Source organism: Streptomyces sp. NPDC059897 (genome assembly GCF_042730865.1).
In the GTDB taxonomy this organism is placed as follows: domain Bacteria; phylum Actinomycetota; class Actinomycetes; order Streptomycetales; family Streptomycetaceae; genus Streptomyces.
In genome coordinates this window covers 449081-505232 of the sequence record NZ_JBHWKQ010000001.1, presented here as the reverse complement: position 1 = coordinate 505232, position 56152 = coordinate 449081, and the positions used below count along the sequence as shown (strand labels likewise).

The window sequence follows — 56152 nt, the reverse complement described above, 5'->3', positions numbered from 1 at the left end:
GCGCCCGCGTGCCCGCCGCTGATCACCATCATGCCGACGACCAGCGGGTTCAGCTTGTAGCGGTGGGCGAAGTTCATGCCGATCGGGACGAGCAGCGCGACCGCGGCCGGGGTGAACGTGCCGAAGGCCGTGAGCAGCGCCGCGACCAGGAACAGCACCCACGGGATGAGCGCCACCTTGCCGCGCACCATCCGCACGCCCGCGGTGACGAGCCAGTCGATGGTGCCGTTGCGGCGGGCCACGGAGAACAGATACGTGACCCCGACGATCGTCACGAAGAGATCCGCCGGGAACCCTTCGAAGAGCTCCTCCTGCGTGAGGCCGAGGGAGGCGGTGCCGACCACGAAGGTCGCGACGAAGGCGAGGATGCCCAGGTTGATCGGCAGCACGGTGCCGACCACGAACATCACCAGCAGGGCGCCTATGGATATCACTTCAGCAGACATCATTGTCCTTGGTGCGGGTGGGGACGGGGCAGTGCGGGGGGTGGGGTGGGTGTGTGCGCCCCGGTCAGGCGGCCTGCGGCTCGCCGCTTCCGGGTACGTAGATCCGGGCGTCCGCCAGCAGTCGTGCCGCCCTTCGCACGGTGACCCGGCCCGGCAGGCCGTCCCGTACGTCGGAGCAGCGCACCGCCACCACGCCGGCCGGTGTGCCGAGCCGCAGCCAGCCGTCGTCGCGGGCGGCGGCGACACCGTGCACCACGGAGTCCTTCACCAGCCCCGCGGCGGCGAGGGCGACGGCGGAGGTGAGGCCGATCGCCGGATGCGGGGAGTTCATGCTGAGCATGCGGACCGAGACGTCGTAGTCCTCGGCCGCGACGTGTTCGCCGAGCGTCGTGGTGTATGGCACCGGGGTCCCGACCAGGCCCACCTTCGGCACCGCGTCACCGGGCGTCCGCCCCGGCTCGACCAGGCCCATCAGCGGCGCCGCCGCGTGCCTGACCGCGCGCAACCATGGCACATCGGCCCGCACCTGGTCCAGGGTTTCGGAGCCGCTGCGGCCCGCCCCGGCGGCGTCGACGAGGACCACCGGGGCCCCGGCGTCCACCATGCTCACGAGGACCGGCTCGGCGCCGTGGACCGGCAGCTTCTGCGCGGCCTGCCCGGTCGGGAGCAGCGCGCCCGTGGTGCCGCCCGCCGGGTCGCGGAACGTGAGGTCGACGGCGACACCACCGGCCCGCGTACCCGGGACGGTCTGCTCTCCGAAGTGCCGCACCACGCCCCCCGTGGTGTCGACGACGCCCTCCAGGACCGCGCCGGTGTTGCTGTTGCGCATGACGACGCGGGTCCGGTCGCCCGTGATCGGCACCATCCCCTTCGACACCGCGTACAGGGCGACACCCGTGGCGCAGTTACCGCAGTTGCTCGTCCACTCCACGGTGGCGTCGCCGATGCCGACCTGGGCGAAGAGGTAGTCGATGTCGACGCCCGGCTCGGGCGAGACGCTGACGACCGCCGCCTTGGAGGTGGTGGGGGTGGCGCCGCCGACCCCGTCCAGCTCCACGGGGTCCGCGGAGCCGTACGCGGCGACCAGCAGTCGCGTCAACTCCTCGCGGTCCGCGGGGACATGGACCTGGTGGAACAACCAGCACTTGCTGGTGCCACCACGCACGAGGGTCGCAGGGATGTGCACGTCTGAGGCTCTTCCTTGATCAATGGGGAACGCCGACGGAAGGGGCCGTTCCGGCGAATGCCAAGACCATCGCAGAGCCGTGACTTGGGGACAATGGCAGTTCACTTCACTCGGGTTTAGCTGCGCTAAAGTGAACACATGCTGAACGTGCGTCGCCTGCTGCTCCTCACCGAGGCCGCCGAGCGCGGCTCGCTCACCGCGGCCGCCGAGGCGCTGGGCATGACCACCTCCGCGGCCTCCCAGCAGATGTCGCTCCTGGAGCAGGAGGCGGGGCAGCCCCTCGTGGAGCGGCTGCCGCGCGGTATCCGGCCCACCCCGGCGGGTGCCGCGCTGGCCGAGCGGGGCCGCGCGGTGCGCCGTGAGCTGCGCGCGGCCGAGGCCGACCTGAACTCGTTCGCCGCCCTCGACCAGGGCACGCTGCAACTGGGCTCGTTCCCCACGGCGAGCGCCTCGCTGCTGCCGCTGGCGCTCACCAAGTTCCGGCGCAGCCACGCCGGTATCCGCATCGAGGTACGGGCGGGCGTGCTCGCCGAACTCCGCGAGATGCTGCACACGGGCGAGGTCGAGCAGGCGCTGCTGTGGGACTACGAGTGGAACCGGATCGACGACCCGGCCCTCGCGCTCACCCATCTCCTCGACGACCCCACGGTCCTCGTCGTCCCCGCCGACTCCCCGCTGCGAGCCCACTCGCCCGTACACCTCGGCGGCCTCGCCGACCAGGAGTGGATCATCCGGGCGGACAACCATCCCGTCGCCGACGTGCTGCGCCGCAGCTGCCGCCAGGCGGGCTTCGAACCGCGGATCGCCTACGCCTCGCACGACTACCAGGAGGCGCAGGCCATGGTCGCCGCCGGACTCGGCATCGCGCTCGCGCCCCGGCTCGCCCTCACCAGCCGGCGCAGCGACGTCCGGCTGCTGCCCTTCGCCTCCGACGTCGCCGCGCCGACCCGCCGCATCCTCCTCGCCCGCTCCACGTCCCGGCCCGCGACGCCGCCCGCCCAGGCGATGGCGAGTGTCCTGCGCTCGGTGGCGCGGCGGTTCGCGGCGCCGGGACTCGACCGGGCGCAGCTCGGAGCGGTGCGCCGCGGCTGAGGGCGGTCAGATCGTGAGCGGCGCGGACTGCGTGGAGTCCGGTGGGATCGTGAGCGGCGCGGACTGCGTGGAGTCCGACGAGGGACCGGTCTCGATCTCGTACGTGCCCGTTTCCACGGCCAGGTCGAGGGAGCGGGTCACCGAGGCCAGGACCGCGTCGTCGAGGGGGAAGACGACCGTGGCCTTCTCGCCCGGCGCCAGGTCCACGTGCCGGAAGCCCCGCAGTTCACGCACGCGCGGCCAGGACGTCGCGCCGCCGACCCGGCGCACGTACAGCTGGACGGTCTCGCGGACCGGACGGCTCCCGGTGTTGGTGACATCAACCTCGCACACCCTCCCGGAGACACGTGGTGTGCCGAACTCCGTGGTGGTGTACGACAGTCCGTGCCCGAAGGGGTACAGAGGCGTCCCCGGTTCGTCCACGTAGCCGCGGAAGCCGTGGTCCTTGGAGTTGTAGAAGACGGGAAGCTGACCCGAGGAACGGGGCACCGAGACGGGCAGCCGTCCGCTCGGCTCGCAGGCGCCCAGGAGTAATTCCGCGACGGCCCGGCCGCCCCACGGCCCCGGATACCAGGCGCTGACCAACGCCCCTGCCCCGTCGGCGAGTTCGGGCACAGCGTGCGGGCGGCCCTGGATCAGGACCGCCACGCACGGGGTGCCAGTCGCCGCCACCGCCTCGGCGAGCGCCCGCTGCCCGGCGCCGAGCCGGACGTCGGCCAGGTCGACGCCCTCGCCGCAGGTCATCTCCGTCGGGTTGCCGGTGGCGATGATGGCGGCGCCGTTGTCGTCGAAGCGTGTGTCGTGTTCGCGTGCGCTGGAACCGCCGAGCACGAGCACCGCGATATCGGACGCGGCGGCCAGCTCCACGGCCTCCGCGATCCCCGCACGGTCGTCGCCCACCAGATCGCAGCCGCGCGCGTACGTCACGTCGGCGCCGGCCTCCCGCAGCCCGGCGAGCACCGAGACACCACTCTCCGGCCGCTGCGGCGAGGTGTAGTCGCCGATCTGCTGCGGGACGGAGTCCGCGTTCGGGCCGATGACGGCGATGCGCTGCTTGTCGGGCCCGAGGGGCAGCAGCGCCCCGTCGTTGTGCAGGAGCGTGATCGAGGCGCGGGCGATGCGCTCGCTCAACTCCCGTGCAGCAGCGCCCTTTTCGTGTGACTCGGTGACGTAAGGACGCTCGAAGAGCCCGAGCCGGAACTTCAGTGTCAGGACGCGGGCCACTGCCGTGTCCAACACCGCGATCGGTACGAGACCGTGCTCCACCGCCGTCCCCAGCTCCGGGAACACCCCGTCCCACAGGCTCAGATCCGTGCCCGCCGACAGCGCGAGCGCCGCCGCGGAGGGCCGGTCGCCGGTCAGCCGCACCAGCCGGTCGAGCGCGCAACCGTCCGCCATCACCAGGCCTTCGAAGCCCCAGCGCTCACGGAGCAGCCCGGTGAGCAGGTCGTGCGACGCCGCGCACGGCAGGCCGTCGAACTCGTTGTACGCGGCCATCACGCCCGCCGCCCCCGCCCGCACACCCGCGAGGGCCGCCGGGAGGTGGATCTCGTGCAGCTCCCGGGCGCCGATCTCGGTGGCGGCACTGTTCCGCCCGCCCACCGAACTCCCTTGCCCCGCGAAGTGCTTGAGCACGACGGCCGCCCGGTCCGCGCCGTACGAGTCGCCGGTGCCCTGCATCCCCTCCACCAGCGCCTCGGTGAGCCGCGCCGCCAGGTAGGGGTCCTCGCCGAAGCACTCCTCCGCGCGGCCCCAGCGCGGGTCCCGCACCAGGTCGAGCGCGGAGACGAGCGCGATGTGCCCGCCGCGGGCCCGGAGTTCGGCCGCCGCGGCCGCCGCCGCCTCCCGGTACAGCTCCGGGTCCCAGGTGGCGCCGACCGCCAGGTTCACGGGCAGCACGGTCCCGTCGAGCGCCTGGTGGCCGTGCGGCACCTCCTCCACCATCAGCACGGGGATGCCGAGCCGCGTGTTCTCGACGACATGCCGCTGCACCGCGTCCGAGACCCGCGCCCCGTCCGCCGCCGTGATGCCGTCGGCGAAGGTGACACCGGACCACGGGTCGGCCCGCTGGAGGCCGTACAGCGCGCCCATCCCGTCGAACCGTGCCACCTCCTCACGGAACGCGTCCGTCAGCCCGTGTCCCTCCGCCGTGCGCTCGTACGCGTCCCAGCCGTACATCCGCTGGTTGACCTGGCCGACCTTCTCCGTGAGTGTCATACGGCCGAGCAGGTCACGCACCCGGTCGGCGAGCGGCGCCCCCGCGTCCTTGTACAGCTCCATGGTGTGTCAGGCCTCCGTGTCGAGTTCCAGGACCCGCACCCCGTACGGTGCGAGCGTCACCTCGTCGAGCGGCTTGCCCAGGTGGTCCGAAGGGCGCACCGTCAGCTCCTCCTCCGCCTGGCTGACCAGCCACAGGAACCGCCGCCCGTCCTCGTGGACGAGGGTGTCCGCGCTGACCAGCGGCGTGTCCACGGTCACCGGGCGGGCCGCGCCCGCGACCTCGGCCAGCGCCGCGTACAGCCGGTGCGTCTGCTCCGGGTTCACGTGCGCCGTCCGCGCGGCCATGTGCTCCAGCGGATACGTGGCGAGGACCGCGCGGCCCGCGCCGATCTCGTGGACGAGCAGCGCCGGGCGGCCGTGCGCGTCCGTCGCGACGACCCGCGCGCCGTCCGGGACGACCGGCAGCCACGCGCGGCTGTCCTCGTTGCCCGCGACGGCGAAGCGCAGCGTCTCACCGGCCCGCACGCCACCGAAGTCCTCGGTGAACGTCATGGCCAGCTCGTCGTCCTCGATGGGCTCCGCCACCCCGTACGAAAGCTGTATCTCGACCCCGAACAGGCCGTCCAGGTCGTGGAACCACGGCCCGCGCGTACCGGGGTGCTCGCCCGAGCAGAACGACAGGTACACCGTCGCTCCCGCGCGCGCCCGCTCCTCCAGACCGCGCCGCGTCCGCGTCGTCAACTGCCGTGTGGACGGCAGCAGATACAGCTGTACGTCGCCGTCCTCCGGCAGCCCGTCCACCTCGCGCGCGAAGCCCACCGGGAGGTCCGCGCCGCGCGCGGCGACGTACCCCTGGTGCAGAGAGCTGAAGATCAGCGGCCGGTCGGCGGGGCGGCTGTACGGGTAGCCCTTCTCCAGGAACGCCGGGACCACGAGCGCCGCTCCGGCGTCCGTGCGGCGGCAGCGCGGGAAGTCGACCGTCTTCAACACGTCGGCGAACGCGGCGAGTTCACGCAGCGGCTCCTTCGGGCGGCCCGCACTGTCCGTGATCCCGAAGTGCATCTCGAACGGGTGGTGGTCGTACGGCGACTGCTCCCACAGGTCGTCGTAGTCCGTGTTGTTCCACGCCATCCAGCCGGTCGCGCCGCCGAGCAGCGAGTTGTGCAGCGTCTGCCGGTAGTAGACGCCCGCGTTGCGCGCGGAGACGGTGTCCGTGGACAGGCCGAACTCCTCCAGGATCACCGGCTTCCCGGTCACCGCGGCCAGCTCGCACTCGAAAGCGGCCCGGTAGTGCTGGCGCGGCCGGTCCGTGTCCGAGCGGTAGACGTGCGGGCCCACGAAGTCCACGTACGGGTCGGTGTCACGCAGCGAGAAGCCGTTGTCCTTGCCGGTGACCTCGATGCCCCACGCGCCGTCGCCGAGCGACACCGGCTGCGTGGCACCGGCCGCCACCACGGCCTGGCACATGAACTGCGCCCATGCCGTCACCACGTCCGAGGCCGGCGGGTCGACCTGGTAGATCCGGCCGTACCCCGGCATCTCGTTGGTGATCAGCCAGCCGGTCACCGCCGGGTGGTCCTTGAACCGGCGCGTCATCTCGCTCGCGAACCACGCCTGCCGGCCGACCATCCACACGTCCTCGTACAGATCGCGGTCGCCGCGCCAGGCCGGGTCCCAGTTCTCGCCGGACATGTGGCCGACGATGAAGGTGGGCACGGACCCCATGCCGAGTTCCTCGTGCGCGTCGAGGAAGTCCCGGAAGCGGTCGCAGAGTTCCTCGTCGACGCGGTGCGGCTCCGGGTGGAAGTCGGGCCAGTAGAAGAAGGACCGCGTCATGTTCAGACCGTGGTCGCGGAGGACCCGCAACTCCTCGCGCACGACCGCGGGGTCGTAGTTCCGCCACATGAGCGGACCACCGGTACGGGACCAGTAGTTGGCACCGAGCCAGGGCAGGACGGCGGGGTGGTGGGACAGCTGGGCGCTGTGGCGACGCATGGTGCTCCAGAAGAAGGTACAGAAAGGGCGTATGAGTAAGGGGAGTTGGGCCTACCGGGCCCAAGGGAGTTGGGCCTACGGGGCCGCGGGGCCCGTCGACTCCCGTACGACGAGCCGCGGGCTCTCCGCCAGCTCCGGCGCGGGCACGTGCTCCTCGCCGACCTCCGCGAGCAGCACCCGCGCGGCCGCCGCCCCGACCACGGTCACCCGCTGGTCGACGGTGGTGAGCCGGGGGTGCAGCCAGCGGCCGAGCGGCAGGTCGTCGTAGCCGATGACGGACAGCTCGCCGGGGACCGAGAGGCCAGCGCGCTGGGCGGCGCCGATGCCGCACATCGCCATCGAGTCGTTGGCGTAGACGATCGCGGTGGGCCGTGGGGAGAGGGCGAGGAGTCGCTCCGTGGCGGCGATGGCCGCCTCCGCACCGAAGTCCGTGGGGATCACGGCGGCCGGGGAGAGCCCGGCCCGGGCGAGCACATCGGTGAGCACGCCCTGCCGGAACCCGGAGTGGACCAGCTCGGGCGGCCCGGACACATAGCCGATCCGCCGGTGGCCGAGAGCGAGCAGATGCTCCACGGCCTCCGTGACACCGGTCTCCTGGCGGCTGAGCATCACCCCGTCGGGACCGCCGAGCAGCACGAACGGCAGCCCCAGGCGCCGGAGTTGGGCGGGCCGCGGGTCGTCGATGCGGCTCTCCGTGAGCACCGCGCCGTCCACCCGGCCCTCGGCGGCCAGCCGCTCGTACAGCCGGCCCTCCTCGTCGACGTCCGCGACGAGGTGCAGGAGCAGACCGTAGCCGCGCGGCGCGAGCTCGCTCTCCAGACCGTTGATCAGCTCGCTGAAGTGCGGGTCCGTGCCCAGGACATCGCTGGGGCGGCGCACCACGAGGGCGATGGTGTGGCTGCGGGAGCGGCGCAGGGCGCTCGCCGCCGCGTTCGGCGACCAGCCGAGGCCCGCGGCCGCGTCCTGGATGCGGCGGCGGGTCTGCTCGGAGATCCGTCCCGTGCCGTTGAACACCTTCGACACGGCGGCCGGTGACACCCCGGCCTCGGCCGCCACGTCCTTGATGGTGGGGCGCCTGCTCTTGTTCGGCATGCTCACATCTTCACCGCCCCGCTGACGAGCGCCGTCTGCATGCGCTTCTGGAGCACCGTGTACACGACCCACACCGGCACGAGGGTGAGCACGGTGCCCGCCGTCAGCACACCGTAGTCCGTGCCGGTCACCGACTTCAGCGTGGGCAGGGCGACTTGGATCGTGCGCAGGTCCGGATCGGGGCCGATGAGGACGAGGGAGTACAGGTACTCGTTCCAGAAGCTCAGGAAGTTCAGGAGCAGCACCGTCGCGATGCCCGGCAGACACATCGGCGTATAGATGTGGCGCAGCACCGCGAAGGTCGAGGCGCCGTCCATCCGCGCCGCCTCCTCCATCTCCTTCGGGATGGTCCGCATGAACTGCACCAGGATCACCACCGACAGCGGCAGCGCGGTCGCCGGGAGCAACAGCACCATGAACGTACGGGTGTGGAACAGGCCGGTCGCCGCCGCGAGCAGGAAGGTGGGGAACAGGGCGGCGAACGTCGGGATGAGGAACCCGAGCGAGAACACCTTCTCGATCACCGACGCCGCCCGGCTCTCGGACCGGGCGAGCGCGAACGCAGCCGGGACGGCGAGCCCCAGCGTCAGGACGAGTGAAAGGACGGTCACCAGGGCCGAGTTGAACACGGCCGTGCCGAGCCCCGCGGTCCGGAAGGCCGTCGCGAAATTGTCGAAACCGAACGAGGTCGGCGGCGCCAGCGGGCTGCCGAAGATCGCGTCGTTGGACTTGAACGCGGAGACGACGAAGTAGTACAGCGGCACCGCGAGCAGCACCGCGTACCCCCACACCAGGATGTGCGCGGGCCACCACGACCGCCCGAACCTCGCATGACTCTTGCTCATGGGAAAACAGCTCCGATCGGCTCAGGGCGCAGGGCTCAGTGGCTGGCGCGGAAGACGCGGCGGACGGTCAGCAGGCCCACGAGCCCGGCGAGGAACAGCACCACGCCCACGGCCTGGCTGTAGCCGAGGTCCGCCTCGATGAACGCCTTCTGGTAGACGAGGAAGGACAGCGTCGTCGACGAGGTGCCGGGGCCGCCCTGGGTGAGCAGCAGCACGTACTGCGCGGAGCCGAACAGCGTCCACAGCAGCTGAAGCATCGTCACCACACCCACGTAGTCCCGCACGACCGGGAAGTGGATGCCCCACATGGTCCGCCAGTGCCCCGCCCCGTCCAACTGCGCGGCCTCGCCGAGGTCCTCGGGGACGCTGGACAGACGGGCGGCGAACAGTACGGCGGTGAAGCCGATGCCCGCCCAGATGTCCATCGCGATCAGGCAGTACAGGGCCGTCGACGGGCTGGCCAGCCACGCGTCGGTGAGCGAGCCGAGGCCGAGCCCCGACAGGGCGCCGTTGAGCAGCCCGTCGGGGGAGAGGGCCGCGTAGAAGACCATCGCCTTCGCCGGCGTCGAGATCAGGCCCGGCACGAACAGCAGATACCGGATGACGCGGTGGCCCGGCGGCTGCTGCGCCACGTAGTAGCCGATCATGTACGCGCACACGATCATCACCGGCAGCGCGATCGCCAGCTGGACCACCGTGTTGCGCACGGCCGCCCAGAAGGCCGGATCGGCGAAGACCGTACGGAAGTTGTCGAGGCCCGCGAAGGACACCGGCTGGAGCATGCCCGGCCAGTGCAGCGCCGCGATCACGAAGATCGAGACCATCGGGCCGACCATGAACAGCAGGTACCAGACGAGCGCGGGCACGGCGAGGATCGTGCCGCCCTGGCGTTTGCGGCTCGGACGGGTCGTGTCGGGGGAGGGGGCGCGGCCCGCGCCGACGGCGGGCCGGGGCGTTGTGATCGTCATCGGGGTCGACTTCCGTTCTCGACGTTCGACGTTCGACGTTCGGAGGGCTCAGGCGGAGCGGTACGCGGATTCCAGCGCCGTGCGGATGGCACGCGCGGAGGTACCGGGGGTGAAGGCCGTCGACGTCGCCTGGATCAGCGGCTGCGCGGCGGCGGCCGGAATGTACTGGTCCGGGAGCACCACCTGGCCGACGGAGTCACCGAGTCGCTGCGCCTTCGCCACCAGCGGGAAGTCCGTGCTGAGCGCGTCGGTGACCACCGACATGTCGCGCCCGCCCTCGGTGACGAACCGGTCCACGACGTCCGGCCGGTACATGAACCGGATGAACCGCTCCACCGTTTTGATCTTCTTGACGCCGTTCGGGCTGATCCAGAAGCCGGAGACGGTGTACGTGCGCAGGATGGTCGGCTTCTTCTGGACCGCCCCGCCGGGGAGCGGGAAACCACCCACCGAGGTGGTCTTGACAACGTTGTCGGGAACGCTGGCGAGAGCGGAGGACATCGCCGACTGCATCGCCGCGTGCCCGGTGTTGAACTGCGTCGTCATCGAGTCGGACATCAGCCCCTGCGCCTTGTCGGCGAACACCCCGGCGTCCCGCAGATCCACGAAGTACGCGATGCCCTCCTGGGCGCCGCGCGAGCCGCTGAAGTCACCCTCGCGGTACAGGTGCCGGGCCTCGGCCGGAGACAGGAACGTCTGGATGATCTGGGCGAGCAGCTTCTGCCCCGTCCAGTCGTTGCCGCCCACGGTGAACGGGGTGATGCCCTTGCCGCGCAACTTCTTCGCGGCGGCGACGAGTTCGTCGGATGTCGTCGGAGGTGTGTCGACTCCGGCCCGTTCAAGGAGCGCGTGGTTGAAGGCGATCGGCCAGTTCGTCCCGATGTAGGGGAACGCGCGCAGCCGGCCCTCGGTGTCGGTCCACTCGGTCACGGCCTTCGGGATGACGCGCTCGCGCAGCCCCCAGTCGTCGAGATAGCCGCCGACCGGAACGGTGGCGCCGACCTCGGTCCACGACAGTGTCTTGTCGTAGAGGTTGACCATCACGACATCGGCCTCGGCGCGCGCGAGCCGCGAGGTCTCGTAGACCTGCCCCAGGTCGTCGCCGTTGATCAGGTTCTTCACGGTGATGTCCGGGTTTTCCTTGCGGAACCGGTTCACCACCGCGCGGAACGTGGGGGAGCCGGGCGCGTTCCCGCCCATCTGGCTGTGGATGACCAAGGTGTCGGGGTCCGAGCCGTAGGCGGAGAACGCGCCGCACGCGCTGAGCGCAGGCACCGCCGCAAGGCCCGCACCCAGAGCCATGAAGCCGCGTCGATTCATCGGGGAGCGCAAGGCGGGAGGCCTCCTGTCGCGTTGGTATATCGATATACCTTCGGGGTGCGAGCAACGTAAGCAGGAAGCGGAGTGGGGTCAACCCCTTGGAGCGGATGAGGTGTTACGGGGCGAGGCTCAGCGGGGGGCCCGCACGCCGAGCCACTGCTCGGCGCCCCAGGCCTCGAACCGCTCGACCTCGGTGAACCCCAGCTTCGCGGCGAGCCGCATCGAACCGGTGTTGGCGGTCTGGGTGGTGAGCACCACCGGTTCGCCGGGGAGGGTGTCGGCGACCCAGTCGAGCGCCGCCGCGCACGCTTCGGCCGCGTACCCGAAGCCCCAGGCCCGCGGCAGGAACAGATAGCCGAGGTCGGCCCTGCCCGCGGCGGCCGGGCGTTGGCGTGCGGGCGCCCTCCGAAGCAGGATCTGCCCGATCATCGCCCCGTCGAGCTCGACGACGAAGCTCCCGGGCCACCGCTCGGGCACTGCGGGCAACTCGCGTTCGAGTGCGTCGCGCTGCCGGGGTCCGCCGAGGTAGGTGTGCACTTCCGGCGAGGCGAGCAAGTCGACGAACGCCGCGCGGTCCCGGGCCTCGGACCCGCGGAGTGCGAGCCGCTCGGTCCGGATCGGCTCCGGCGGCCAGGCGGCGAGCTCCAGCGCTTCCATCGGCGCACGGTAACAGGCGGCGGGCCCAACTACCCCTGTGCCGTGGGACGTACGACGATGTCGCCCACGTCGACGTTGTCCGGCTGCTCGACGGCGAAGGCGATGGCGCGCGCGATCGACTCCGGCGGGATGCCGATGTCGCCCATGGACGAGGCGATCCGCTCCTTCACCTCCGGCGCCATGTGGTCCGCGAACTCCGTACGCGTGACACCCGGCGAGACGACCGTGACCCGCAGGCTGTCACCGGCCTCCTGGCGCAGGCCCTCGGAGAGGGTGCGCACCGCGTTCTTGGTGGCGGCGTACACGGCCTGCGTCGGGACGATCCGCAGCCCGGCGGTGGAGACGACGTTGACGAAGTGGCCCGAGCCCTGCTCACGGAAGACCGGCAGCGCGGCCGCGATGCCGTAGAGCACGCCCTTGAAGTTGACGTCGATCATGTTCTCCCAGTCCTCGACGCACAGGTCGTCCAGTGGGGAGATCGGTCCGATCCCGGCGTTGCTGACGAGCGCGTCGAGCCTGCCGAAGCGGTCGCGGGCCAACTCGACGAGTGAGGCCACGTCCTGGCGCACCGTCACATCGGTGCGGATCCAAGCGACTTGGCCGCCCGACTTCTCGATGCGGCCCGCGAGATCTGCCAGGCGCTCGGTGCGGCGCGCGCCGAGGACGACCTTGGCGCCGCGTTCCGCGAGCAGCCGGGCGGTGGCCTCGCCGATGCCGCTGCCGGCGCCCGTGATCGCCACGACCTTGCCTTCGATTCCCGACATGGTGGTCCTTCCGAGGCGGGTGGGTGTGGGCAGGCCGGGGCGTGCCCTCCCCAGAGTAGAAGTGGGGAGGTCCCCACTTAGGCTGACGGCGTGACCGTAAGTGGGGTAGCCTCCATTTAGCAAGTGGGTACGAAAGGGGCCGGTGGTGGACCGAGGTGATCAGCGGCCGCTGAGGGCGGATGCGCGACGGAACAGGGAGAAGATCCTGGCCGCGGCGGTGCGGGTGTTCACCGAGGACGGCCTCGATGCCCGTCTCGAGCACATCGCCAAGGCCGCGGGGGTCGGCAGCGCGACCCTGTACCGCAACTTCCCGACCCGCGAGGTCCTGATCGAAGCGGCCTACCGCAACGAGGTGGCCCAGCTCTGCGAGGCCGTGCCCGAGCTGCTCGCGGCGCACCCGCCGTTCGAGGCGCTGCGCGCGTGGACCCGCCGTTTCATGGACTACGCGAGCGCCAAGCACGGCATGGCCGACGCGCTGCGCGCCATGGCCGCCGAGGGTGGCAACCCGTACGGGCACAGCCGCGACATGATCGAGGCCTCCATCGCCGAACTGATGGAGGCCTGTACGCGCGCCGGGGTGATCCGCTCCGACATCCCGACGAGCGACATCTTCGCCGCCCTCGCCGGGGTCGCCCTCACCTCGGCGAAGCCCGAGCAGCGGGCCCAGGCCGAGCGGCTCCTCGACCTCACCCTGGACGGGCTGCGGCACACTCCCTGAACCCTCAGGCGCGCAGCCCCGGGTGGGCGCGCGGCCTGCTGGGCGGTGTCAACTCCGCCGATTCCACGAAGAGTTCGGGGCGGTCCGCCTGGATCGTGCCGATGTCGTCGAACACACCCTGGAGGTGACCGCGCAGCGCCTCCTCCGCGCGGGCCGCGTCGCGCTCCTCCAGGGCGTCGACCACCGCCCGGTGCTCGTCGATGAGGTGCTCGATACGGCGCGGCAGCGGCAGGCTGAGCCGGCGGGCGCGGTCGAGGTGGGCCTTGGCCGTGGTGACCGTGCGCCACAGGGTGCGGTGGCCGCTGGCCTCCATCAGGCGGCGGTGGAACGCCTCGTCCTGCTCGAAGAACAGGTCGTCGTCCGCCGCCTCGAACGCGGCGCGCTGCGCGTCGAGGATCGCGCGCAGCGCCTCGATGTCCTCGCCGTCGGCCCGCTTCACCGCCTCGCGCAGCGCGGCCAGTTCGAGCGCCTCGCGCATGAACTGGGCCTCCAGGACCGCGTCGACGCTGATCCGTGAGACGAACGTACCGAGCTTCGGGAAGATGTCGACCAGCGACTCCTCGCCGAGCAGGATCAGCGCCTCGCGCACCGGCGTGCGGCTGACGTCGAGCTCCGCGGCGAGCTCGTTCTCCGACAGCGGGGCGCCCGGCGGCAGTTCGAGGGACGTGATGCGGGCGCGGATCGTCGCGTGCACACGTACCCGGTTGGACTCCCGGGGGGTCACGGTCGGGGTCTCCGCCGTGCGCCGTGCCGTCTTCTTGTTTCGTCGCTGCTCGTCCCGCATGCCGCCACCTTCTCACCTCAGCTGCGGAAATTCTTCCATACAAGTTCTTACATACAAGCCTTGTATGTAAGCGATGGCGCGGGTAGAAAGTGACAGGCCCGCTCCCGACCGGAGGTCAACGATGACCAGCCACCCCGTCACCGGCCCCCAGGTGACGACGCCGTCCGGCACCACCCCGCCACCCCGTCCCCGCGGCCGTGGCAAGAACGTCCGCTGGGGCATCGTCGTGCTCTGCTTCGGCGGTCTCGCGGTCAACTACCTCGACCGCTCCACGCTCAGCGTCGCGCTGCCCGCCATGTCCAAGGACCTGCACATCGGCCCGGAGACCCAGGGCTTCGTCCTCAGCGCGTTCTTCCTGACGTACGCGATCTGCCAGCTGCCCGCCGGCGCGCTCCTCGACAAGTACGGCGTGAAGCGGGTCTTCGCGCTCGGCGCGATCTGGTGGTCCCTGGCCACCATCGGTATGGGCCTGGTGCGCGGCGTCGGCTCGCTCGTCGGGGCGCGGATGCTGCTCGGCGCGGGCGAGGCCGGCGGGTATCCGGCGGCTGCCAAGGCCGTCTCGCGCTGGTTCCCGAGGCGCGAACGCACCCTCGCCAACAGCGTGTGGGACAACGGCGCTCGGGTCGGCACCGCCATCGCCCTGCCGCTCGTCACGGCGCTGGTCTCCGCCTTCCACTGGCGGATCGCCTTCGTCGTGTGCGGACTGCTCGGCTTCCTGTGGATCTTCGCCTGGTGGCGGCTCTACCACGAGCCCGCCGACCACCCGAGGCTCAGCGACGAGGAGCGCGAGTACATCGAGGCGGGCGGCGCCCGCGTCGAGGAGACACCCGCCGACCAGGGCGACGCGCCCAAGGTGCGCTGGCGCGACCTGTTCCGGTACCGGACGGTCTGGGGCATGATGCTCGGCTTCTTCTGCCTCAACTACGTCATTTACTTCTTCATCACGTGGTTCCCCAGCTACCTCGTCGACGAGCGCGGCTTCGACCTCCTCTCCCTTGGCTTCTTCGGTACCGTCCCGGGACTCGTCGCCATCGTGGGCTCGCTGCTCGGCGGTTACACGGCCGACCGGCTGTTGCGCAAGGGCTGGTCCATCACCAAGGTCCGCAAGACGTGCCTGATCTCCGGCACCCTGTGCTCGTCGGTCATCGCGCTCGCCGTCGTCGTGCCGACCGCGTCCGGCGCGCTCGCGCTGCTCTCCCTGAGCTACGCCTCGCTGACCTTCTCCACCGCGTCCGTCGCCTCGCTTCCGGCCGATGTCGCGCCCAGCGCGGGGCATGTCGCCTCCCTCGCCGGCATCCAGAACTTCGCCTCGAACGTCGCCGGTGTCCTCGGCCCGATCGTCACCGGCTTCCTGCTGGCGGCCTCCGGTGGCTCGTATCTGGTGCCGCTGCTCGTCTCCGGGGCCCTGTCCGTCGTCGGCGCCCTGACCTACGCGTTCGTCATCAAGCGCGTCGAACCGCTGCCGGTCCGCGCCTGACACCTTCGGCAACACCTTCCGTACGAGAGAAAGGGGCGCCCCGTGGCCACCACCACGCACCGCGCCGCCGTGCTGCACGGGCCCAAGGACCTGCGAGCGGAGGACCGTCCGGTGCCCGAGCCGGGCGCCGGCGAGGTCCTCGTCGCCGTCCGCGCCGTCGGCCTGTGCGGCTCCGATCTGCACTACTACGAGCACGGCGAGAACGGGCCCAACGTGCTGCGGCAGCCGACCGTCCTCGGCCACGAACCCGCTGGGCTGATCGTCGGCCACGGCGCGGGCGCGGGCGACCTGCCCCACGGCACGCCCGTCGCCATCGAGCCGGCCCATCCCTGCGGGCGCTGCGCCCTGTGCCGGGCCGGGCGCTACAACCTGTGCCCGAAGGGCACCTGCTTCGGCTCGCCGCCCACCGACGGCGCGCTCACCGAACACATCGCCGTACCAAGGGACTTCGTGCACCCGCTGCCCGCGGGCATGGACGTGAAGCTGGGCGCGCTCGTCGAGCCCCTCGCGGTCGCCGTGCACGCCGTGCGCCGCGCGGCCGTCGCGCCCGGCGAGCGGGTCCTGGTCACCGGCGCGGGCCCCATCGGTGTGCTCGTCGCCCAGGTCGCCGCCGCCTCCGGGGCGCTCGTGACCGTGTCCGACGTCGCCCCGGCGCGCCGGGAGTTCGCGGCCCGGCTCGGCGCCGAAACCGTCGACGCGACGGCACTCACCCCCGACCCCGACCGGGCGCACGCGCTCGCCGACCCGGAAGGCTACGACACCGTCCTCGACTGCTCCGGCGTCGGACCCGCCCTGGTCTCCGGGATCCGCGCCCTGCGCCCCGGCGGCACCGCCGTCGTCGTCGGCAACCCGAACCGCCCGCTGACCGAACTCCCGCTGGCCTGGATGCAGCGCCAGGAGATGTCCCTGCTCACCTCCTTCCGGTACGCCGCCGGGGACTTCGCGGCCGCCGTGCGGCTCGCGGGCTCCGGACGCGTGCGCCTCGACGGGCTGGTCACCGCCGAGTTCCCGCTGGAGCGGGCGGACGAGGCGCTGCACACCGCGCTCACCGGCCGTACGCAGATGAAGGTGCTCGTCACGCCCGGCGAGGTGGTCGCGTGAGCACACGGCACGGCGCGCAACACCGCGCGCTGCCGCGCATGGCACGCGCCGCGCTGCCGGTCGCGGGCCTCAGACTGCCGCCGCCGACACCCGAGTCCGGCATCGTCCACCTCGGCCTCGGCAACTTCCACCGTGCCCACCAGGCCGTGTACACCGCCGACGCGCTGCGGCACACCGATGGCCCGTGGGGGATCACCGGTGTCTCCACCACGCCCGGAGCCCGGCCCCGACCGGTGATCGAGGGCATGGCCGCGCAGGACGGCCTCTACACCGTGCTCACGCTGCACCGCGACGGCGCCGTCGCCGCGAGTGTGCCCGGTGTGCACCACGCGGGCCTGGTCGCCGACGGTCAGGGCGCGGACGTGGTCGCCGCCATCGGCGCGGCCACCACCCGCATCGTCTCCCTCACGGTCACGGAGAAGGGCTACACCTTCGGCGCCGACGGCCGGCTGGACCTGGACGACCCGCTGATCCGCGCCGACCTCGCGGGCGGCACCCCGCGCACCGCGCTCGGCCTGATCGCGCGCGGTCTGCAACAGCGGCTCCGGGCGGGTGCCCCGCCCGTGACCGTCCTCGGCTGCGACAACCTCATGGAGAACGGGCACCGACTCCGTTCCCTGCTGGGGGAGTTCGTCGCCGAGCTGCCGTCCGGTGAGCGCGAGGACCTCCAGGCGTACGCCGACGCCTCGGTCTCGACACCGAACAGCATGGTCGACCGGATCGCCCCCGCGACCACCGACGAGCACCGGGCCCTGGCCGCCCGCGCGTTCGGCGTCCGCGACACCGTGCCGGTGCCCGCCGAACCGTACAAACTGTGGGTGATGCAGGACGACTTCCGCGCCGGGCGGCCCGCGTGGGAGCAGGCGGGCGCGGTGTTCGCCAAGGACGTGGCGCCGTACGAGCTGATGAAGCTGCGCCTGCTCAACGGCGCCCATTCGCTCCTGGCCTACCTCGGACTGCTGCGCGGCCACGCTTCCATCGACCGGGCCGTGGGCGACGAACTCCTCGGCGGGGCAGTCGAGTTCGCGATGCGCGAGGAGATCCTGCCGACCGTCCCCGAACCCGACGGCATGTCAGGGAACACCTACATCGGTGAACTCCTCGACCGCTTCGCCAACCCGGCACTCGGCCACCGCACGGCCCAGGTCGGCTCCGACGGCTCCCTGAAGATCCCCGTGCGCTGGGCCGGAACGATCACCGAGGCGCTGGCCGCCGGACGCGTGCCACGCCTCCTCGCGCTCGGCTTCGCCGCGTACGTACGGGTGATCACGGCCGACGACGCGTACGACGAGCGGAGCCTCGGCACCGTCCACGACGGCGCCCGCGCCCGCCTCGCCGAACTGGCCTCCCGCGCGAGCGGCCCCGAGGGCAAGGCCCGCCTGCTGCTCGCCGAAGGCGGTTTGCTGCCCCAAGGGGCCGCCCAGCACGAGGAGTTCGCGGACACGGTCGCCGAGTTCGCCCGGATCCTCGACGCGCACGGAGCCGAGGCCGCGCTACGGGCAGCCGCCGCCCGCGACTGACACACCACCCACCGACGCCCCCACGAGAGAACGGCACCGCATGCCCGCCACCATCACCTCCGCCGAGGTCTTCGTCACCTGCCCCGGCCGCAACTACGTCACCCTGAAGATCACCACGTCCGACGGTGTCACCGGCATCGGCGACGCCACCCTCAACGGCCGCGAGCTGTCCGTCGCCTCCTACCTGCGCGACCACGTCTGCCCGACGCTCATCGGCCAGGACCCGGCCCGCATCGAGCACCTGTGGCAGTACCTCTACAAGGGCGCCTACTGGCGGCGCGGCCCGGTCACCATGACCGCCATCGCCGCCGTCGACGTCGCCCTGTGGGACATCAAGGGCAAGGTCGCGAACCTGCCCGTCTACCAGCTGCTCGGCGGCGCCGCCCGCGACGGCGTCACCGTCTACGGGCACGCCAGCGGCAACACCATCCCCGAACTCGTCGACGACGTACGGCGATTCCGCGACAAGGGCTTCCGCGCGGTCCGCGCCCAGGCGGCGGTCCCCGGCCTGGAGCGCGTCTACGGCATGCGCAAGGGCGACGGCGACACCTACGAGCCCGCCGACGGCAGCCTGCCGACCGAGGAGGTCTGGGACACCGGCGCCTACCTGGACTTCGTGCCCGAGTACATGGCCGCCGTCCGCGAGGAATTCGGCTACGGCTTCCACCTGCTGCACGACGTGCACCACCGGCTCAGCCCGATCGAGGCCGGCCGGCTCGGCAAGTCCCTCGAACCGTACCGCCTGTTCTGGATCGAGGACCCGACGCCGGCCGAGGACCAGGAGGCGTTCCGGCTCATCCGGCAGCACACCACGACGCCGCTCGCGGTCGGCGAGATCTTCAACTCGATCTGGGACTGCCAGCACCTGATCACCAACCGGCTGATCGACTACATCCGCGCCTCCGTCTCCCACGCGGGCGGCATCACGCACCTGCGCAGGATCTTCTCGCTCGCGGAACTGTACGGGGTGCGCTCCGGTTCGCACGGCGCGGGCGACCTTTCCCCGGCCTCGTTCGCGGCCGCGCTCCACCTCGACCTGTCGGTCCCGAACTTCGGCATGCAGGAGTACATGGCCCACCTCCCCGGATACGAGGAGGTGTTCCACACGTCCTGGACCTTCGAGGACGGCCTCATGCACCCCGGCGACCGCCCCGGCATCGGCGTCGAGTTCGACGAGAAGGCCGCCGAGCGGTTCCCCTACGAGCGCAAGTACCTGCCGGTGAACCGCCTGAAGGACGGGGGCGTGCACGACTGGTGAGGTCAGTCGGCGCAGTCCTTGGGCGCCGTGCCCGCGTCGGTCAACGGCAGCCCCAGCAGGGCGCGTTCGGTGAGCCAGCGGGTCGGGCGGTGGCGGGGATCGCCGGTGCTCGCGTGCAGGGACCGTTGCAGGTCCAGCATGCGGGCGGCGCCCACGCGGTCGCCCCAGGCCAGCGGGCCGACGGGGTAGCCGAGGCCGAGCGTCACCGCCAGGTCGATGTCCGCCGGTGCGGCGAGGGAGCGCTCGGCGATGGACGCGGCGACCGACACCACCGAGGCGAGCAGGCGCTGGGCCACCGAACCGGCGGTGTCCCGGACGCTTGTCACCGTGTGCTCGCCGCGCGCCAGCACCGCGCGTGCGTCGCGGGCGGCGGCCGGGTCGGCCGCCGGGGTCACCGACAGCACACGCCTACCGGTCGGCACGGACAGCGGGTCCACGCCGAAGGTGCGTGCGGCCGGGAGTTCCTGGGCGGCGACCGCGTCGGCCACGGTGGTGCCCCAGACCGGGACCAGGACGACGGCGTCGGCGGACGGCTTCTCGCCGGTCTCCACGGTGGTGCCGGACGCCGTCAGGGCCTCGCGCAGCGCCGTGTCGTCGCCCGCCACGAACACCGGCCGGTCCGCGTTCCCCGTCATCGGCGCCTCCGTGGCGGTGTCGGGGGCGTCGGGACCGTACGCGTACCAGCCCTGCTTGGTCTTGCGGCCGAGCAGGCCCGCCGTCACCCGGTTCGGCGTGAGGTACGACGGGCGCAGCCGGGGTTCATGGCGGAAGCCCTGCCAGATCGAGTCGATGACCGCCGCCGTGACATCGAGCCCGGTGAGGTCCATCAGCTCGAACGGGCCCATCCGCAGGCCCAGTACGTCGCGCGCGACACGGTCGATGTCCGCAGGGCGCGCCACCGACTCCTCAAGGAGCGCGAGAGCCTCGGTCACGAGACCGCGCCCGGCGTGGTTGACCAGGAATCCTGGTGTGTCGGCCACGGTCACCGCGCGGTGCCCGCAGCCCTCGACGAGCGCGGTGAGCGCGGGGGCGATCTCGGGGCGCGTCGCGGCACCCGGCACCACCTCCACGATCCGCATCAGCGGCACGGGGTTGAAGAAGTGCAGGCCCGCGAGGCGCGTCGGGTCGTCGAGCGTCGCCGCGATCCGCGTCACCGACAAGGAGGACGTGTTGGTGGCGAAGACGGTGGTGGCCGGGAGCGCCCGCTCCAGCTTCCCGAAGACCTCCGCCTTGGTGTCCAGGTCCTCCCGCACGGCCTCGATCACAAGATCCACGTCGGGGCCAGGCGCCCAGGGATCGTCCAGCGGGACGAGGCGTGCCACGGCCGCCTCGCCGTCTTCGGTGCTCATACGGCCCTTGGCGACAGCGCGGTCCAGCATCGACCGCACGAAATCGACCGCCTCCCGCACCGCCTCCGCCCGGACGTCACCCAGCTCGACGGTGTGTCCGGCGCTCGCCGCCCACTGGGCGATGCCGCGGCCCATGGCTCCGGCGCCGACGATCCTGATACGCATTGCGGTGGGGACCTTTCGTAGATACGGGAGGTGTGCAGTGCTGAAGCAGGGGTGTACGGGATGTGTCAGCGGAGGTAGACGCGCCCGGGGTCGACGTCCTCGCGCAGCAGCCGCAGCTCCGCCGCGCTCGGCGGCTCCACCGTCCCGACCTGGTCGGCGACTTGGAGGTCCCAGCCTGTGGCCTCCTTGACCTGCTCGACCGTGACACCGGGGTGCACCGCGGTGAGCCGCAGTTCCTCGCCGATGCCCTCGCGGGCCAGGATGCCGAGTTCGGTGATGACACGGGTGACACCGACGCCGAGCGGCCTGATGCCCTCCGCGAGCGCACGGTCGGGGCCGGGGGTGGTGCAGAAGTCGAGGGTCTCGGTGAAGGAGCGCGGGTTGTGGCGGCGCATCACGACGAAGACCTCACGGGAGTTGGCCATCACCTCGATGCCGCCGCCGGATCCGGGCAGCCGCACCGTCGGGCTCTCCCAGTCGCCGATGACAGAGGTGTTGAGGTTGCCCCAGCGGTCGATCTGCGCGGCGCCGAGGAAGCCGACGTCGATGTGTCCGCCCTGCAGCACGCAGCCGAACAGGGCCGGCATCGAAAGGACCGCCTCGGCGCCCGAGATGAGCACGGCGTCCGCGATGGTCTCCGGCAGGTGCGAGGGGTGCGCGCCGCACACCCCGGACTCGTAGACGACCTCGATCTGCGGGGCGACCGTGAGGTGTGCCAGTTCGGTGGCGAGGGTGGGCAGGCCGATGCCGGCGAACACCGTGCGGCGGGCGGCCAGTTCGCGGGAGGCGACGACGGAGAGCAGCTCCGAAGAGGTGACCGTGTCAGCGGTCTCGGGCGTGGCAGTCATGGTGTTCTGATCCTTCTCGTGTGTCGCGCTCACAGTCGCCGTCCGTAGTTCACCGGTTCGCTGAGCAGCTCGCCGACCGCGAGGCCCGCCCAGAACTCCTCGCCCTGCTTGGCGACGTACTCGGCGTGGTCGGCCGTCCCGTACACCCACTCCGTCAGCCAGTCCTGGAGGCGCTGCGGGTCCTTGCTGATGTGCGACCAGGCACGGTAGAAGGCGTTGTCGCGGTCGTAATAGCCCTGCGCGAACGACGGGTGCGCGCCGCGCGGGCACACCACGACGGCGTCCACGGCATGGGCGGGGACGAGCGTGCGGTTGGGGTCCGAGCGCACCACGTCGTCCTCGACGAGTTCCTCGACCACGACGATCGCCTTGTCGGCCGCGTACACCGCCTCGGCCTGGATGCCGGTGAGGCCCCAGATCTGGGTGTTGCCGCGGCGGTCGGCGCGCTGCGCGTGGATGATCGTGACGTCCGGGTTCACGGGCGGGACGACGTAGATCTGCTCGGGTTCGCCGTCCCGCCCCGGGTAGGGCGAAGTGACCTTCCGCAGCGCGTTGTTGATGCCGGGGAGGTCGCTGCCGCCGTAGGAGCGCAGGGGGAAGAACGGCAGGCGCTGGGAGCCGGCCAGGTAGCGGCAGATCATCCCGTAGTGGCTGTACTCCTCGAAGGCCAGCGGCGCCGGGTCGGCGCGCTCGATCCTGCGGCGCAGCTCACCGAGCGAACCCGCGGAGGAGTTGCCGACGAAGGAGGAGACGAGGCGCGAGACGCAGCCCGCTGCGAGCATCTGGTCCACGACGATGTCCGCCGTCATCCGGACGACCGTGAGGTCCCTGCGCCCCTGCCGGATGATCTCGTGTCCGGCGGCGGTGGGGACGAGGTGCGTGAAGCCCTCGATGCTGACGGTGGCGCCGTCGTGCACGAAGGTGGCGACGGCCTCCTTCATCGACATGACCTTGGGTGACACGGTGCTCCTCCGTGAGTGCGTAGTGGTCGCCCTACCGTGTCAGCGCCTATTGATTGCCGTCCAATACCAAATTAAGGTCGGATCAAGACTCCAGGTTAATGAATCTTCTGATCGATGAATCTCCTGATTGATGAATGGGGGCGGGCTCGTGGAGCTGCGTCATCTCACCGCGTTCACCGCCGTCGCGGAGGAGCTGCACTTCGGCCGGGCCGCCAAGCGGCTGCAGATGGCGCAGCCGCCGCTGAGCCAGCAGATCCGGCAGCTGGAGAAGGAGCTCGGCGTCCAGCTCTTCGAGCGCAACACCCGCTCCGTGCGCCTCACGAGTGCGGGGGAGTCCTTCCTCGAACCCGTACGGACCGTGCTCGACGACCTCGACACGGCGGTGCGGGCCGCGAAGGCGGCCGGGCGCGGGGAGTTCGGCCGGGTCACCATCGGGTTCGCCGGTGCCTCCAGCCACGAGACGCTGCCCCGGCTCACCCGCGCGGTGCGGGCCGCGCACCCGGACATCGAGCTGGTCATGAAGGGCCAGACGTACGCCAATGTGGCCCTGGACCGGGTCGCGGACGGCTCGCTCGACCTGGGCTTCGTACGGCTGCCGGTGACTCAGCCGGGTGTCGCCCACCGGGTCATCGACGAGGAGGAGCTGCTGTGCGCGCTGCCGTCCGACCATCACCTCGCCGCGCTCGACGAGATCCCCATCGGCATCCTCACCGACGAGCCCTTCGTCTCCTTCCCCGCGAACGCCGGGTCCACGGTCCGCGACGCCATGGTCGAGACCTGCGAGGCGGCCGGGTTCAACCCGCGCGTGGTGCAGGAGGCCCCCGACTCGTACACGATCCTCGCGCTCGTCGCGGCGGGTGTCGGTGTCACGCTCACGGTGTCCTCGGTGCGGCACATCCAGCAGACCGGACTGGTCTACCGGCCCCTCGCGGGACCGCGCATCCGGCGCCAGGCGGCCCTCGCCTGGCGGGCCGACAACCCCTCCGCCGCCCTGCGTGCGGTGCTCGCGGTGTGCGAGGAGGCGCTGCCGACTCCCGGGGACGCCGATTGAAACGGCCGGGCAGCGATTGAGACGCCGTCCGTCTTGATGGATCGAAAACTTGGTATTGGACCGACTCAGCGGTCGGGTGCGATGGTCGGCTCACCTCCCTGAGCCGCCCGAAAGGTGTTCCGCCGTGCCCGAACAGGCCGATGTCGTCATCTGCGAACCGCTGCGCACCCCCATCGGACGCTTCGGCGGGGCCTTCGCCGGGCAGACACCGGCGGCGCTCGCCGCGCGCGTCGTCTCCGAGCTCGTCGCCCGCACCGGCATCGACCCGGACCGGGTCGACGAGGTGATCCTCGGGCAGGCCTCCCCCTCGTCCGACGCCCCGGCCATCGGCCGCGTCGCCGCCCTGGACGCCGGCCTACCCGACACGGTCACCGGCGCCCAGATCGACCGGCGCTGCGGCTCCGGACTCCAGGCCGTCCTCGACGCCGCCATGCAGGTCAGGGCCGGGTTCAGCGAGGTCGTCATCGCCGGTGGTGTCGACGTGATGAGCGCCGCCCCGTACTACACGCACGAGGGCCGCTGGGGCATCAAGGGCCCGGGCCTCCAGCTCCACGACTCGCTCGCGCGCGGCCGGGTCACGGCGGGCGGGGTGAACCACCCCGTGCCCGGCGGCATGATCGAGACGGCCGAGAACCTGCGCCGCGAGTACGGCGTCAGCCGCGCCGACCAGGACGCCCTCGCCCTGCGCTCGCAACAGCGCGCCGCCCGCGCCGCCCAGGAGGGCCGCTTCGACGCGGAGACCGTGCCCGTCACCGTACGGGGCCGCAAGGGTGACACCGTCGTGAGCGCCGACGAGCACCCGCGCCCGGACACCACCGCGGAGCAACTCGCCAAGCTGCGGCCCATCATGGCCAAGGCCGACCCCGAGGCCACCGTCACCGCGGGCAACGCCAGCGGCCAGAACGACGCGGCCGCCGCCTGCCTCGTCACCAGCGCCGCCACCGCCGAACGCCTCGGCCTCACGCCGCTGGTCCGCCTCGTCTCCTTCGCCCGCGCCGGAGTGCCCGCGAAGACGATGGGCATCGGCCCCGTCCCTGCGACCCGCGCCGCCCTGGAGCGCGCCGGACTCGCCCTCGCCGACCTCGACCTGATCGAGCTGAACGAGGCGTTCGCCGCCCAAGTCCTCGCCTGCACCCGCGAGTTGGGCCTCGGCGAGAAGGACCACGAGCAGCGCATCAACATCAACGGCTCCGGTGTCTCCCTCGGTCACCCCGTCGGCGCCACCGGCGCCCGGATCCTCGCCACGCTCGCCCGCGAGATGCATCGCAGCGAGGCGCGCTACGGCCTGGAGACCATGTGCATCGGCGGCGGCCAGGGCCTCGCCGCGGTCTTCGAGCGCATCGCCGCGTAACACCCCCTCACCGCACCCCAACTCCCCACGCTTCGCCCGCAGTTCCCCCCGCCCCCATCCGCTTGATCAACGACGTTCACGGAGCGACCCATGAGTGCGTCCACCGCCACCTCACGTGCGGAGACCAGAACCGCCAACAGGGCAGGATTCGGTGCCTTCGTCGGCTCCACCATCGAGTGGTTCGACTTCTACATCTACGGCACCGCGGCGGCGCTCGCCTTCGACAAGGTGTTCTTCCCCGAACTGGACGGCGCCATCGGAACGTTGGTCGCCTTCGCCACCTTCTGGGTCGGCTTCCTCGCCCGCCCCATCGGCGGCATCGTCTTCGGCCACTTCGGCGACCGCCTCGGCCGCAAGAAGACCCTTGTCATCACGCTCCTGATGATGGGCATCTCCACCACCGCGATCGGCCTGCTGCCGAGCTACGCCTCGATCGGTGTCGCCGCGCCGATCCTGTTGGTCTGCATCCGCATGATCCAGGGCATCGGCCTCGGCGGCGAGTGGGGCGGCTCCGTCCTCATCGCCTCCGAGAGCGCACCCAAGGGCAAGTCGGTGCTGTACGGGGCGTTCGCCCAACAGGGCTCGCCCGTCGGCAACACCCTCGCCACGCTGAGCTTCCTCGCGATCAGCCAGCTGCCCGACGACGCCTTCGTGTCCTGGGGCTGGCGGATCCCGTTCCTCGCCTCCGCCGTCCTCGTCCTCGTCGGCCTCCTGGTCCGCCTCAAGGTCGCCGAGTCCCCGGCCATGGCCAAGCTCATCGAGAAGAAGGAAGTGGCCAAGCTGCCGATCACCGAGGTGCTGCGCAGCCACCCCGGCCTGATCGCCCTCGGCATCGGCGCCTGCACCATCGGCCTGTCCGCGACGTACTTCAAGTCGACGTTCGCCCTGTCCTGGGCCACCACGTCGCTCGACTTCGACCGCAGCTCGTTCCTGACGATCATCCTGGTCGCCAACATCACGCAGGTCCTCGTCCAGCCCTTCGGCGCCGTGCTCGCCACCAGGATGAAGAGCTGGTCCCGCGCGGTCACCGTCATGCTGGTGCCCGAACTGGTCCTGCTGCCGGTGATGTTCCTCCTCATCGGCACCAACAACTACGGCCTCGCGATGCTCGGCGTCGCCGTCGCCACCATCCCGCACTGCCTGTACTACGCGGCCCTGGCCGGCATGCTCGCCAGCCGCTTCCCCGCCCACCTGCGCTACACCGGCATCTCCCTGTGCTACCAGCTGTGCGGCACGATCCTCGGCGGCACGACCCCGATCGTCGGCCAGTTCCTCCTCAACCGGACCGGGTCCATCGCCGCGGTCATCGCCTACGCCCTGTTCCAGGTCGCGCTGACGCTGGGCTGCATGCTCCTCCTGCTCAAGCGCCCCAACCACGACGAACTGGCATTTGAAGCCCCGCTTGAGGACGAGAGCCGGCCGGGCCCGGCGCAGAGCCCCGCGACCGCAACCACGAACGGAGCCTGAGCATGCCTCTGACCGTCCATGGCATCCCGGAGATCCTCGGCCTCGCCGGGCGCGACCTCGGGCACTCCGACTGGAAGGAGATCACCCAGGAGCTCATCGACGCGTACGCGTACGTCTCCGGGGACCACCAGTGGATCCACACCGACGTCGAACGCGCCGCCTCCGGCCCGTACGGACGCACCATCGCGCACGGCTACATGGTGCTCAGCTGGGGCATCCCGATGTTCGGCGAGCTGCTCAAGGTCGAGGGCGTGGGCCGGGCCCTCAACTACGGTGTCAACCGGGTGCGTTACCCGGCGCCCGTGCCCGTCGGCAGCCGCGTACGGCTGCACGCCTCCGTCGCCGACGTGACGGAGGTGGCACGGGGCGGGGTGCAGATGACGCGGTCCTTCACCTTCGAACTGGAGGGCTCCGAGAAGCCGGCATGCGTGGCGGAGTCGCTCACGCACTTCTACCCGTAAGCCGGTCGGTGTCTCAGGGCCGGTCCAGTGGGGCCGGCCGCTTCACGGACGAGAGCACCGTGAGCGCCCCGGACTCCGGGGACGCGAGGGACATCCGCTCCAGGACGTCGAGGACGTGGAAGGCGAACTCGCCGGACGCGCGGTGTGGGCCGCCGTCCAGGTGCCGGGCCAGGTCGAGGACGCCGAGGCCGCGGAACGGTCCGCTGGCGGGCGCCTTCGCCGCGGTCACCGCGGGGAGTTCGCTCCACTCGGTGTCACCGCGGCGCTTGACGCGCACCGGCCGGTCGAAGGTGTTGGGGTCCGGCAGCGAGAGTGTGCCGCCGGTGCCGTAGATCTCCAGGTGCGGCAGCTCGGTGTCCCACACGTCGAAGGAGTACATCACCGTCGCCAGCACCCCCGAGTCGAAGCGGAGGATGGAGGTGGCGTGCGTGGGCACCTCGACCGGCACCGACTCGACGGTCCGCTCGGGAGCCGTCACCGCCAGCTCCTTCTCGGCCATCGTGTTCGCGCCCATGACATCGCGCACCGGGCCCAACAGGTTGACCAGGGCGGCCACATGGTACGGACCCCAGTCGAGGACGGGACCGCCGCCCGCCTGGAAGAAGAAGCCGGGGCTCGGGTGCCACGCCTGCACCCGGCTGGAGCGGACGAAGCTGGTCGCGGCGAACGGTGTGCCGATCAGGCCGTCGTCGATCGCGGCGCGCGCCGTCTGCCCGGCCGTGCCGAGGAACGTGTCGGGCGCGCCGCCCAACGTGCGGCCCGTCTCGGTCGCGGTGACGAGGTTGGCGCGCGCGAGCTCGGTGGTCGCGGCCAGCGGCTTCTCGGTGTAGACGTGCTTCCCGGCGCGCAGGGCGGCCTCGTTGAGGGGCGCGTGCACGGCGGGCGGGGTGATGTTGACGACGATCTCCACGCCGTCGTCGGCCAGCAGTTCCTCGGTGGTGCCCGCGGCGGGGATGCCGAACTCGGCGGCGGCCGTGCGGGCCCGCTCCAGGTCCACGTCGGCGACACGGGTGACGGTCAGCTCGGGGATGGTGGCGATGCCGGCGGCGTAGGCCCGGAAGATCGAACCGGTGCCGAGTATGCCGACGTTGACGCTGCGGCTCATGGGGTGTGACGTCCCTTCGGGCGGGGTGGATTCGGGGGACGAGGCCTCCGCCGCGAAGTGCACGATCTTGCGTCAATCAAACACCGGGGGTGAGCGATGTCAAGGGTGTGCGCAGCAACTCATGAGGCCGGGGCGCTCCGCGTGTCACGGCCAAGGCGCCGCTCCATGAGGTCCACCACCCCGTCCGGTGACAGCACATGTTCCACCGCGAGGACCGTGCCACCGACCCGTCCGGCCCGGTCGGCGAGGGTGCTCGGTTCGAGGACGAGTCTGCGGGTGGCCAGCGGGAGTGCCTGGCGGTAGACGACCGAGCGGACCCCGGCGAGCAGTTCGTCGCCTGCCCCCGCGAGGGCGCCGCCGAGGACCACGCGGGCCGGGTTGTAGACGTGCAGCAGGAGGGCCACCACCTCGCCGATCCGCTCGGCGCCCGCACGCACGACGCGCAGTGCCTCGGGGTCGCCGTGCGCCACGAGCCGGGCCAGGTCGCGGGTGCCGCTCAGCTCGGAACCCGGGGCCTGCCCGGCCGCGTTGAGGTGGCGGACCATCACCGCCGCCGAGGCGACCGCCTCCACGCAGCCGCTCTTCCCGCACCGGCACACCACCTTCGAGGCGCCACCGGAGGTGACCGGCAGGTGGCCGATGTCGCCCGCAGCGCCGTCCGCCCCGCGGTGCAGTTCGCCGTCCGCCGAGACCAGGCCGCCGCCGATGCCGGTCGACACCTTCACGAACAGCAGCGGGAGCTGGTCCTCGGGCAGGCTGCGGGCCTCTCCCAGCGCCATCAGGTTCACGTCGTTGTCGACGAGCACCGCGCAACCGAGGCGCTCCGCCAGCACGTCCCCCACGGGGTATCCGTCCCAGCCCGGCATGATCGGCGGCCGGACCGGCGCCCCGGCGGCGTGATCGACGGGCCCCGGCAGGCCCACCACCACCGCGCACAGCGGAACGCTTCCGTCGGCCGCGGCGGCCAGCAGCTCGCGCAGGGCCGCCTCCACCTCGCCGAGCACCGCCTCGGGGCCACGCGCCACATCGACGGCTATGTGCCCTGTGGCCAGCGGATTCTGCGAGAGGTCCGCGACGGCGAGGCGGGCGTCGCGGGCCCCGATGTCCGCCGCGGCCACGAGCCCCGCCCGCGGGTTGAGCGTCAGGAGCTGCGGCGGGCGGCCCCGTCCCGCGCGGGCGGTGCCGCCGCCCTCGGCCACCACCCCGGCCTCGATCAGCGCGTCCAGGTGCCGGGTGACGGTCGAGCGGGCGAGACCCGCGCGTTCCACCAGGTCGGCGCGGTGCACGGCGGTCCCGGACGCGATGAGGCGGGCCAGGGTGGAGTACAGCAGCCCGCCGCCGTCCCGGAACCGCAGGGTGGGCACGGAGAGGCGGGCGCGGGGAAGCGTCGAGGTGGACATGGCTGCACACCGTACGCGCTCCCCGCCATTTATGACTCTCAAGATGCAGTAACTTTCGCTTGTCAGGGCCAAATTGCATGTCCTACGTTCATGAGCGGGACGAGTTGCCTCCGCCGACGCCGTGCACGGCGCCATGTGTGTCACGTACGACATGTGCCACATGTGTCATGTCTGTCATGTCTGTCATGTGTGTCGACGTCGAAAGGAGGGCGGCCTCGATGGCCCCGCCCGCACCCCCCACACCTCGCTCCGCGATCGTCGGCGCAGGCATGATCGCCGAGGTGCACCGCCGCTCGATCCGCACCGCCGGAGGCCGGCTGACCGGTGTGCTCGCCTCCACCCCGGAGCGTTCAGCGCAGGTCGCCGCCGACTGGTCGGTGCCCGGCCAACCCGTCGCCGCCTACGGCGACTTCGGCGACCTCCTCGCGGACGCGGACGCCGACGTCGTGCACATCTGCACCCCCAACCGCACCCACGCCGCGTACGCCGAACGCGCCCTCGCGGCGGGCAAGCACGTGGTGTGCGAGAAGCCCCTGGCGACCTCGGTGGCCGACGCCGAACGCCTGGTCCAGGCGGCCGAGCGGGCCGGAACGGTCGCCGCCGTGCCGTTCGTGTACCGCTACCACCCCCTCGTACGGGAACTGCGCAGCCGCGCCCGAGCCGGTGAGTTCGGCAACTGGCAGCTGCTGCACGGCAGTTACCTCCAGGACTGGATGCTCGACCCCGACGCGGCCGGCTGGCGCGTCGACCCGGGGGCCGGGGGAGAGTCCCGCGCCTTCGCGGACATCGGTTCGCACTGGTGCGACCTCGTCGAATGGGTCACCGGCGAACGCTTCACGGAACTGACCGCGCACCGCACGGTCACCGTCCCCGACCGTCCCGGCACGGGCGCCAAGTCCTTCTCCGGGGCGGCCGGTTCGGGGGAGCGGTCCGCCGTCACCACCGAGGACGCCGCCGCGCTGCTCCTGCGCACCGAGAACGGGGCGCTGGCCTCGACCGTGGTGTCCCAGGTCTCGGCAGGCCGCAAGAACCGCCTCTGGTTCGAACTCGACGGCTCCGCCGGCAGCGCCGTCTTCGACCAGGAGAACCCCGACACCCTCTGGCTCGGCGGCGAGGACTCCTCCCGGATCCTGCACCGCGGCGCGGGACACACCTCTCCCGAGCAGCAACGCCTCAACGTCGTCCCGCCCGGCCACCCGCAGGGCTACGTCGACTGCTTCGCCGCGTTCGTCACCGACGTGTACGCGGCCGTCACCACCGGCGAGGCACCCGAAGGGCTCCCGCTCTTCGCCGACGGGCTGCGCTCCGCCCGCCTCGTCGACGCCTTCCTGACATCGTCCGCCAACGGCACCTGGACAAAGGTGAACTGACCCATGAGTGAACCCCTGAGCGAACCGAACACGAGCCGGATCAAGCTCGGCATGCTCACCGCCTGCCTGCCCTCCTGGGACCTCGACAAGATCGCCGAATACGCGGCGGGCCGCGGCTATCAGGCCCTCGAAGTCGCCGTCTGGCCCGGCACCGGAGGCCGCGACTTCGAGGCCGCCCACCTGCCCGTGGCCACCTTCACGGGCAAGGACGAGGAACGCACCCGCGCCCTCCTCGACCGGCACGGCCTGGAGATCTCCGCGCTCGCCTACTACGAGAACCACCTCCACCCCGACCCCGCCCAGCGCGCCGCCTACGGCACCCACCTCAAGCACGCCATCGACACCGCGCAGCGCCTCGGCATCCCGTACGTGGGCACGTTCATCGGCCGCGACTGGACGAAGCCGGTCGCGGAGAACCTTGCCGAAGCCGAGCGGATCTTCCCGGAGCTGGTGAACTACGCGGGTGAGCGTGGCGTGAAGCTCATCATCGAGAACTGCGTGATGGAGGGCTGGCACCCCGACGGCTACCCCGGCAACCTCGCCTACTCCCCGGAACTTTGGGAGTGGATGTTCGACCTGGGCCTGTACCTCAACTGGGATCCCTCGCACCTCACCTGGATCGGCATCGACCCGGTCGAGACCATCGCGCCGTACGCGGACCGGATCGTGCACGCCCAGGCCAAGGACGTCGAGCTGCGCCCGCACGACCGGCAGCGCTACGGCCACTTCGGGCCCGCCCGCGACCGGTCGAAGAACGCCTGGGACATGGGCTGGTGGCGCTACCGCGTCCCCGGGCGCGGGCAGGTCGACTGGGGCACGGTCCTCGACCGGCTCTACGAGCACGGCTTCACCGGCACGCTCTCCGTCGAGCACGAGGACCCTGTCTGGGGCGGCACCCCGGAAAAGGTCGTCCAGGGCCTCGACATCGCCCACAGCACGCTCCGCCCGCTCATCGTCGACTGACCGGAGGACCGACACACCATGGCCACCACCCCTCAGCCCACCGGCACCCTCGCCGTGCAACTGTTCAGCCTCCGGGAGGACTTGGAGAAGGACCGCGCCGGCACCCTCGCCCGCCTCGCCGGCCTCGGCTACCGGCATGTCGAGCCCTTTGGCTTCGGCGACTGGCGCGCTTCCGCGGAGGACCGCCTGGCGAAGGCGCGTGCGCTCCGTGCGGACCTGGACGCGGCGGGCCTCTCCGTCTGCTCGCTGCACGCCTCGATCGCCGCCGACGGCCTCGCCACCCTCGCCGATGAGTGCCGCATCCTCGGCACCGACACCGTCTTCATCCCGATCCCCGGGCTCGTCGAGGGCTTCGACGGCGGGGACCACTTCGGCCGCGACGTGTTCGGGGACCTGGACACCCTGACCCGGTTCGCCGCCCGCGTCGACGAGGCCGCCACCGAACTCGCCGGGCACGGCATCCGGCTCGGGTACCACAACCACGAGCTGGAGTGGACGACGCTGCCCGACGGCCGCAGCGGCTACGACGTGTTCTGGCGGCTGACCGGCGCGCAGGTGCTCGCCGAACTCGACGTCTACTGGGCGACCGTCGCGGGACAGGACCCGGCGGCGGTGCTGCGCGCCCTCGGCGGCCGTGTGGTGGCCGCGCACCTCAAGGACGGCAAGGCGGTCCGCCAGGAGCCCCAGACCCCGATCGGCACCGGCGACGTCGACGTCCCCGCCGCGATCGCGGCGGGCGGCCCCACCCTGGCCTGGCACATCGCCGAGATCGACACCACGGAGCTGGACCGCTTCGACCTCCTGTCCCGCAACAGGGACGCGCTTCTGGACCTGGGCCGCACGACGGCCTGACGGCTCCCCACCGCGTGCCCTGCGCGCGCTCCGCCGGACGGGACACCGACCCCACACGCCAGTCCGCGGTGTCCCGGCCCCGGCGCCCCCCCCATTGGCCCAGGCTCGCAAGGAGGCGAACCATGGGATCCACCCCGCACGGCCCCGAGACCGCAAGATCCGCCCCGGCGGACGACAGCACGCCCGTCGCCGCACCCGCAATCCCGCCGCCTACCCGCAAGGCCTCGCCCCGGCTGCTCGTCTTCCTGGCCATCGCCCAGGCCGGCCTCTATCTCGCACTGCTCACGCCCGTCTACGTCAGCCTCACCCTGAAGCTGCAGACGCTCACCGTCGACGGCGACGCCATCACCGCCCTGGCGACCGTCTCCTCGGTCGGCGCGGTCGGCGCCTTCCTCGCCAACCCGATCTTCGGCCGGATCAGCGACCTCACCACGGGCCGATTCGGGCGGCGCCGCCCCTGGCTGGTGGCGGGCGCCGCCGGACTCACCTGCTGCCTGCTGGTGATCGCCCTGGCCCCCAACGTGGCCACCGTCGCCGTGGCCTGGTTCTGCGCCCAGGTGTGCGCCAACGCCGCCCTCGCCGCCTACCTGGCCTCGGTCGCCGACCAGGTGCCGAGCCGCCAGCGCGGCAAGGTCTCAGGACTCATCGGCCTGATGCAGAACGCCGGCGTGCTGGGCGCCGCGTACGCGGGTCAACTCCTCGGCAGGGACATGCTGTTGCTGTTCATGGTGCCGGGCCTCGTGGGCCTCGCCGCCATGATCCTGTACGCCGTGATGCTCCCGGACGTCCCGCTGCGCGAGCGCCCGCCGACCGACGGCGGCTGGCGCACGGCGGTCAAGACGTTCTGGGTGAACCCGCGCCAACACCCCGACTTCGGCTGGGCGTTCGCCTCCCGCTTCATGGTGATCCTGGCGTCGTACATGTTCACCACGTTCCGGCTCCTGTACCTGGAGCACCAACTCGACCTGTCCGCGAGCGAGGCCACCGGCGCGATGGCCACCGGCATCCTCGTCTACACGGTCGCCCTGATGGTGGCCTCGCAGACCGCGGGCTGGCTGTCCGACAAGACGGGCCGCCGCAAGGTGTTCGTGGGTGGTGCCACCCTGCTCTTCGGCATCGGCACGTACATGCTGGTGCACGTGGACTCCGTGGGCGCCTTCTACTGGGCGGAACTGGTGCTCGGCCTCGGCTACGGCATGTACATCGGCGTCGACATCGCCCTGGTGATGGACGTGCTGCCCGACCCGGACAACGCGGCGAAGGACCTCGGTGTCTTCAACGTCGCCAATGCCGGCCCCCAGGCCCTCGCCCCGGGCCTCGCCGGATTCCTCGTCACCACGGTCGGCGGCGACAGCTACGCCACGATGCTGCATGTGGCGGCGGCGATCTGCGTGGTGGGCGCGCTGGTGGTGATACCCATCAAGAAGGTCCGCTGACGGACGGCGCAGGGGCGTGGCACGCATCGCGCGTCACGCCCCCCGCTTCGCGCCCCGGGAATCTAGGAGCGGGGCGTCACCTTGTCCTCGGCCGTCCCGCCCTGGGCGTCGCCCTGGTCGCCGGACACGGCCTCGCCGAGCACCGCCAGCAGTCGCTGCTGGCTCACCACGCCGGTCAGTACCTCGTCCTCGACGACGGCGACGGGCTCGATGGTCCGCCGGGCGAACGGCGCGAACAGGTCGGCGAGCGGGGTGTCGGGGCCGACGCGGGCGGGTGCGTTCGCGAGGAGTTCGGTGTCGGTGAGGTCCGGGCGCCCCGTCCTCTCGCGCAGCGCGTCGGGGGACTCGATGACGGCGCCGGCGGTCAGGACCCGCGAACGGTCCACGTCCTGGATGAAGTTGGCGACGTAGTCGTCCGCCGGACGGATCAGGATGTCCTCAGGGGTGCCGTTCTGCACGATGCGGCCGTCGCGCATGACGGCTATTCGGTCGCCCAGACGCATCGCCTCGTTGAGGTCGTGCGTGATGAAGACGATGGTCTTCCTGAGCTTCTTCTGCAGCACCAGCAGCTGGTCCTGCATGTCGCGCCGGATCAGCGGGTCGAGGGCGCTGAACGACTCGTCCATCAGCAGCAGTTCGGCGTCCGTGGCCAGCGCACGGGCCAGGCCGACCCGCTGCTGCATGCCACCGGACAGTTCGTCGGGGAAGGACTTCTCCCAGCCCCCGAGGCCGGTCAGTTCGAGTGCCTCCGTCGCCCGCCGCTCGCGCTCCTCGCGCGGCACACCCTGCACCGCGAGGCCGTAGGCCGCGTTCTCGAGCACGCTGCGGTGCGGGAACAAGGCGAAGTGCTGGAACACCATGCTGATCTTGTGGGAGCGCACCGCCCGAAGCTCCTTCGCGGGCAGCGCCGTCAGGTCCTGGCCGTCGAACTTCACATGACCCGAGGTCGGCTCCGACAGGCCGTTGAGCATCCGCAGCAGCGTCGACTTCCCCGAGCCGGACAGGCCCATGACGACGAAGATCTTGCCGGACTCCACCGAGAACGAGGCGTCGATCACGCCCGCGACGGTCCCTTCGGACCGCAGCTCCTCGCGGTCGGCCCCGGTGCGCAGCCGCTCGACCGCTTCTTCCTGTCGCCTGCCGAACACCTTGTAAAGGTTCTCGGCCTCAAGTCTCACCGACACATGGACCTCGATCTCTTCGACCCGGGAAAGATTGCCGTACCAAGCAACGTCCGTCGGCCGTGGCACCTGCCCCCGGGCTCGGCGGGGCAAACACCTTCGGCGGCCCTCAGGTCCCCGTGGGGGCGTAGAAGTCCGGGCGCTTCGGGATGCCCGTGGCGACGACCCGGCCCGAGGCGCGGGACTCGACGGCGGCGCCGGTGATGACGGTGGCGGCGTAGCCGTCCCAGGCGGACGGGCCCGTGGGCGCGCGGCCCGCCGTCAGGTTCGCCACCCATTCGCGGAACTCGGTGTCGAAGGCGTCGGCGAACCGGCCCGTCCAGTCCGGCAGGATCGCCGTACTGTGCGCGCCCGCCGTCCGCACGCCGACCGCCGCCGGGTCGGGCAGCCGCACGAGCCCCTCCTCGCCGACCGCCTCGCACTGGATGTCGTAGCCGTAGCGGCAGTTGACGAAGACCTCCAGGTCGATGCGGACGCCCTTCGCCGTCTCGAACAGCATGAACTGCGGGTCGACGAGGTGCGGGAGCTTGTGCGTTGTCGAGCGCGGGACGATGACCTGCGCGGAGACGATCTCGTCGTCCAGGAGCCAGCGCAGTACGTCGATCTCGTGCACCGCCGTGTCGTGTGCGGCCATGTCGGAGGTGTACGACTCCACGGACGACGCGTTGCGGTGCGCGCAGTGCACCATCAGCGGGGTGCCGATCCGGCCCGCGTCGATGACCTCCTTCAGTTGCCGGTAGCCCTGGTCGAAGCGGCGCATGAAGCCCACCTGGACCAGCCGGCCGCCGTGCGCCCGCTCCGCCTCGACGATCTTCAGACAGTCCTCGGGGGTGGTGGCGAGCGGCTTCTCGCAGAACACGGGCTTGCCCGCGGCGACGGCCGCCAGGACGTGCTCGGCGTGGGTCGGCCCCCACGAGGTGACGAGCACCGCGTCGACGTCTTCGGCGGCGATCAGCGAGGCACCGTCCGCGTGCACCCGCGCGCCCGGGTACCGGGCCGCCTCGGCGGCGCGTTCCGCGTCGATGTCGGTCACCGCCGTGACCCGGGCGCCGACGATGACATCGGTGAGCCGGCGGATGTGCTCCCGGCCGATCCAGCCGGCCCCGATGACACCTATGCGCACGGTCTTCTCCTCAGACGTCACCGTTCACCTCGCGGAGCTTCTCCTCGACCTCTGCCGCGGTGGGCATGGCGTCCGAGCAGGCCAGCCGGCCCGCCACCAGTGCGCCCGCCGCGTTGGCGAACGACACCGTCCGCGCCACGTCCCACCCCGAAAGGAGGCCGTGGCACAGCGCCCCGCCGAACGCGTCACCCGCGCCGAGCCCGTTGACCACGTCCACGGGCGCCGGGGGCAGCTCGGCGACCGCGCCGTCGCGGCTCACGGCGAGCACACCCTTGGGGCCCTGCTTCACGACGGCCAGCTCAACTCCCGCCGCCAGCATGGCGTTTGCCGCCGCGTGCGGCTCCCGCTCGCCGGTCGCGATCTCGCACTCGTCGAGATTGCCGACGGCGACCGTGGTGTGGGCGAGCGCCTCGCGGTAGCAGGCGCGCGCCTCCTCGTGGTCCGCCGAGTCGGTGTCCTTCCAGAACATCGGCCGCCAGTCCAGGTCGAAGACCGTCGTCCCCCGCTTGGCCCGGTGCCGCAGCGCAGCGAGCGTCGCCGACCGCGAGGGCTCCTCGCACAGCCCGGTCCCCGTCACCCAGAAAATCCGCGCCGAGGCCACCGCGTCCAGGTCGAGTTCGTCGGTGCGGATGTCCAGGTCCGGCGCCTTCGGCAGGCGGTAGAAGTACAGCGGGAAGTCGTCCGGCGGGAAGATCTCGCAGAACGTCACCGGCGTCGGCGCGATGTCGGACGTGCCGACGAACGAGGCGTCGACCCCATAGCCCGCCAGCGCGGTGCGCACGTACTCGCCGAAGGGATCGGCCCCGGTCTTCGTGATCACCGACGTACGCCGCCCGTAGCGGGCAGCGGCGACCGCGACGTTCGTCGGGCTGCCGCCGAGGTACTTCCCGAACGTCGACACCTCCGCAAGCCCCACACCCGTCTGGAGCGGATACACGTCCACTCCGACGCGGCCCATGGTCAACACATCGAACGGCATCTCGGCTGGCGTCCCTTCGCTCCGGGCTCATGGCGCGCTCTCGGGCCCTTCTGACGGATCCTGCTGGAGTCGCGGGGCCTGGCACCCGGGCCCAGCCTGACCCGTCAGAAGGACACTGGCCCGAGTACGATCGTCCTTGTTCAAATGTCCTGTCAATGGGTGGTCGGCCGCTCGGGCCGGCTCCACACGCCCCAGAAAGGCCGACCGGTGACCGCGAACGTTCCCGCCGACCCGACCGCGCTGCACCCGATGCCCGGGCAGCCGCGGGTCGTGCTCCTCAAACCCCTGGTCACGTCCCCGCTCATCGAGGTCGGCGAGTTCTCCTACTACGACGACCCGGACGACCCGACCGCCTTCGAGACCCGCAACGTGCTGTACCACTACGGGCCGGAGAAGCTGGTCATCGGGAAGTTCTGCGCGCTGGGGGAGGGGGTGCGCTTCGTCATGAACGGCGCCAACCACCGGATGGACGGCCCCTCCACGTTCCCGTTCCCGATCATGGGCGGCTCCTGGAGCGAGCACTTCGACCTCATCACCGGGCTGCCGGGGCGCGGTGACACCGTGGTCGGCAACGACGTGTGGTTCGGGTACGGCGCGATGGTGATGCCCGGCGTGCGCATCGGGCACGGGGCGGTGATCGCCTCGGGCGCCGTGGTCGTCGACGATGTGCCCGACTACGGCATCGTCGGGGGCAACCCGGCCCGCGTCATCCGTCGCAGGTACAGCGACGCCGACATCGAGCGGCTGCTTCAAGTGGCGTGGTGGGACTGGCCGTTGGAGCACATCACCGCGCACGTACGGGCCATCATGTCGGGCAGCGTCGACGACCTGGAGCGGGCCGCCCCGACGGAGTGAGGCGGCCCGCCGGGCGCAGGGTCTCAGTGCAGGCAGAGGCAGAAGGGGTGCCCGGCCGGGTCCGCGTAGACCCGCCAATTGGTGTCCGGGTGGAGCTGGTCCGTGCGTTCCAGGAGCGTCGCGCCGAGGGCGAGCACGCGCTTCTCGTCGGCCTCGAGGTCGTCCACGTCGAAGTCGAGGTGAACCTGTTGCGGGCGCTCCTGGCCCGGCCACTGCGGCGGCTGGTAGCCGTCCACCCGCTGGAAGGCCAGGCGTGTCCCCTCGAACCCCACCACGTCGACCCAGTCGGGGTCCTCGGGGTCGGTGACCACCCGGCCGCCGAGCAGCTCCGCGTAGAACTCGGCGAGCTGTACGGGGTCGGCGCAGTCCAGTGCGACCGCCTGCAGTTTCTTGATCACTTACGGCACTCCTCGCTCGTCCGCCGCTTCTGCGACATCCTGCACGGGAAGTGTCGTACCCGCCACCGCGGCGGACACACCCGCCGCGGTGGCGCCCCGTTCAGCTGCGGCCGATCAAGTCCGGTGCGGGCTCGGGCAGTTGCTCGTCAGCGGCGTCGGAGGAGGCGATGTCCGCGGCGTTGTCCGGGTCCTCGCCGCCCGCCCTGCGCCACAGCGGCTTCAAGCGGTACGTGAAGAGGTACACGACGACCGCGACAGCCGCTGCGACGAGCATGCTGAGGTCGCCGGCGCCCGGGTGGGCCGCGGCGAAGGCGCCCGTGTAGATGTCGGACACCCAGAACGGCACGGACGCCGCGACGCCGGCCGCCCACGCCACCAGGCCCCAGTCGATGACCCTGGAGCGGTCGTACAGCTCGGCGATCCTGCGGGGGTCGCTGCGCCCGCCCAGGTAGAAGTCGATCAGGAGCACGGCGGCGAACGGGGCGATGAAGTACGCGGTCAGGTTGAGGAAGACCTTGAACTTGTCCTCCGTGCCGGAGGCGCCCCACAGGCTGATGCCATAGGCGAGGACGCAGATCGCGGCCACCGCCTGGGTGCGGGTGACGGGGACCTTGAGGGTCTGGACGGAGATCGCGCCGCCGTAGACGTTGAGGAAGTTCTGGGCCAGCGCCGACAGGCCCACGGCGACGAGTGCGGGGACGGCGAACGGGCCCATCAGCTCGTGCAGGGCGGCGATGGTGTCCGAGCTGGAGGCGGAGGCGCCGACCACGACGCCGAGGATGCCGAGCCAGGCGATGGTGAGGAAGTTGCCGAGGGCGGTGTACCAGGTGGTGTGCCGGACGACCTTCGCGGTGTCGGGCAGGTAGCGCGAGTAGTCGGAGGCGAAGGGCATCCATGCCACGAGGAACGCCAGGAACCAGCCGCCCAGCGTGATCGAGCCGCCCGCCGCGCCGACATACCCGTCCGCGTGCGGATTCGCCTCGAAGAGGCTGCCGCCGCGGACCACCGCCACGACCGTGATCAGTACGAACAGCGGGGTGAGGACGTACGTCAGCGCCCGCTGCAGGAAATTGATCATGTTGTAGCCGAAGATGGCCACGACGAGTTCGACCACGGTGAGCAGCAGGGCGCACAGCCAGTACGGCAGGTGGCTCAGCTCGGCGAAGGCCTTGCCGCCGAGGATGACCGTGACGGCGGCCCAGCCCACGCCGGAGAACACGTTGATGTAGGCGACGGGCAGGAAGTTGCCGAAGAAGCCCAGCGGCCCCCTGGCCTGGATCTGCTGCGGCACACCGAGGCGGACGCCCATACGGGACATGACGGCCATCAGCAGGGCGCCGACACCGGCGCCGACGACGATCGCGGCCGCGGCGGTGGTGAAGCTGAGCCCGAAGTACGCGGCGCTGAAGCCGAGCAGGATGACCGGGAAGTTCAGACCCGCGGCGAACCACACGAAGAACTGTGAACTCGGTTTTCCGTGCCGCTCGCTGTCGGGGATGTGGTCGACGCCGAACGGCTCGACCTTCGTGACGGCGCTGCCGTAGACGGGCGGGCCCTGGGAATCATGGGTCATGGCGTGCTCCGGGGAACGAGGATGCGGGGGCGGACGCGAGTCACCACGGAAGGGGCGCCGTCTGCGAGATGTCGAAGAAGCCGCCACCGCTGTAGACGAGCGGGGCGAGGTCGGAATGACCCGCAGACACTACACGTCCGGTGAAGACGGTGTGACTTCCGGCCTCAAGCCGCTCGCCGATCTCGACCTCGAGACGGGCGGCGGAGCCCTCGAGCAGCGGGGCGCCGTGCTCGCCCGGTGCCCAGTCGAGGTCCGCGAACTTGTCGGCGCCCTTGCTCGCGAACACCTTCGCCACGTCGAGCTGGTCGGCCGCGAGGATGTTGATGCCGATGTGGGTGGCACGGTGCAGCGCGGGGTGTGTCGACGAGCTGCGCTGGACGCACACCAGGACCATCGGCGGGTCGAGCGAGATGCTGGAGAACGCGTTGACCGCGAGGCCCTTGGGGGTCCCGTCGTCGTCCGTGGTCACCACGGTGACACCGGTGATGAACTTGCGGTGCACCCCCTTGACCAGGTCGGCGTCGACGGCGGCCTCGTGCGCCGTCGTGATGATGCCGAGCGCCTCCAGGAGCTGCCGGGAGTCGAAGGTCACGGACTCCTCGGTGACGGTGTCACCGTCGAAGCGGGCGAACGTGGCACCCGACACCTCGACGGGCCTGCCGGTGGGCGGCACACCCATGAACGTGTCGGTGTGCCGGCCCGTGCTGCGCCAGCGGACGGCGAGCCGGTCCCCGTCGACGACCAGGTCCTCGATCTCGGTCCGCAGATCGGGGAACGCCGCGCGCACCGCGCTGATGCTCTCCTTGAACCCCTCGCGGTCCTGAGCGGTGCCTGCCGGTCCGCGGCGGCGCACGTAGCCGGGGCTCAACACGGCGTCCAGGGCGTCGACTTCACCTCGGTTCCAGGCCGCGTCCCAGGCGGCGCGGAGGCGGGCGGGGCGGTCGGTGGTGTGTTCCAGGGTGAGTGACATGACGGCTCCATCGATCGGATCGGCCTGCTCTTGCATGGCAGATCTGTTGTATGGCAGTGGACCGTAGGAATCGGGCATCCGTCATGTCAATGGTTCGGACGGAATTCGCTGCCCACCGGGTCGTGTTGCGGGAAACTGCTAGGTCAGAGATGACTATTTGCCGTCGACCCTTGACGGCTCTCTGAAAGCGCTCTTAGCCTCACTGCCATGGCACAGCAATCATCAGCAGGCCAACCGCTGTGGGCCTCGCCCACACGAGGCAGACTGCGCAAGGTCGTCACCGTGGTGGACGAGGTCCTCCTGGAGCTCGGCCGGCCGGTCGCGACCCCCGTACGCCGCGTCGCCGCGGCCGCCGTGATCGAGAACCCCTGGGCCGGGCGCGGATTCGTCGCCGACCTTCAGCCCGAGGTGGAGGAGATCGCGCCCGGCATCGGCCGCCTCCTCACCGACCGGCTGATCGAGACACTCGGCGGCGTGGAACATGTCGAGGCCTTCGGCAAGGCGGCCGTCGTCGGGCTCGACGGCGAGATCGAGCACGGCGGGGCATTGATTCACACCCCGTACTTCGGCAATGTGCTGCGCGAGCTGACCGAGGGCACCTCGATCATCGTGTTCAGCGACGACCGGCTCGCGGCCGGCGAGCCGCTGACCGTCCCGGTGTGGCACAAGACCGCCGCCGCCACCCGCTCCCACTACCAGACCGTCCAGATCCGGGTGCCGGACGCACCGCGCCCCGACGAGCTCGTCGTCGTGGCCGCCGCCGCATCGGGGCCCCGCCCCAACGCCCGGATCGGAGACCGCCGCCAGGACCCCGTGGTCCGCCTCGCCGACTTGGAGACCGCCCGATGAACCTCCGCAAGATCGTGACGTACGTCGAAGACATCCACGCCGAGGGCGGCCGCCCCGTCGACTCGGTGGCCCGCACCGCCGTCGTGCTCGCCGTGATCGAGAACCCGTGGGCGGGCCAGGGCTTCGTCGACGACCTGCTGCCCGGCATCGACGAGGTGGCACCCCAGCTCGGCGAGCTGCTCGCGCCGCGCGTCGTCGAAGCGCTCGGCGCGCCCGTCGAGGCGTACGGCAAGGCCGCGATCGTCGGCCTCGACGGCGAGGTGGAGCACGGCAGCGCCCTCATCCACACGCTGAAGTTCGGCGACCACTTCCGCAAGGCCGCGAACGCCACCACGCTCCTCCCGGCCGTGGAGAAGCGGGCCGCCGCCGGGGGTGTCTTCGACATCCCGCTGAAGCACATCACCGACGCCACCGTCCGCTCGCACCACCAGAGCATCGAGGTACGGGTCCCGGACGGCCCGCGCGCCGACGAGATCGTCATCGGCCTCGCCGCTGCCGCGCAGGGCCGCCCGCAGGCCCGCCTCGCCCCGCTCTCCACCGAGCAGTAGGCACCGCCATGGACAAGCCGATGGACGAGCCGATGGGCAAGCCGCCCCTCGTACTCCTGCACGGCGTCGGCCTCGACCGCACCATGTGGGAGCCCGTCACCGCCCTGCTGGCCGACCGCTTCACCGTCGTCGCCATCGACCTGCCAGGACACGGCGCCCGGCCGCCGGTGCGCGGCGACGTGACCCTCGCGGAACTCGCGGACGGTGTCGCCGGGCACATCCCCGCCGGCTCGCATGTGGTGGGTTTCTCGCTCGGCGCCCTCGTGGCCCAGCAACTCGCGCTGCACCAGCCGGAGTTGACCCGCACGCTCACCTCGGTCAGCTCGGTGTGCCGCCGCACACCCGACGAGCGGGCGGCCGTCCGGGCCCGGCTGCGGGCCGCCGAGAGCGACTTCGCGGCGAGCACCGAGGCATCCATCGAGCGCTGGTACGCGGGCACCACCGTGCCGGACGAGGTCGTCGACCGGACGCGGGCCACCCTGCGCGCCAACGACGTCGACTCCTTCCTCGGCTGCTACCAGGTGTTCGCGGGCGCCGACGCCGAGCTCGGCCCGCGCCTCGGTGACATCACGGTGCCGTCCCTGGCGGTGACCGGGGAGAACGACCCCGGATCCACCCCTGAGATGGCACACCGGCTCGCCGCCGCGTTGCCCGACTGCCGGGCCGTGATCGTGCCCGGCGCGCGGCACATGCTGCCCGTCGAGCGCCCGGAGGCGTTCGCCGAGGCCCTCACGACATTCATCACGCAGAGCGCACAGCTCAACGACGAGAGCGCACCTGGAGACACCGCACATGTCTGAGCCCACCACGCTCACGACCACGCTCAAGACCTGGAAGCACTTCATCGGCGGCAGATGGGTCGAGCCCGCCGCGGGCGAGTACTTCGACAGCACCGACCCGGCCACCGGCCGCACCCTCTACCGCGCCGCCCGCGGCACCGCCGCCGACATCGACAAGGCCGTCGCCGCCGCGCGCGCCGCCTTCGAGGACCCGGCCTGGCGCGACCTCAGCCAGACCAAGAGGGGCCACCTCCTGCGCCGCCTCGGCGAGCTGATCGCCGAGAACGCCGAGGAACTCGCCCTCATGGAGTCGCGGGACAACGGCAAACTGCTGCGCGAGATGCGCGGACAGCTCGCCTCGCTGCCCGAGTACTTCCACTACTACGCGGGCCTCGCCGACAAGATCCACGGCGAGACCATCCCGACCTCCGACCGTGCCGTCCTCAACTACACGGCCCGCGAGCCCCTCGGTGTCGTCGGCGCGATCACCCCGTGGAACTCGCCGCTGACCCTGACGACCAGCAAGCTGGCTCCCGCCCTGTGCGCGGGCAACACGGTCGTCGTCAAGCCCTCCGAGTACACCTCGGCGAGCGGTCTGCGCCTCGCGGAGCTCGCCCTGGAGGCCGGCTTCCCGCCCGGCGTCGTCAACGTCGTCACCGGGTACGGCGCCGAGGCCGGCGGGCCCCTCGTCGACCACGAAGACCTCGCGAAGATCTCCTTCACCGGCTCCACGGCGACCGGATCGAAGATCGCCGCGTCGGCCGCGGGCCGCTTCATCGGCTCCACCCTCGAGCTCGGCGGCAAGTCCCCGCAGATCGTCTTCGAGGACGCCGACGTGGCGAACGCCGCGATGGGTGTCATCGCCGGTGTCTTCGCCGCGGCCGGACAGACCTGCATCGCCGGCAGCCGCGTCTTCGCCCACCGCTCCGTCTACGACGAACTGCTCGACCGGGTCTGCGAGCGCGCCAAGTCCATCCGCATCGGCGACCCCCTCGACGAGGCCACCGAGCTCGGCCCGCTCGCCTTCGAGGCGCAGCGCGACAAGGTCGCCGCCTACGTCGACCTCGGCCGCGAGGAGGGCGCCCGGGTGCTGACCGGCGGAGCCGCCACCGACGGCGGCACGGGCGGCTGCTTCTACGAGCCGACCGTCCTGGTCGACGTCGACAACGGCATGCGCGTCGTCCGCGAGGAGATCTTCGGCCCGGTCGTGGCGATCATGCCGTTCGACACCGAGGACGAGGTCGTCGGCCTCGCCAATGACACCCAGTACGGCCTGGCGGCCGGGATCTGGACCACCAACCTGTCCCGCGCGCACCGGGTGGCGGGCCGCCTCGACGCGGGCACGGTCTGGGTCAACACCTACCGGGCCATGTCCCCGATGTCCCCGCGCCAGGGCTTCAAGGCCAGCGGCGTCGGCGTCGAGCACGGCACCGAGACCATCAAGGAGTACACCCGCCTCAAGAGCGTATGGATCAACACGAGCGAGGAGCCCGTGGCCGATCCGTTCACGATGCGGAGCTGATCGGCCGTGCCCCAGATCACCGTCACGCTCGCCGAGGGCCGCACCCCCGAGCAGATCAGGACCCTGCAGCACGAGGTCCACGAGGCCGTACTGCGCTCGATCGACACCCGGCCCGAGTACATCCGGGTCGTGGTCCACGAGGTGCCCGCCACCCACTGGTCCACAGGAGACACCACCATCGCCGAGATGCGAGCGGCCACCCGCACCACCGCAGAGAAGGAGCTGTCATGAGGTTTTCGCTGTTCGTGCACATGGAGCGCTGGGACGAGAGCACCACCCACCGCGAACTCTTCGAGAACCTCACCGAGCTGACGCAGATGGCCGAGGCCGGCGGGTTCAGCACGGTGTGGGTCGGCGAGCACCACGCCATGGAGTACACGATCTCGCCCAGCCCGATGCCGATCCTGGCGCACCTGGCGGCGAAGACCGACACCATCCGGCTCGGCGCGGGCACCATCATCGCCCCGTTCTGGCACCCGGTCCGGGCCGCGGGGGAGACCGCGCTCCTCGACGTCATCAGCAACGGCCGCGCCGAGGTGGGCCTCGCCCGCGGCGCGTACCAGATCGAGTTCGACCGCCTCGCCGACGGACTGAAGGCCAGCGACGGCGGCAAGCACCTGCGCGAACTCGTCCCCGCCGTACGGGCGTTGTGGCAGGGCGACTACGCGCACGACGGCGAGATCTGGCAGTTCCCGACGTCGACCAGCGTGCCCAAGCCGGTGCAGCAGCCCACCCCGCCGATGTGGATCGCCGCCCGCGACCCCGCCTCGCACGACTTCGCCGTCGCCAACGGCTGCAACGTCATGGTGACCCCACTGATGAAGGGCGACGAGGAGGTGGCCGCGCTCAAGGAGAAGTTCGACACCGCCGTGGCCAACCACCCCGAGGTGGAGCGCCGCCCCGACATCATGGTGCTGCGCCACACCCACGTGCACGCCCCCGAGGACCCGGAGGGCTGGCGCCCCGCGGCCGAGGGCATCAACAAGTTCTACCGGACCTTCGACGCCTGGTTCGGCAACAAGAAGGCCCCGGAGAACGGCTTCCTGGAGCCGAGCCCCGAGGAGAAGTTCGCCGAGCGCCCCGAGTTCGCGCCCGAGGCCCTGCGCAGGACCGCGATGATCGGCACGCCCGCCGAGGTGATCGAGCGGCTGCGCGGGTACGAGGAGCTGGGCGTCGACGAGTACAGCTTCTGGATCGACAACACGCTCTCGCACGAGGAGAAGCGCGAGTCGCTGAAGCTGTTCATCAAGGAGGTCGTCCCGGCCTTCGAGTAGGGCCGACACCCCACGGCATTGCCCGCCCCAATTGCCCGTCCTCTTGCATGGCAATTCCGGGTTTCCCTGTCAATTGACGCCACACGTCCCGGAAGACTAGGTTCTCGTGCCATGCAAGAGCCCAATAGCCTCGCACGCAGGCCGCTGCAGCAGACCAGCATGCAGGCGAAGGTCGCCGAAGAGCTGCGTCGGATGATCATCAGTGGGGAGCTGCCGCCGCGCTCCAGTCTCTCCGAGATGACGCTGTCGCAGACCTTCGGCGTCAGCCGCACCCCGATCCGTGAAGCTCTCAAGCAGCTCCAGATCGAGGGCCTGGTGGAGGTGCGCCCGCGGGTCGGCACGTTCGTCGCCGTGCCCTCGCGCCGCGAGATCACCGAGCTCTTCCAGATGAAGGAGCTCCTGGAAGGCGCGGCGGCCCGCCTCCTCGCCTTCCGCGGCAACGTCCCCGAGGTGGAACGCCTCGCCGCCAACATGAGCGCCGCCGACGAGGCGGTGCGGGCCGGTGACTCGGAGCAGTACGAGAAGCTGGTGCACGACTTCCACGAGCTGATCATGGTCGGGGCCGACAACTCCAAGCTGGAGGCCCACTACCGCACCCTGATGAACCAGCTCGCCTACGCCCGCCTCGTCCGCACCTCCCTCTCCCAGCCGGGCCGGCTGAGCGAGTCCGACCACGAGCACCACCGCGTCCTCGACCTCATCCGCGCCAAGGACGGCGACGGCGCGGAGCGTGTCATGCGCGAACATGTGCGGCGCAGCCACCAGGCGCTGATGGCCGGGATGGACGACGAGCGGTTCAAGGACTGAGTAGTTCAAGGGCTGAGCGGCGCCGCCGGAATTCGGGTGCGGCTACGTGCCCCCGTGGTGTCTCATCGTCGCCATGGCCATCGAGTTGAGCACACCTGGCGTCGACGACCTGGACGAGGCCGTCGACGCGCTGCGCACGTGGCAGCACGACACGGCGCCGATGCAGCTGCACCCCGGCGACCTGGGCTGGTACCGGCGCAGGGGCGCGGAGCGGGCCGCCGCTTCGGTGCGGACATGGCGGCGTGACGGGCGGGTGCTCGCCGTCGGACTGCTCGACGGCCCCACCCTGCTGCGACTGACCCTCGCACCCGAAGCCCACCAAGACGCGGAACTGGCCCAGCAGTTGCTGAACGACGTGGGCGACCCGGGGCGCGGGGTCCTGCCCGAGGGGGCCGTCGACATCGAGGCTCCCAGCGGCGTCCTGTTGGACGACCTCCTGGACCGGGCCGGCTGGCTCACCGGTGAGGCATGGACGCCGCTGACCCGCGATCTCACCGAGCCGGTCGCACCCCCGGCCGTACGGATCGAGGTGACGGGGGAGGACCGGGCGGAGGCGTACGCGGCCGTGCACCGGGCGGCGTTCGACGGGTCGACGTTCACCGCGGAGCAGTGGCACGCGATGGCCGCCGGTTCGCCGCACGCGCAGCCGCGATGTCTGCTCGCGTACGACGACGAGGGCGCGGCCGTGGCAGCGGTGACGGTGTGGTCGGCGGGCCCTGGACGGCCCGGACTGCTCGAACCGATGGGCGTGCACCGGGACCACCGCGGCCGTGGCCACGGGGCGGCGATCTGCGTCGCCGCGGCGGCAGCGCTCCGCGAACTCGGCGCGTCGAGCGCCCGCGTGGGCACACCGAGCGCCAACACCGCGGCCGTGGCCACCTACAGGGCGGCGGGCTTCCGGCCGATGCCCGAGGTCACGGACCGCTGCCGCAAGCCAAACGACAGGCCCTAGTCACCTACCGTGCCGTCGGCCATCTCCCGTAGGACGTCGATGTGTCCGTTGTGGCGCGAGGTCTCCTCGATGAGGTGCATCAGGATCCAGCCGAGGGTGACATGGGTGCCGTCCCTGACCGGGCGCTTCGCCGTGGCCAACAGGTCGGTCCCGGCGACGAGTTCGCGGTAGCGGGCGCTCTGCTCCTCGTACTCGGCGACGAGTTGGGGGAGCGGGGTCTGCGCGCCGAGCCGCATCTCGCGGTCCGGGTCCTCGTCCGTCCACGGGCCCGCGTCCTCCTCGCCGAGGAAGATCACCTGGAACCAGTGGTACTCGACCCACCGGAGGTGGTTGATCAGGCCGCCCAGCGTCATGAGCGGCGAGCCGGGCAGCGGCGCCGCGCCCCCGTGCTCGGGCGCGAGGTCCGCGCACTTGGCGACGGCCGTGGCACGCGCGTAGTCGAGGAAGGTCGTGAGCATCGTGCGCTCGTCCCAGGACGGCGGCATGTCGGTGCGGGTCATGGCGCGATCCTGGCACGCGCCGACAGGGCGCGACAGCGGATTTCGCCGCGGGCGCGGGGAAGGGGTGTGCCGCTCGACCGGTGCGGGGGACCGGCTACGCCGCCCCGGCCCCGCCCAGGCGCTCCCGCAGCGTGCCCGCGAACTCCTCCGCGCGGCCCAGCTGTTTGCGCAGGTCCGCGACGCGGTCGGCCGCCGCCTGCTCGAAGTGGCGTACACGGTCCAGGAGTTGCTCGCGCTCCTCGCCCTCGGGTGGCGGGGTCGCGTCGAGGCGGTCCGTGGCGTCGAGGAGGTCCCGCATCTGGTCGAGGGTGAAGCCGAGCGGCTTCATGCGGCGGATCACCATCAGGCGGGACACGTCGTTCTCGGTGTAGAGCCGGAAGCCGCCCTGGGAGCGGGCGGACGGGATGACGAGGCCGGTCTCCTCGTAGTGCCGGATGGTGCGCAACGACAGCTCGGTCCGCGTGGCGACCTCGCCGATCTGCATGTGCTCGCTGCTCACGCGGCGCCTTTCTCCGTGTCTGCGTGGTGTCACCGAGGCCACAGTCGGCGACACCCATCTCTACCCTAACGTTAGGGTAGAGTTGCTGGTCGTCAGGGTCGGCCGTGCGCCACCCGTCCTTCCGTACGCACAGGCCGCGCGACGCCGGTGTGCCCGACCACGACAGGTTACTTTCTCTTGCCCCCCTCCTCCGCCCCTTCCCTGTCGTCCCCGGCCGCCCGGCTGCGGCGACCGCGCCGCCCCGACTGGTGGTCCGACCCGAAGGTGTGGCGCACCGAGATCCTTGCCGGGCTCGTGGTGGGGCTCGCGCTGATCCCCGAGGCGATCTCGTTCTCGGTCATCGCCGGTGTCGATCCACAGATCGGTCTCTTCGCCGCGTTCACCATGGCCGTGACGATCTCCGTCGTCGGCGGTCGGCGCGCCATGATCTCGGCCGCCACGGGCGCGGTCGCGCTGGTGATCGCGCCGCTCAACCGGGAGCACGGGTTCGGGTACCTGGTCGCCGCCGTCATCCTGGCCGGTGTGTTCCAGATCGTCCTCGGCGCGCTCGGGGTGGCGAAGCTGATGCGGTTCGTGCCGCGCAGCGTGATGGTCGGCTTCGTCAACGCCCTCGCGATCATGATCTTCATGGCGCAGGTGCCCGAGATGACGGACGTGCCGTGGGCCGTCTATCCGCTGATCGTCGCCGGGGTCGCGCTGATGGTGTTCTTCCCGAAGGTCACCAAGGCCGTCCCGGCCCCGCTCGTCTCCATCGTCATCCTGACGGTCATCACGGTCGCCGCCGGAATCGCCGTGCCGACCGTGGGGGACAAGGGCGAGCTGCCGTCCTCGCTGCCGGTGCCCGGGCTCCCGGACGTGCCGTTCACCCTCGAGACCCTGAAGATCGTCGCCCCGTACGCGCTCGCCATGGCGCTCGTCGGTCTGATGGAATCCCTGATGACGGCCAAGCTGGTCGACGAGATCACCGACAGCCGCTCGTCCAAGACCCGCGAGTCGATCGGCCAGGGCATCGCCAACATCGTCACCGGCTTCTTCGGCGGCATGGGCGGCTGCGCCATGATCGGCCAGACGATGATCAACGTAAAGGTGTCGGGGGCCAGGACCCGCCTGTCCACGTTCCTCGCGGGCGTGTTCCTGATGGTGCTGTGCGTGGTGTTCGGGCCCGTCGTCTCCGAGATCCCGATGGGCGCGCTCGTCGCCGTCATGGTGATGGTGTGCTTCGCGACGTTCGACTGGCACTCCATCGCGCCGAAGACACTGAAGCGGATGCCGGCCGGCGAGATCGTCGTCATGGTGCTGACCGTCGTGGTCGTGGTCGCCACCAGCAACCTCGCGATCGGCGTCGTCGTCGGCTCGATCACCGCGATGGTCATCTTCGCCCGCCGCGTCGCCCACGTCGCGAACGTCACCTCGGTCACCGACCCCGACGACGGCCAGGTCGTCTACTCCGTCACCGGTGAGCTCTTCTTCGCCTCGTCCAACGACCTGGTGACTCAGTTCGACTACGCAGGCGACCCCGACAAGGTCGTCATCGACCTCTCCGCGACCCATGTCTGGGACGCCTCCTCGGTCGCCGCGCTCGACGCCATCGAGACGAAGTACGCGGAGCGCGGCAAGAGCGTCGAGATCGTCGGCTTCAACGCGGACAGCGCGGCCCTGCACGGCAAGCTCAGCGGCGAACTCACCGGCAGCGCCTGATCCGGAGCCGGTCCTACTTGGGCTCCGTCGCGATCTGGATGAGGTTGCCGCAGGTGTCGTCGAGGACGGCGGTCGTGACCGGGCCCATCTCCAGCGGCTCCTGGGTGAAGTGCACGCCGAGCGCGGTCAGCCGCTCGTACTCGGCTTGCACGTCGTCGACGGCGAACTGGGCGAGCGGGATGCCGTCGGCGATCAGCGCGTCCCGGTAGGGCTTGACGGCCGGGTGGCCCGAGGGCTCCAGGAGCAGCTCGGCGGCGTCGGGCTCCTCGGAAGACACGACGGTGAGCCAGCGGGCCTCGCCCAGGTCCACGTCGTGCTTCTTCTTGAACCCGAGGATCTCGGTGTAGAAGTGCGCCGCCTTGGCCTGGTCGTCGACGAAGACGCTGGTCATGTGGATCTTCATGGGGTGCTCTCTTCCGGGTCCTGTGCTGGGGCTGCTGGCGTGAGCCACCGCTCCGCTATCCGGCGCAGCGGGGCGGTGTTCAGGTCATGAAACTTGTAGCGGCCCTCCCGCCTGGTCTCGACGAGTCCGGCGGCCTCAAGCGCCGCGAGGTGCTGGGAGACGGCCTGCCGGGACAGGTTCAGCTGATGCTTCATGGTCAGCCGGGAGCAGATCTCGAACAGTGTCTGCCCCGACTTCTGCGTCAGCTCGTCGAGGATCGTGCGGCGGGTGGGGTCGGCCAAGGCTTTGAAAAGGTCATCGGCCACGACCCCAGCATAGGCAAGTGTTCGCTTGCCTATCAACCGGAAGGCGGTCGTACGGGCTACTGGGCGCGCCCAGCCACCTTCTCCTCGAACGCGGCGAGCGCCGCCGCCCCGACCGCCTTGTCCTGGTCCCCGTTGCCCCCGCTGACACCGACGGCGCCGATGACCTGGCCCTCGTACACGATGGGGAAGCCGCCGACGAACGCGGCGAAGCGGCCGGGGTGCATGTGCTGGATGCCGAAGGCCTCGTTGCCGGGGAGGGCCGGGCCCTTCGGTGTCTCGTTGAAGAGGTGGGTGGCGCGCTGGTGGCCCGCCGCGGTGAACGCCTTCGCGATGGCGATCTCCACGCCGGTGAGGCGGGCGCCGGTCATACGGTGCAGGGCGATGGGGTGGGCGCCGTCGTCGGCGATGCAGATCGTCTGCTTCACGCCGACCCGCGCGGCCTCGGCCTCCGCGGCCTCCAGCATGATCACGGCGTCTTCGAGGGTGAGGCGGTGGATGGTGTGCATGCGGTCCCTCCCAGGGGTGTGCCGGTAGGTGCGGGTACGTAGGTGTCAGCGGCCGGTGAGGGCGTCGCAGTAGACCGTCTTGGTGTCCGTCACGAAGTCGAGCGCGCCGCGCCCGCCCTCCGGGAACGCGCCGGAGCTGGAGGCGCCCCAGCCGCCGAACGGGGGCGCGACGCCGTTGCCGGTGGTGCGCTGGTTGACCTTGACGATGCCGTGCCGCGCGGCGCGCACGAAGCGGCCCGTCGTGCCCAGGTCGCGGGTGTGCACGGCGGTGACGAGCCGGTGGGCGTCGCCGTTGAGGGCGGCCAGCGCCTCGTCGGGACCGTCCACCGGGACGACCGAGAGCAGCGGCCCGAAGACCTCCGCCGTGATCGCGGGGTGGTCGGCGGGAACGTCGGCGAGCAGCGTCGGAAGCAGCCAGTGGCCCGACGGGTCCGCGCCGGGCACCAGGCCGCCCTGCGCGACCGCCCGCGCGCCCGCCGCGAGCGCCGAGTCCAGGAGCCCGGCGACCCGGTCGCGCTGCGCCGCCGTCGCGGCCGGACCCATCGCCGCGGCCGGGTCGTCGCCGGGCCCGACCGTGAGCTTGGCCGTGCGCTCAGCCAGGAGGTCGGTGAACTCGGCGGCCACGGAACGGTCCACCAGGACCCGGTCCGTCGCCGTGCACACCTGCCCCGTGAGGCCGAAGGCACCGGCCGCGACCTCCGTCGCCGCATGCTCCAGATCGGCGTCGGCGCACACCAGCGCCGCGTTGTGCCCGCCGAGTTCGAACTGCGTACGGACGCCGGGGCGCATCGTGCGGTGCAGCAGCGCGCCCGTCCGGTCCGAGCCCGTGAAGCTGACGGCGCGGACCTCCGGCGCGGCGACCAGTGCCGCCATCGCCTCCGGATCGTCGCCCTGCACCACCCGCAGCGCCTCCTCGGGCACCCCGCCGCGATGGCAGGCCGCGGCGAGCCGGGCGCCGACACCAGGTGTCACCGGCGACGGCTTGAAGACCACCGTGTTGCCCGCCGCGAGCGCCGGAGCGAGCTTGCGGGCCGCGAGCGACAGCGGGAAGTTCCACGGTGTGACGGCGACGACGACACCGAGCGGAACGCGCTGCGTCCAGGCGGAGACGCCGGCGGACTCCGCCGGGTACGTGGTGCCCTCGACCATGAACGCCAACTGTGCCGCGAGCCTGAACTGCTCGACCGTCTTGGCCACTTCGCCGCGCGCCGCGCCGAGCGTCTTGCCCTCTTCCGCGCAGATCAGGGCCGCGATCCCCGCGGCGTCCTCGGCGAGCGCGGCCGCCGCGCCGTGCAGCGCCTCCGCGCGCCGCCCGGCCGTCGCGTCGGCCCAGCAGGGGAAGGCGGCAGCGGCCGTGCGTACCGCCTCGGCCGCTTCGGACGCGCTCGCCGCGGGTACCTCGGTGACCTGCCGGTGCGGTGCCGCCGGGTCGAAGGACGTCACCACCGCCGGTGGCCCGCTCCGGGAGATGGTCTGGTGCGCAAGTGGCTTCTGAGTCAAGATGACCTCCACGTTCTCGTCGGCCCCGACCGCGTCAACCGCGTCTTTGATGTGTTCCCGTGCCCCCAGCATTCGTCGCGAAGGTGCCGGGCGGCTTCGTACATTCCGCACCTTCGCCGCAGGAGGATGTAGGCAGATGGCACACGACGTAGCGCACAAAAGGGAGTTGACGGTCGAAAGGCTGCTCGCCGAGCCCGCCGTCGGAGGGCGGCTCCTCGGCGGGAAGGCGGGGCTCCGGCAGCCGGTGACCTGGTGTCTGCCGCTGGCCGAACTGCCGCCGGGGCCTGGCCCCGAACGGCCCGCGGCGGGCGCGGACCTGGCCGGGATCGTGGTCTTCGCGCCGGTGGCCGAACTGACCTGCGCGCCCGACTGCCGACGGCTGCTCGCCGGGCTCGCCGCACGCGGCGTCGCCGCTGTGCTCGCCCGCCCGCAGCCGCACGCCGAACCGGACTTCGGGCCGCTGATGCGCGCGGCGGACGCCGCCGACCTCCCGCTGGTGCGGCTCGCGCCAGAGGCCACGTACCACCACATCGGGCGGCTCGTGGCGACGAAGACGATCGCGGACAGCGCCCATGTCCTCGAGTACGGCGTGCGCGTGCACCGCACACTCGGTGAGGTGTTTGCGTCCGGTTCGGGACTGCCCGCGCTCGCCCGGTCCATGGCCACCCTCGCGGGCGCCTCCGTACTCATCATGGACGAGGTGGGCGGGCTGCTGTCCCGTGCCGAGCGGGAGCGGACCGCCACGGACGCGGAGTGGCAGGAACTCGCGGCCGCCGTGCACACCGAGCAAGGGCCGTGCGCGGCGGCGGCCCCGGGACACGGCCACGCCACCGCCACCGACCTCGGCGTGACCTGGGGCGACGAGCGGGTGCACGTGGTGACCGCCCAGGTGCGGGTCGCGGGCGAGCCGTACGGGACGGTGGCCGTCGTCGAACCCGAGGCGGCGCCCGCCGCGCACGACCTCGCCCAGCACCGGGTGATCGTCGAACAGGGCGCTCCGCTCGTCGCCTCCGAGATCCTGCGGCAGCGCTCGGTCGTCGAGGCGGAGGAACGCGCGCGCGACGACTTCCTCGACACCCTCGTGCACGGCCGCTTCACCGATGGGCACGAACTCGGGGCCAGGTCACGGCACTACCGCTTCGACACGGACGCGGAGCACGCGGTGTTCGTCGCCTCGGTGCCGTACGCGGGTCCGGTCAGGGCACAGTCGCTGCCGCGCGCGGTGGCCGCGCTGCGGGGCGGCCCCGGCTTCACGATGGCGGCGCTGATGGGTCAACTGCTCGTGGTGGTCGCCGAGTTCGGTGCCGACGCAGGCAAGGGGGCGCAGGCGCGGTTCGGGCGGCAGCTCCAGCGGCTCGTCTCCGAGCACATGTCGAGCGGCGTGCAGGTGGCGTACGGGCGGGCGGCGCTCGGGGCGGCCGGTGTCGCGGCGAGCTACCGGGAGGCGCGGATCGCCCTGGAGCTGTCGGGGCGGGTGCGGGTGGCGGAGGTGTGCGGCTACGACGAGCTGCAGGTGTTCGCGGCGGTCGAGGCGGCGGCGAACTCGGCGCAGGGCCGGGAGTTCGCCCACGAGGTGCTCGAACCGCTGCGCCGCGCGGACGGGCAGACCGGGAACCTGGAGGAGGTGGTGCTCGCCTACATAGCCGAGTCCGGCAACCTCAACGCGGCGGCCCGCCGCCTCCAACTGCACCGCAACACCATGCTGTACAAGCTGGAGCGTGCCTCAAGGGCCCTCGGCATGGACGTACGGGTCGCGGAGACGCAGTTCACGGTGTGGCTCGCCCATCGGATTGAGACACTGAACGACTCGCTGCGGGTGCTGCAGGCGGAGCTGGCCCCGCCGGCGTAGCCACCGCCCCGCGCGCACTGGTGTCCCGCCCGAGCGAAGCCACCACGACCCCGACTGCCGCGAGCCCCGCACACACCGTGAAGACCCGCACCAGGCCTGCCGGTTGGGTGCCGAGCAGCGCCACGGACGCCGCTCCCAGCGACGTCGCGCCGAAGCGGATCAGGCTGAACAGGCCGAGGCCGGCGCCCGTCCGCCCGGCCTGCGAACGCGAGGCACCCGTGGCCGCCGGGGTCTGCACGAACGCGATGCCCGCCCCGGTCAGTACGAGCGCACCCACCACCGGCCACACCCCCACGCCCACCCCGGTCCCGACCGCGAGCAGCACCGCCCCGCCGAGCAGCGCCACGAGTCCCCACCGCATGACACCCCGGCCCCCGAACCGCTCCGTGCAGCGCCCGGCCACCGGAGCCAGCGAGGCCATCGCCAAGGGCAGCGCCAGGACGGCAAGCCCCGTACGGGACTGCGACAAGCCCTGCGTGCCGACCAGGTACGCAGGGGTGGCCAGGAGCACCGCGCCCAGGACGAACATCTGCGCCGCCGCCGCGAACGACGAGCGCACATAGCGGAGTTCGGCCAGGTGTCGCGGGTGCAGGAAAGGCTCGGGCCGGCGGCGTTCGACCAGCAGGAACGCCCCGAGCGCGAGCGCTCCGGCAGTCGCCGCACCCCACACCACGGGTGCGCCCGCACCCTGCGAGGGCAGCGCAGAGGCCGCGACGAGCAGCAGCCCGGCCCCGCACGTCAGCGTCAGCGCCCCGGCCCCGTCCAGGCGTGGCCGGGCCCGGGAGCGGTCGTCGCGGGGGAGCAGCAGCCATCCGCCGACCACGACGAGCACGGACAGCGGCACGATCTGCCAGAACAC

54 protein-coding genes (2 of these 54 cut by a window edge) are annotated in these 56152 nt (G+C 71.5%); 25 read left to right on the top strand and 29 right to left on the bottom strand.

All coding sequences use genetic code 11. The annotated features are described in order from the left end of the window. Both ACFV9W_RS02420 and ACFV9W_RS02415 read right to left on the bottom strand, forming a co-directional pair. A protein-coding gene (locus tag ACFV9W_RS02420) for an SLC13 family permease (protein WP_385754704.1) crosses the window boundary here: on the bottom strand, nt 1–446 show its start. 808 nt of this gene lie to the left of the window's left edge; only the first 446 of its 1254 coding nucleotides appear in the window; its start codon is at nt 444–446; its stop codon lies off the left edge, out of view. Between the two features lie 64 nt (nt 447–510). Continuing rightward, entirely contained in the window at nt 511–1632 is a 1122-nt protein-coding gene (locus ACFV9W_RS02415; RefSeq protein WP_385754702.1) for a PrpF domain-containing protein, read from the bottom strand. Nucleotides 1633–1770: 138 nt separating this feature from the next. Between ACFV9W_RS02415 and ACFV9W_RS02410 the strand changes: the two genes are divergently transcribed. Beyond that, on the top strand, nt 1771–2724 hold the full coding sequence (locus ACFV9W_RS02410; RefSeq protein WP_385754699.1) for a LysR family transcriptional regulator: 954 nt from the start codon (nt 1771–1773) through the stop codon (nt 2722–2724). Nucleotides 2725–2730: 6 nt separating this feature from the next. Here ACFV9W_RS02410 and ACFV9W_RS02405 read toward each other — a convergent pair whose 3' ends face one another. The 8 genes from ACFV9W_RS02405 to ACFV9W_RS02370 form a co-directional block, all read right to left on the bottom strand. Further along, nucleotides 2731–5004, bottom strand: coding sequence for a glycoside hydrolase family 3 N-terminal domain-containing protein (locus ACFV9W_RS02405; RefSeq protein WP_385754697.1), 2274 nt, complete (start codon nt 5002–5004; stop codon nt 2731–2733). Nucleotides 5005–5010: 6 nt separating this feature from the next. Beyond that, complete coding sequence (locus tag ACFV9W_RS02400; RefSeq protein WP_385754694.1) at nt 5011–6939, bottom strand: cellulase family glycosylhydrolase; 1929 nt, start codon at nt 6937–6939, stop codon at nt 5011–5013. A gap of 75 nt (nt 6940–7014) precedes the next feature. After that, the gene (locus ACFV9W_RS02395; protein WP_385754691.1) at nt 7015–8031 is read right to left on the bottom strand and encodes a LacI family DNA-binding transcriptional regulator; all 1017 of its coding nucleotides are present in this window, start codon (nt 8029–8031) and stop codon (nt 7015–7017) included. Between the two features lie 2 nt (nt 8032–8033). Then, a complete protein-coding gene (locus ACFV9W_RS02390) occupies nt 8034–8876 on the bottom strand; it encodes a carbohydrate ABC transporter permease (RefSeq protein ID WP_385754688.1) in 843 nt (280 codons plus the stop codon). A 35-nt stretch (nt 8877–8911) separates the two neighbouring features. Then, nucleotides 8912–9844: a carbohydrate ABC transporter permease gene (locus ACFV9W_RS02385; protein ID WP_385754686.1), complete on the bottom strand. Its 933-nt coding sequence runs from the start codon at nt 9842–9844 to the stop codon at nt 8912–8914. 48 nt (nt 9845–9892) lie between these two features. After that, a complete protein-coding gene (locus ACFV9W_RS02380) occupies nt 9893–11176 on the bottom strand; it encodes an ABC transporter substrate-binding protein (RefSeq protein ID WP_385754683.1) in 1284 nt (427 codons plus the stop codon). Between the two features lie 117 nt (nt 11177–11293). After that, nucleotides 11294–11821, bottom strand: coding sequence for a GNAT family N-acetyltransferase (locus ACFV9W_RS02375; RefSeq protein WP_385754680.1), 528 nt, complete (start codon nt 11819–11821; stop codon nt 11294–11296). A gap of 29 nt (nt 11822–11850) precedes the next feature. Then, nucleotides 11851–12585, bottom strand: coding sequence for an SDR family oxidoreductase (locus ACFV9W_RS02370; protein ID WP_385754679.1), 735 nt, complete (start codon nt 12583–12585; stop codon nt 11851–11853). A gap of 145 nt (nt 12586–12730) precedes the next feature. On the opposite strand from ACFV9W_RS02370, the gene ACFV9W_RS02365 reads away from it, so the two are divergent. Beyond that, nucleotides 12731–13303 (top strand): TetR/AcrR family transcriptional regulator, encoded by a 573-nt coding sequence (locus ACFV9W_RS02365; protein ID WP_385754677.1) that lies wholly within the window; start codon nt 12731–12733, stop codon nt 13301–13303. A 4-nt stretch (nt 13304–13307) separates the two neighbouring features. Here the strand turns inward: ACFV9W_RS02365 and ACFV9W_RS02360 are convergent, their stop codons facing one another. Beyond that, complete coding sequence (locus ACFV9W_RS02360) at nt 13308–14087, bottom strand: GntR family transcriptional regulator (RefSeq protein ID WP_385754674.1); 780 nt, start codon at nt 14085–14087, stop codon at nt 13308–13310. A 121-nt stretch (nt 14088–14208) separates the two neighbouring features. Between ACFV9W_RS02360 and ACFV9W_RS02355 the strand changes: the two genes are divergently transcribed. From ACFV9W_RS02355 to manD, 4 genes are read left to right on the top strand one after another with little or no spacing between them, the layout of a single operon-like run. Continuing rightward, complete coding sequence (locus ACFV9W_RS02355; RefSeq protein WP_385754671.1) at nt 14209–15564, top strand: MFS transporter; 1356 nt, start codon at nt 14209–14211, stop codon at nt 15562–15564. Nucleotides 15565–15606: 42 nt separating this feature from the next. Beyond that, nucleotides 15607–16665, top strand: a complete 1059-nt coding sequence (locus ACFV9W_RS02350; protein ID WP_385754670.1) for an NAD(P)-dependent alcohol dehydrogenase — start codon at nt 15607–15609, stop codon at nt 16663–16665. Further along, the gene (locus ACFV9W_RS02345) at nt 16662–18185 is read left to right on the top strand and encodes a mannitol dehydrogenase family protein (RefSeq protein WP_385754667.1); all 1524 of its coding nucleotides are present in this window, start codon (nt 16662–16664) and stop codon (nt 18183–18185) included. The genes ACFV9W_RS02350 and ACFV9W_RS02345 overlap by 4 nt, the downstream gene beginning before the upstream one ends. Before the next feature lie 40 nt (nt 18186–18225). Continuing rightward, nucleotides 18226–19443, top strand: a complete 1218-nt coding sequence (gene manD, locus ACFV9W_RS02340; RefSeq protein WP_385754664.1) for a D-mannonate dehydratase ManD — start codon at nt 18226–18228, stop codon at nt 19441–19443. 2 nt (nt 19444–19445) lie between these two features. Here manD and ACFV9W_RS02335 read toward each other — a convergent pair whose 3' ends face one another. The 3 genes from ACFV9W_RS02335 to ACFV9W_RS02325 form a co-directional block, all read right to left on the bottom strand. Then, entirely contained in the window at nt 19446–20957 is a 1512-nt protein-coding gene (locus ACFV9W_RS02335) for a 3-hydroxyacyl-CoA dehydrogenase (protein WP_385754661.1), read from the bottom strand. A 65-nt stretch (nt 20958–21022) separates the two neighbouring features. Next, entirely contained in the window at nt 21023–21805 is a 783-nt protein-coding gene (locus tag ACFV9W_RS02330) for a CoA-transferase subunit beta (protein WP_385754658.1), read from the bottom strand. A 29-nt stretch (nt 21806–21834) separates the two neighbouring features. Next, a complete protein-coding gene (locus tag ACFV9W_RS02325; protein WP_385754906.1) occupies nt 21835–22752 on the bottom strand; it encodes a CoA transferase subunit A in 918 nt (305 codons plus the stop codon). A gap of 163 nt (nt 22753–22915) precedes the next feature. On the opposite strand from ACFV9W_RS02325, the gene ACFV9W_RS02320 reads away from it, so the two are divergent. The 4 genes from ACFV9W_RS02320 (at nt 22916) to ACFV9W_RS02305 (ending at nt 27097) form a co-directional block, all read left to right on the top strand. Further along, on the top strand, nt 22916–23818 hold the full coding sequence (locus ACFV9W_RS02320; protein WP_385754656.1) for a LysR family transcriptional regulator: 903 nt from the start codon (nt 22916–22918) through the stop codon (nt 23816–23818). A gap of 124 nt (nt 23819–23942) precedes the next feature. Then, a complete protein-coding gene (locus ACFV9W_RS02315) occupies nt 23943–25169 on the top strand; it encodes an acetyl-CoA C-acetyltransferase (protein ID WP_385754653.1) in 1227 nt (408 codons plus the stop codon). Nucleotides 25170–25259: 90 nt separating this feature from the next. Continuing rightward, nucleotides 25260–26636, top strand: coding sequence for an MFS transporter (locus ACFV9W_RS02310; protein WP_385754650.1), 1377 nt, complete (start codon nt 25260–25262; stop codon nt 26634–26636). A gap of 2 nt (nt 26637–26638) precedes the next feature. Beyond that, nucleotides 26639–27097, top strand: coding sequence for a MaoC family dehydratase (locus tag ACFV9W_RS02305; protein WP_385754648.1), 459 nt, complete (start codon nt 26639–26641; stop codon nt 27095–27097). Nucleotides 27098–27110: 13 nt separating this feature from the next. On the opposite strand, the gene ACFV9W_RS02300 is transcribed toward ACFV9W_RS02305, so the two are convergent. Further along, nucleotides 27111–28202, bottom strand: coding sequence for a Gfo/Idh/MocA family protein (locus tag ACFV9W_RS02300; RefSeq protein ID WP_385754645.1), 1092 nt, complete (start codon nt 28200–28202; stop codon nt 27111–27113). A gap of 119 nt (nt 28203–28321) precedes the next feature. After that, nucleotides 28322–29602: an ROK family protein gene (locus tag ACFV9W_RS02295; RefSeq protein ID WP_385754643.1), complete on the bottom strand. Its 1281-nt coding sequence runs from the start codon at nt 29600–29602 to the stop codon at nt 28322–28324. A gap of 218 nt (nt 29603–29820) precedes the next feature. Here ACFV9W_RS02295 and ACFV9W_RS02290 point away from each other — a divergent pair, with 218 nt between their 5' ends. From ACFV9W_RS02290 to ACFV9W_RS02275, 4 genes are all read left to right on the top strand, one after another. After that, nucleotides 29821–30972 carry a Gfo/Idh/MocA family protein gene (locus ACFV9W_RS02290; RefSeq protein WP_385754641.1) on the top strand — a complete coding sequence of 384 codons (1152 nt, stop codon included), beginning with the start codon at nt 29821–29823 and terminating at the stop codon, nt 30970–30972. A gap of 3 nt (nt 30973–30975) precedes the next feature. Next, nucleotides 30976–31935 (top strand): sugar phosphate isomerase/epimerase family protein, encoded by a 960-nt coding sequence (locus ACFV9W_RS02285; protein ID WP_385754638.1) that lies wholly within the window; start codon nt 30976–30978, stop codon nt 31933–31935. An 18-nt stretch (nt 31936–31953) separates the two neighbouring features. Then, nucleotides 31954–32787: a sugar phosphate isomerase/epimerase family protein gene (locus ACFV9W_RS02280; protein WP_385754635.1), complete on the top strand. Its 834-nt coding sequence runs from the start codon at nt 31954–31956 to the stop codon at nt 32785–32787. 122 nt (nt 32788–32909) lie between these two features. Then, the gene (locus ACFV9W_RS02275; protein WP_385754632.1) at nt 32910–34223 is read left to right on the top strand and encodes an MFS transporter; all 1314 of its coding nucleotides are present in this window, start codon (nt 32910–32912) and stop codon (nt 34221–34223) included. A 62-nt stretch (nt 34224–34285) separates the two neighbouring features. On the opposite strand, the gene ACFV9W_RS02270 is transcribed toward ACFV9W_RS02275, so the two are convergent. The 3 genes from ACFV9W_RS02270 to iolC all read right to left on the bottom strand — a co-directional run bounded on the left by ACFV9W_RS02270 (nt 34286) and on the right by iolC (nt 37506). Continuing rightward, nucleotides 34286–35407 (bottom strand): glycine betaine/L-proline ABC transporter ATP-binding protein, encoded by a 1122-nt coding sequence (locus ACFV9W_RS02270; protein ID WP_385754630.1) that lies wholly within the window; start codon nt 35405–35407, stop codon nt 34286–34288. A gap of 106 nt (nt 35408–35513) precedes the next feature. After that, nucleotides 35514–36548, bottom strand: a complete 1035-nt coding sequence (locus tag ACFV9W_RS02265; protein WP_385754627.1) for a Gfo/Idh/MocA family protein — start codon at nt 36546–36548, stop codon at nt 35514–35516. After that, on the bottom strand, nt 36538–37506 hold the full coding sequence (gene iolC, locus ACFV9W_RS02260) for a 5-dehydro-2-deoxygluconokinase (protein WP_385754624.1): 969 nt from the start codon (nt 37504–37506) through the stop codon (nt 36538–36540). Before iolC ends, ACFV9W_RS02265 begins: the two co-directional genes overlap by 11 nt. Before the next feature lie 249 nt (nt 37507–37755). Between iolC and ACFV9W_RS02255 the strand changes: the two genes are divergently transcribed. Then, nucleotides 37756–38361: a CatB-related O-acetyltransferase gene (locus ACFV9W_RS02255; protein WP_385754905.1), complete on the top strand. Its 606-nt coding sequence runs from the start codon at nt 37756–37758 to the stop codon at nt 38359–38361. A 23-nt stretch (nt 38362–38384) separates the two neighbouring features. On the opposite strand, the gene ACFV9W_RS02250 is transcribed toward ACFV9W_RS02255, so the two are convergent. The 3 genes from ACFV9W_RS02250 to ACFV9W_RS02240 all read right to left on the bottom strand — a co-directional run bounded on the left by ACFV9W_RS02250 (nt 38385) and on the right by ACFV9W_RS02240 (nt 41302). After that, nucleotides 38385–38759 (bottom strand): VOC family protein, encoded by a 375-nt coding sequence (locus ACFV9W_RS02250; RefSeq protein WP_385754621.1) that lies wholly within the window; start codon nt 38757–38759, stop codon nt 38385–38387. Between the two features lie 100 nt (nt 38760–38859). Further along, nucleotides 38860–40332, bottom strand: a complete 1473-nt coding sequence (locus tag ACFV9W_RS02245) for a purine-cytosine permease family protein (RefSeq protein ID WP_385754618.1) — start codon at nt 40330–40332, stop codon at nt 38860–38862. 40 nt (nt 40333–40372) lie between these two features. Further along, entirely contained in the window at nt 40373–41302 is a 930-nt protein-coding gene (locus ACFV9W_RS02240) for a flavin reductase (RefSeq protein WP_385754615.1), read from the bottom strand. Nucleotides 41303–41509: 207 nt separating this feature from the next. Between ACFV9W_RS02240 and ACFV9W_RS02235 the strand changes: the two genes are divergently transcribed. From ACFV9W_RS02235 to ACFV9W_RS02200, 8 genes are all read left to right on the top strand, one after another. After that, on the top strand, nt 41510–42151 hold the full coding sequence (locus tag ACFV9W_RS02235; RefSeq protein ID WP_385754612.1) for an amino acid synthesis family protein: 642 nt from the start codon (nt 41510–41512) through the stop codon (nt 42149–42151). Then, on the top strand, nt 42148–42699 hold the full coding sequence (locus ACFV9W_RS02230; protein WP_385754609.1) for an amino acid synthesis family protein: 552 nt from the start codon (nt 42148–42150) through the stop codon (nt 42697–42699). Before ACFV9W_RS02235 ends, ACFV9W_RS02230 begins: the two co-directional genes overlap by 4 nt. Nucleotides 42700–42707: 8 nt before the next feature. Further along, nucleotides 42708–43499 carry an alpha/beta fold hydrolase gene (locus tag ACFV9W_RS02225; protein WP_385754606.1) on the top strand — a complete coding sequence of 264 codons (792 nt, stop codon included), beginning with the start codon at nt 42708–42710 and terminating at the stop codon, nt 43497–43499. Then, nucleotides 43492–45000 carry an aldehyde dehydrogenase gene (locus ACFV9W_RS02220; protein ID WP_385754604.1) on the top strand — a complete coding sequence of 503 codons (1509 nt, stop codon included), beginning with the start codon at nt 43492–43494 and terminating at the stop codon, nt 44998–45000. Before ACFV9W_RS02225 ends, ACFV9W_RS02220 begins: the two co-directional genes overlap by 8 nt. 6 nt (nt 45001–45006) lie before the next feature. Continuing rightward, nucleotides 45007–45231: a 4-oxalocrotonate tautomerase family protein gene (locus tag ACFV9W_RS02215; RefSeq protein WP_385754602.1), complete on the top strand. Its 225-nt coding sequence runs from the start codon at nt 45007–45009 to the stop codon at nt 45229–45231. After that, complete coding sequence (locus ACFV9W_RS02210) at nt 45228–46274, top strand: LLM class flavin-dependent oxidoreductase (protein ID WP_385754599.1); 1047 nt, start codon at nt 45228–45230, stop codon at nt 46272–46274. Before ACFV9W_RS02215 ends, ACFV9W_RS02210 begins: the two co-directional genes overlap by 4 nt. Nucleotides 46275–46385: 111 nt before the next feature. Beyond that, on the top strand, nt 46386–47081 hold the full coding sequence (locus ACFV9W_RS02205; protein ID WP_385754596.1) for a GntR family transcriptional regulator: 696 nt from the start codon (nt 46386–46388) through the stop codon (nt 47079–47081). A 73-nt stretch (nt 47082–47154) separates the two neighbouring features. Next, nucleotides 47155–48033, top strand: a complete 879-nt coding sequence (locus ACFV9W_RS02200) for a GNAT family N-acetyltransferase (protein WP_385754593.1) — start codon at nt 47155–47157, stop codon at nt 48031–48033. On the opposite strand, the gene ACFV9W_RS02195 is transcribed toward ACFV9W_RS02200, so the two are convergent. Continuing rightward, a complete protein-coding gene (locus tag ACFV9W_RS02195) occupies nt 48030–48533 on the bottom strand; it encodes a DinB family protein (RefSeq protein ID WP_385754590.1) in 504 nt (167 codons plus the stop codon). The genes ACFV9W_RS02200 and ACFV9W_RS02195 overlap by 4 nt on opposite strands. Before the next feature lie 94 nt (nt 48534–48627). Then, nucleotides 48628–49032, bottom strand: a complete 405-nt coding sequence (locus ACFV9W_RS02190; RefSeq protein ID WP_385754587.1) for a MerR family transcriptional regulator — start codon at nt 49030–49032, stop codon at nt 48628–48630. Between the two features lie 177 nt (nt 49033–49209). Between ACFV9W_RS02190 and ACFV9W_RS02185 the strand changes: the two genes are divergently transcribed. Beyond that, on the top strand, nt 49210–50730 hold the full coding sequence (locus tag ACFV9W_RS02185; RefSeq protein ID WP_385754585.1) for a SulP family inorganic anion transporter: 1521 nt from the start codon (nt 49210–49212) through the stop codon (nt 50728–50730). 13 nt (nt 50731–50743) lie between these two features. Here ACFV9W_RS02185 and ACFV9W_RS02180 read toward each other — a convergent pair whose 3' ends face one another. Genes ACFV9W_RS02180 through ACFV9W_RS02165 form a run of 4 tightly spaced genes read right to left on the bottom strand, consistent with a single transcriptional unit; the run spans nt 50744 to nt 53444 of the window. Continuing rightward, a complete protein-coding gene (locus ACFV9W_RS02180; RefSeq protein WP_326021975.1) occupies nt 50744–51133 on the bottom strand; it encodes a VOC family protein in 390 nt (129 codons plus the stop codon). Beyond that, nucleotides 51130–51438, bottom strand: coding sequence for an ArsR/SmtB family transcription factor (locus ACFV9W_RS02175; protein WP_385754583.1), 309 nt, complete (start codon nt 51436–51438; stop codon nt 51130–51132). Before ACFV9W_RS02175 ends, ACFV9W_RS02180 begins: the two co-directional genes overlap by 4 nt. A 56-nt stretch (nt 51439–51494) precedes the next feature. Further along, nucleotides 51495–51944, bottom strand: a complete 450-nt coding sequence (locus tag ACFV9W_RS02170; protein WP_385754581.1) for a heme-binding protein — start codon at nt 51942–51944, stop codon at nt 51495–51497. Nucleotides 51945–51989: 45 nt separating this feature from the next. Continuing rightward, nucleotides 51990–53444: an aldehyde dehydrogenase family protein gene (locus ACFV9W_RS02165; protein ID WP_385754578.1), complete on the bottom strand. Its 1455-nt coding sequence runs from the start codon at nt 53442–53444 to the stop codon at nt 51990–51992. A gap of 136 nt (nt 53445–53580) precedes the next feature. On the opposite strand from ACFV9W_RS02165, the gene ACFV9W_RS02160 reads away from it, so the two are divergent. Beyond that, nucleotides 53581–55293: a PucR family transcriptional regulator gene (locus ACFV9W_RS02160; protein WP_385754576.1), complete on the top strand. Its 1713-nt coding sequence runs from the start codon at nt 53581–53583 to the stop codon at nt 55291–55293. Here ACFV9W_RS02160 and ACFV9W_RS02155 read toward each other — a convergent pair. Continuing rightward, a protein-coding gene (locus ACFV9W_RS02155) for an MFS transporter (protein WP_385754574.1) crosses the window boundary here: on the bottom strand, nt 55211–56152 show its 3' portion. Its footprint extends 483 nt past the window's final position; the window shows 942 of its 1425 coding nt (coding positions 484–1425); its start codon lies beyond the right edge, outside the window; the stop codon is at nt 55211–55213. The two genes, ACFV9W_RS02160 and ACFV9W_RS02155, sit on opposite strands and share 83 nt — an antisense overlap.

Coding starts and splice junctions, on each gene's coding strand:
- ACFV9W_RS02410 (WP_385754699.1), top strand. CDS start 1,771: ATGCTGAACGTGCGTCGCCTGCTGCTCCTCACCGAGGCCGCCGAGCGC.
- ACFV9W_RS02405 (WP_385754697.1), bottom strand. CDS start 5,004: ATGGAGCTGTACAAGGACGCGGGGGCGCCGCTCGCCGACCGGGTGCGT.
- ACFV9W_RS02400 (WP_385754694.1), bottom strand. CDS start 6,939: ATGCGTCGCCACAGCGCCCAGCTGTCCCACCACCCCGCCGTCCTGCCC.
- ACFV9W_RS02395 (WP_385754691.1), bottom strand. CDS start 8,031: ATGCCGAACAAGAGCAGGCGCCCCACCATCAAGGACGTGGCGGCCGAG.
- ACFV9W_RS02390 (WP_385754688.1), bottom strand. CDS start 8,876: ATGAGCAAGAGTCATGCGAGGTTCGGGCGGTCGTGGTGGCCCGCGCAC.
- ACFV9W_RS02385 (WP_385754686.1), bottom strand. CDS start 9,844: ATGACGATCACAACGCCCCGGCCCGCCGTCGGCGCGGGCCGCGCCCCC.
- ACFV9W_RS02375 (WP_385754680.1), bottom strand. CDS start 11,821: ATGGAAGCGCTGGAGCTCGCCGCCTGGCCGCCGGAGCCGATCCGGACC.
- ACFV9W_RS02370 (WP_385754679.1), bottom strand. CDS start 12,585: ATGTCGGGAATCGAAGGCAAGGTCGTGGCGATCACGGGCGCCGGCAGC.
- ACFV9W_RS02360 (WP_385754674.1), bottom strand. CDS start 14,087: ATGCGGGACGAGCAGCGACGAAACAAGAAGACGGCACGGCGCACGGCG.
- ACFV9W_RS02355 (WP_385754671.1), top strand. CDS start 14,209: ATGACCAGCCACCCCGTCACCGGCCCCCAGGTGACGACGCCGTCCGGC.
- manD (WP_385754664.1), top strand. CDS start 18,226: ATGCCCGCCACCATCACCTCCGCCGAGGTCTTCGTCACCTGCCCCGGC.
- ACFV9W_RS02335 (WP_385754661.1), bottom strand. CDS start 20,957: ATGCGTATCAGGATCGTCGGCGCCGGAGCCATGGGCCGCGGCATCGCC.
- ACFV9W_RS02330 (WP_385754658.1), bottom strand. CDS start 21,805: ATGACTGCCACGCCCGAGACCGCTGACACGGTCACCTCTTCGGAGCTG.
- ACFV9W_RS02325 (WP_385754906.1), bottom strand. CDS start 22,752: ATGTCGATGAAGGAGGCCGTCGCCACCTTCGTGCACGACGGCGCCACC.
- ACFV9W_RS02310 (WP_385754650.1), top strand. CDS start 25,260: ATGAGTGCGTCCACCGCCACCTCACGTGCGGAGACCAGAACCGCCAAC.
- ACFV9W_RS02305 (WP_385754648.1), top strand. CDS start 26,639: ATGCCTCTGACCGTCCATGGCATCCCGGAGATCCTCGGCCTCGCCGGG.
- ACFV9W_RS02300 (WP_385754645.1), bottom strand. CDS start 28,202: ATGAGCCGCAGCGTCAACGTCGGCATACTCGGCACCGGTTCGATCTTC.
- ACFV9W_RS02295 (WP_385754643.1), bottom strand. CDS start 29,602: ATGTCCACCTCGACGCTTCCCCGCGCCCGCCTCTCCGTGCCCACCCTG.
- ACFV9W_RS02290 (WP_385754641.1), top strand. CDS start 29,821: ATGGCCCCGCCCGCACCCCCCACACCTCGCTCCGCGATCGTCGGCGCA.
- ACFV9W_RS02285 (WP_385754638.1), top strand. CDS start 30,976: ATGAGTGAACCCCTGAGCGAACCGAACACGAGCCGGATCAAGCTCGGC.
- ACFV9W_RS02280 (WP_385754635.1), top strand. CDS start 31,954: ATGGCCACCACCCCTCAGCCCACCGGCACCCTCGCCGTGCAACTGTTC.
- ACFV9W_RS02275 (WP_385754632.1), top strand. CDS start 32,910: ATGGGATCCACCCCGCACGGCCCCGAGACCGCAAGATCCGCCCCGGCG.
- iolC (WP_385754624.1), bottom strand. CDS start 37,506: ATGCCGTTCGATGTGTTGACCATGGGCCGCGTCGGAGTGGACGTGTAT.
- ACFV9W_RS02255 (WP_385754905.1), top strand. CDS start 37,756: ATGCCCGGGCAGCCGCGGGTCGTGCTCCTCAAACCCCTGGTCACGTCC.
- ACFV9W_RS02245 (WP_385754618.1), bottom strand. CDS start 40,332: ATGACCCATGATTCCCAGGGCCCGCCCGTCTACGGCAGCGCCGTCACG.
- ACFV9W_RS02240 (WP_385754615.1), bottom strand. CDS start 41,302: ATGTCACTCACCCTGGAACACACCACCGACCGCCCCGCCCGCCTCCGC.
- ACFV9W_RS02235 (WP_385754612.1), top strand. CDS start 41,510: ATGGCACAGCAATCATCAGCAGGCCAACCGCTGTGGGCCTCGCCCACA.
- ACFV9W_RS02230 (WP_385754609.1), top strand. CDS start 42,148: ATGAACCTCCGCAAGATCGTGACGTACGTCGAAGACATCCACGCCGAG.
- ACFV9W_RS02225 (WP_385754606.1), top strand. CDS start 42,708: ATGGACAAGCCGATGGACGAGCCGATGGGCAAGCCGCCCCTCGTACTC.
- ACFV9W_RS02220 (WP_385754604.1), top strand. CDS start 43,492: ATGTCTGAGCCCACCACGCTCACGACCACGCTCAAGACCTGGAAGCAC.
- ACFV9W_RS02210 (WP_385754599.1), top strand. CDS start 45,228: ATGAGGTTTTCGCTGTTCGTGCACATGGAGCGCTGGGACGAGAGCACC.
- ACFV9W_RS02205 (WP_385754596.1), top strand. CDS start 46,386: ATGCAAGAGCCCAATAGCCTCGCACGCAGGCCGCTGCAGCAGACCAGC.
- ACFV9W_RS02200 (WP_385754593.1), top strand. CDS start 47,155: ATGGCCATCGAGTTGAGCACACCTGGCGTCGACGACCTGGACGAGGCC.
- ACFV9W_RS02195 (WP_385754590.1), bottom strand. CDS start 48,533: ATGACCCGCACCGACATGCCGCCGTCCTGGGACGAGCGCACGATGCTC.
- ACFV9W_RS02180 (WP_326021975.1), bottom strand. CDS start 51,133: ATGAAGATCCACATGACCAGCGTCTTCGTCGACGACCAGGCCAAGGCG.
- ACFV9W_RS02170 (WP_385754581.1), bottom strand. CDS start 51,944: ATGCACACCATCCACCGCCTCACCCTCGAAGACGCCGTGATCATGCTG.
- ACFV9W_RS02160 (WP_385754576.1), top strand. CDS start 53,581: ATGGCACACGACGTAGCGCACAAAAGGGAGTTGACGGTCGAAAGGCTG.